Annotated in this window: 51 protein-coding genes, 1 pseudogene and 1 riboswitch; of the genes and pseudogenes, 5 read left to right on the forward strand and 47 right to left on the reverse strand. The window is 45.4% G+C overall.

What is annotated here, in order from left to right; all coding sequences use genetic code 11:
• From BLT53_RS23845 to BLT53_RS23855, 3 genes and pseudogenes are all read right to left on the reverse strand, one after another.
• A pseudogene (locus BLT53_RS23845) lies at positions 1-236 on the reverse strand (NADH-quinone oxidoreductase subunit C); the annotation flags it as partial.
• Positions 236-748, reverse strand: a complete 513-nt coding sequence (locus tag BLT53_RS23850) for a NuoB/complex I 20 kDa subunit family protein (RefSeq protein WP_061973584.1) — start codon at positions 746-748, stop codon at positions 236-238. The gene BLT53_RS23850 and the pseudogene BLT53_RS23845, both read right to left, overlap by 1 nt.
• Entirely contained in the window at positions 739-1,113 is a 375-nt protein-coding gene (locus BLT53_RS23855) for an NADH-quinone oxidoreductase subunit A (RefSeq protein ID WP_090239712.1), read from the reverse strand. The genes BLT53_RS23850 and BLT53_RS23855 overlap by 10 nt, the downstream gene beginning before the upstream one ends.
• A 203-nt stretch (positions 1,114-1,316) precedes the next feature.
• Here BLT53_RS23855 and BLT53_RS23860 point away from each other — a divergent pair, with 203 nt between their 5' ends.
• The gene (locus BLT53_RS23860) at positions 1,317-1,718 is read left to right on the forward strand and encodes a DUF1722 domain-containing protein (protein WP_090239715.1); all 402 of its coding nucleotides are present in this window, start codon (positions 1,317-1,319) and stop codon (positions 1,716-1,718) included.
• Between the two features lie 48 nt (positions 1,719-1,766).
• Here the strand turns inward: BLT53_RS23860 and BLT53_RS25555 are convergent, their stop codons facing one another.
• The 15 genes from BLT53_RS25555 to BLT53_RS23935 form a co-directional block, all read right to left on the reverse strand.
• Positions 1,767-2,591 carry a C40 family peptidase gene (locus BLT53_RS25555; RefSeq protein WP_244520552.1) on the reverse strand — a complete coding sequence of 275 codons (825 nt, stop codon included), beginning with the start codon at positions 2,589-2,591 and terminating at the stop codon, positions 1,767-1,769.
• Between the two features lie 130 nt (positions 2,592-2,721).
• Positions 2,722-4,383 carry a glycerol-3-phosphate dehydrogenase/oxidase gene (locus BLT53_RS23870; RefSeq protein WP_090239716.1) on the reverse strand — a complete coding sequence of 554 codons (1,662 nt, stop codon included), beginning with the start codon at positions 4,381-4,383 and terminating at the stop codon, positions 2,722-2,724.
• Between the two features lie 214 nt (positions 4,384-4,597).
• Positions 4,598-6,091, reverse strand: a complete 1,494-nt coding sequence (glpK, locus tag BLT53_RS23875) for a glycerol kinase GlpK (protein ID WP_090239719.1) — start codon at positions 6,089-6,091, stop codon at positions 4,598-4,600.
• A gap of 76 nt (positions 6,092-6,167) precedes the next feature.
• Positions 6,168-6,995, reverse strand: coding sequence for an MIP/aquaporin family protein (locus BLT53_RS23880; protein ID WP_090239721.1), 828 nt, complete (start codon positions 6,993-6,995; stop codon positions 6,168-6,170).
• Positions 6,996-7,191: 196 nt separating this feature from the next.
• Complete coding sequence (locus tag BLT53_RS23885) at positions 7,192-7,734, reverse strand: glycerol-3-phosphate responsive antiterminator (RefSeq protein ID WP_090239723.1); 543 nt, start codon at positions 7,732-7,734, stop codon at positions 7,192-7,194.
• A gap of 209 nt (positions 7,735-7,943) precedes the next feature.
• Positions 7,944-8,348 carry a F0F1 ATP synthase subunit epsilon gene (locus BLT53_RS23890; protein WP_090239725.1) on the reverse strand — a complete coding sequence of 135 codons (405 nt, stop codon included), beginning with the start codon at positions 8,346-8,348 and terminating at the stop codon, positions 7,944-7,946.
• 22 nt (positions 8,349-8,370) lie between these two features.
• The gene (atpD, locus tag BLT53_RS23895) at positions 8,371-9,759 is read right to left on the reverse strand and encodes a F0F1 ATP synthase subunit beta (protein WP_090239727.1); all 1,389 of its coding nucleotides are present in this window, start codon (positions 9,757-9,759) and stop codon (positions 8,371-8,373) included.
• 65 nt (positions 9,760-9,824) lie between these two features.
• A complete protein-coding gene (atpG, locus tag BLT53_RS23900) occupies positions 9,825-10,688 on the reverse strand; it encodes an ATP synthase F1 subunit gamma (RefSeq protein WP_090239730.1) in 864 nt (287 codons plus the stop codon).
• 200 nt (positions 10,689-10,888) lie between these two features.
• Positions 10,889-12,391 (reverse strand): F0F1 ATP synthase subunit alpha, encoded by a 1,503-nt coding sequence (gene atpA, locus BLT53_RS23905; protein ID WP_090239733.1) that lies wholly within the window; start codon positions 12,389-12,391, stop codon positions 10,889-10,891.
• A gap of 19 nt (positions 12,392-12,410) precedes the next feature.
• A complete protein-coding gene (locus BLT53_RS23910) occupies positions 12,411-12,962 on the reverse strand; it encodes a F0F1 ATP synthase subunit delta (RefSeq protein ID WP_090239736.1) in 552 nt (183 codons plus the stop codon).
• A complete protein-coding gene (atpF, locus tag BLT53_RS23915; protein WP_090239820.1) occupies positions 12,959-13,504 on the reverse strand; it encodes a F0F1 ATP synthase subunit B in 546 nt (181 codons plus the stop codon). Before atpF ends, BLT53_RS23910 begins: the two co-directional genes overlap by 4 nt.
• A 75-nt stretch (positions 13,505-13,579) precedes the next feature.
• Positions 13,580-13,792: a F0F1 ATP synthase subunit C gene (gene atpE / locus BLT53_RS23920; protein ID WP_090239739.1), complete on the reverse strand. Its 213-nt coding sequence runs from the start codon at positions 13,790-13,792 to the stop codon at positions 13,580-13,582.
• A gap of 80 nt (positions 13,793-13,872) precedes the next feature.
• Positions 13,873-14,583, reverse strand: a complete 711-nt coding sequence (atpB, locus tag BLT53_RS23925; protein ID WP_090239742.1) for a F0F1 ATP synthase subunit A — start codon at positions 14,581-14,583, stop codon at positions 13,873-13,875.
• Positions 14,584-14,588: 5 nt separating this feature from the next.
• Positions 14,589-14,972, reverse strand: a complete 384-nt coding sequence (locus BLT53_RS23930) for an ATP synthase subunit I (protein WP_090239743.1) — start codon at positions 14,970-14,972, stop codon at positions 14,589-14,591.
• Positions 14,969-15,193, reverse strand: coding sequence for an AtpZ/AtpI family protein (locus BLT53_RS23935; protein ID WP_090239745.1), 225 nt, complete (start codon positions 15,191-15,193; stop codon positions 14,969-14,971). The genes BLT53_RS23930 and BLT53_RS23935 overlap by 4 nt, the downstream gene beginning before the upstream one ends.
• A 323-nt stretch (positions 15,194-15,516) precedes the next feature.
• On the opposite strand from BLT53_RS23935, the gene BLT53_RS23940 reads away from it, so the two are divergent.
• On the forward strand, positions 15,517-15,915 hold the full coding sequence (locus tag BLT53_RS23940) for a DUF3889 domain-containing protein (protein WP_139168463.1): 399 nt from the start codon (positions 15,517-15,519) through the stop codon (positions 15,913-15,915).
• A gap of 126 nt (positions 15,916-16,041) precedes the next feature.
• Here the strand turns inward: BLT53_RS23940 and upp are convergent, their stop codons facing one another.
• The 11 genes from upp to gnd all read right to left on the reverse strand — a co-directional run bounded on the left by upp (position 16,042) and on the right by gnd (position 28,029).
• Positions 16,042-16,671: a uracil phosphoribosyltransferase gene (gene upp / locus BLT53_RS23945; protein ID WP_090239748.1), complete on the reverse strand. Its 630-nt coding sequence runs from the start codon at positions 16,669-16,671 to the stop codon at positions 16,042-16,044.
• A 172-nt stretch (positions 16,672-16,843) separates the two neighbouring features.
• Positions 16,844-17,248, reverse strand: a complete 405-nt coding sequence (locus BLT53_RS23950; RefSeq protein ID WP_090239749.1) for a disulfide oxidoreductase — start codon at positions 17,246-17,248, stop codon at positions 16,844-16,846.
• 2 nt (positions 17,249-17,250) lie between these two features.
• Positions 17,251-17,997 (reverse strand): DsbA family protein, encoded by a 747-nt coding sequence (locus tag BLT53_RS23955; RefSeq protein WP_090239752.1) that lies wholly within the window; start codon positions 17,995-17,997, stop codon positions 17,251-17,253.
• Between the two features lie 225 nt (positions 17,998-18,222).
• Positions 18,223-19,197 carry a transketolase family protein gene (locus BLT53_RS23960; RefSeq protein ID WP_244520553.1) on the reverse strand — a complete coding sequence of 325 codons (975 nt, stop codon included), beginning with the start codon at positions 19,195-19,197 and terminating at the stop codon, positions 18,223-18,225.
• On the reverse strand, positions 19,194-20,045 hold the full coding sequence (locus BLT53_RS23965) for a transketolase (RefSeq protein WP_090239756.1): 852 nt from the start codon (positions 20,043-20,045) through the stop codon (positions 19,194-19,196). Before BLT53_RS23965 ends, BLT53_RS23960 begins: the two co-directional genes overlap by 4 nt.
• Positions 20,046-20,071: 26 nt before the next feature.
• Positions 20,072-21,442 carry a PTS ascorbate transporter subunit IIC gene (gene ulaA, locus BLT53_RS23970; RefSeq protein ID WP_090239759.1) on the reverse strand — a complete coding sequence of 457 codons (1,371 nt, stop codon included), beginning with the start codon at positions 21,440-21,442 and terminating at the stop codon, positions 20,072-20,074.
• 24 nt (positions 21,443-21,466) lie between these two features.
• Positions 21,467-21,748 (reverse strand): PTS sugar transporter subunit IIB, encoded by a 282-nt coding sequence (locus tag BLT53_RS23975; protein ID WP_090239761.1) that lies wholly within the window; start codon positions 21,746-21,748, stop codon positions 21,467-21,469.
• A 12-nt stretch (positions 21,749-21,760) separates the two neighbouring features.
• Positions 21,761-23,815, reverse strand: coding sequence for a BglG family transcription antiterminator (locus BLT53_RS23980; protein ID WP_090239764.1), 2,055 nt, complete (start codon positions 23,813-23,815; stop codon positions 21,761-21,763).
• A 179-nt stretch (positions 23,816-23,994) separates the two neighbouring features.
• Positions 23,995-25,230: a serine hydroxymethyltransferase gene (gene glyA, locus BLT53_RS23985; RefSeq protein ID WP_090239765.1), complete on the reverse strand. Its 1,236-nt coding sequence runs from the start codon at positions 25,228-25,230 to the stop codon at positions 23,995-23,997.
• 218 nt (positions 25,231-25,448) lie between these two features.
• Complete coding sequence (gene gntK, locus BLT53_RS23990) at positions 25,449-26,996, reverse strand: gluconokinase (RefSeq protein WP_090239768.1); 1,548 nt, start codon at positions 26,994-26,996, stop codon at positions 25,449-25,451.
• A 136-nt stretch (positions 26,997-27,132) separates the two neighbouring features.
• Positions 27,133-28,029: a phosphogluconate dehydrogenase (NAD(+)-dependent, decarboxylating) gene (gene gnd, locus BLT53_RS23995; RefSeq protein ID WP_090239769.1), complete on the reverse strand. Its 897-nt coding sequence runs from the start codon at positions 28,027-28,029 to the stop codon at positions 27,133-27,135.
• 155 nt (positions 28,030-28,184) lie between these two features.
• On the opposite strand from gnd, the gene BLT53_RS24000 reads away from it, so the two are divergent.
• A complete protein-coding gene (locus BLT53_RS24000; protein WP_090239770.1) occupies positions 28,185-29,033 on the forward strand; it encodes a MurR/RpiR family transcriptional regulator in 849 nt (282 codons plus the stop codon).
• A gap of 118 nt (positions 29,034-29,151) precedes the next feature.
• Here BLT53_RS24000 and BLT53_RS24005 read toward each other — a convergent pair whose 3' ends face one another.
• The 4 genes from BLT53_RS24005 to BLT53_RS24020 all read right to left on the reverse strand — a co-directional run bounded on the left by BLT53_RS24005 (position 29,152) and on the right by BLT53_RS24020 (position 31,591).
• Positions 29,152-29,724 carry a TIGR01440 family protein gene (locus BLT53_RS24005; RefSeq protein WP_090239828.1) on the reverse strand — a complete coding sequence of 191 codons (573 nt, stop codon included), beginning with the start codon at positions 29,722-29,724 and terminating at the stop codon, positions 29,152-29,154.
• A gap of 64 nt (positions 29,725-29,788) precedes the next feature.
• Positions 29,789-30,244 (reverse strand): ribose 5-phosphate isomerase B, encoded by a 456-nt coding sequence (rpiB, locus tag BLT53_RS24010; RefSeq protein ID WP_090239773.1) that lies wholly within the window; start codon positions 30,242-30,244, stop codon positions 29,789-29,791.
• A gap of 94 nt (positions 30,245-30,338) precedes the next feature.
• Positions 30,339-30,953, reverse strand: a complete 615-nt coding sequence (locus tag BLT53_RS24015; protein ID WP_170834489.1) for a low molecular weight protein arginine phosphatase — start codon at positions 30,951-30,953, stop codon at positions 30,339-30,341.
• 80 nt (positions 30,954-31,033) lie between these two features.
• On the reverse strand, positions 31,034-31,591 hold the full coding sequence (locus tag BLT53_RS24020) for a manganese efflux pump MntP (protein ID WP_090239777.1): 558 nt from the start codon (positions 31,589-31,591) through the stop codon (positions 31,034-31,036).
• Between the two features lie 177 nt (positions 31,592-31,768).
• On the opposite strand from BLT53_RS24020, the gene BLT53_RS24025 reads away from it, so the two are divergent.
• A complete protein-coding gene (locus BLT53_RS24025; protein WP_090239779.1) occupies positions 31,769-33,976 on the forward strand; it encodes a PAS domain S-box protein in 2,208 nt (735 codons plus the stop codon).
• Positions 33,977-34,039: 63 nt separating this feature from the next.
• On the opposite strand, the gene BLT53_RS24030 is transcribed toward BLT53_RS24025, so the two are convergent.
• The 9 genes from BLT53_RS24030 to BLT53_RS24070 all read right to left on the reverse strand — a co-directional run bounded on the left by BLT53_RS24030 (position 34,040) and on the right by BLT53_RS24070 (position 41,999).
• On the reverse strand, positions 34,040-35,092 hold the full coding sequence (locus BLT53_RS24030) for an L-threonylcarbamoyladenylate synthase (protein WP_090239830.1): 1,053 nt from the start codon (positions 35,090-35,092) through the stop codon (positions 34,040-34,042).
• A 106-nt stretch (positions 35,093-35,198) separates the two neighbouring features.
• Positions 35,199-35,642, reverse strand: a complete 444-nt coding sequence (locus BLT53_RS24035; protein WP_090239782.1) for a GNAT family N-acetyltransferase — start codon at positions 35,640-35,642, stop codon at positions 35,199-35,201.
• 68 nt (positions 35,643-35,710) lie between these two features.
• On the reverse strand, positions 35,711-36,385 hold the full coding sequence (gene spoIIR / locus BLT53_RS24040) for a stage II sporulation protein R (protein ID WP_090239784.1): 675 nt from the start codon (positions 36,383-36,385) through the stop codon (positions 35,711-35,713).
• Positions 36,386-36,653: 268 nt separating this feature from the next.
• A complete protein-coding gene (locus tag BLT53_RS24045; protein WP_090239833.1) occupies positions 36,654-37,604 on the reverse strand; it encodes an ATP-grasp domain-containing protein in 951 nt (316 codons plus the stop codon).
• A 21-nt stretch (positions 37,605-37,625) separates the two neighbouring features.
• Positions 37,626-38,678: an LLM class flavin-dependent oxidoreductase gene (locus tag BLT53_RS24050; protein ID WP_090239787.1), complete on the reverse strand. Its 1,053-nt coding sequence runs from the start codon at positions 38,676-38,678 to the stop codon at positions 37,626-37,628.
• 76 nt (positions 38,679-38,754) lie between these two features.
• A riboswitch (SAM riboswitch) is annotated at positions 38,755-38,848 on the reverse strand.
• A 42-nt stretch (positions 38,849-38,890) separates the two neighbouring features.
• Positions 38,891-39,769: a peptide chain release factor N(5)-glutamine methyltransferase gene (gene prmC, locus BLT53_RS24055; protein ID WP_090239790.1), complete on the reverse strand. Its 879-nt coding sequence runs from the start codon at positions 39,767-39,769 to the stop codon at positions 38,891-38,893.
• 1 nt (position 39,770) lies between these two features.
• On the reverse strand, positions 39,771-40,844 hold the full coding sequence (gene prfA, locus BLT53_RS24060) for a peptide chain release factor 1 (protein ID WP_139168464.1): 1,074 nt from the start codon (positions 40,842-40,844) through the stop codon (positions 39,771-39,773).
• A 114-nt stretch (positions 40,845-40,958) separates the two neighbouring features.
• Positions 40,959-41,609, reverse strand: a complete 651-nt coding sequence (locus BLT53_RS24065) for an MOSC domain-containing protein (protein WP_090239795.1) — start codon at positions 41,607-41,609, stop codon at positions 40,959-40,961.
• Between the two features lie 60 nt (positions 41,610-41,669).
• The gene (locus BLT53_RS24070) at positions 41,670-41,999 is read right to left on the reverse strand and encodes a hypothetical protein (protein WP_090239798.1); all 330 of its coding nucleotides are present in this window, start codon (positions 41,997-41,999) and stop codon (positions 41,670-41,672) included.
• A gap of 173 nt (positions 42,000-42,172) precedes the next feature.
• Between BLT53_RS24070 and BLT53_RS24075 the strand changes: the two genes are divergently transcribed.
• Positions 42,173-43,507 carry an FAD-dependent oxidoreductase gene (locus BLT53_RS24075; RefSeq protein WP_090239802.1) on the forward strand — a complete coding sequence of 445 codons (1,335 nt, stop codon included), beginning with the start codon at positions 42,173-42,175 and terminating at the stop codon, positions 43,505-43,507.
• 90 nt (positions 43,508-43,597) lie between these two features.
• On the opposite strand, the gene BLT53_RS24080 is transcribed toward BLT53_RS24075, so the two are convergent.
• The 5 genes from BLT53_RS24080 to glpX form a co-directional block, all read right to left on the reverse strand.
• Positions 43,598-44,053, reverse strand: coding sequence for a hypothetical protein (locus BLT53_RS24080; RefSeq protein ID WP_090239805.1), 456 nt, complete (start codon positions 44,051-44,053; stop codon positions 43,598-43,600).
• A 112-nt stretch (positions 44,054-44,165) separates the two neighbouring features.
• A complete protein-coding gene (locus BLT53_RS24085; RefSeq protein ID WP_090239808.1) occupies positions 44,166-44,783 on the reverse strand; it encodes a thymidine kinase in 618 nt (205 codons plus the stop codon).
• A 167-nt stretch (positions 44,784-44,950) separates the two neighbouring features.
• On the reverse strand, positions 44,951-45,196 hold the full coding sequence (locus BLT53_RS24090; protein ID WP_090239811.1) for a type B 50S ribosomal protein L31: 246 nt from the start codon (positions 45,194-45,196) through the stop codon (positions 44,951-44,953).
• A gap of 112 nt (positions 45,197-45,308) precedes the next feature.
• Complete coding sequence (gene rho, locus BLT53_RS24095; RefSeq protein WP_090239813.1) at positions 45,309-46,598, reverse strand: transcription termination factor Rho; 1,290 nt, start codon at positions 46,596-46,598, stop codon at positions 45,309-45,311.
• Between the two features lie 302 nt (positions 46,599-46,900).
• Entirely contained in the window at positions 46,901-47,869 is a 969-nt protein-coding gene (gene glpX, locus BLT53_RS24100) for a class II fructose-bisphosphatase (RefSeq protein WP_061973448.1), read from the reverse strand.
• Between the last annotated feature and the right edge of the window lie 242 nt (positions 47,870-48,111).

A 48,111-nucleotide genomic window follows, 5' to 3' on the forward strand; every position in this document is an offset into this window, starting at 1 on the left:
TTTGCCGCTGCGGCAGCCTTCGCTTTGGCTGCAGCGAGAGCTTTATCCTTCGCTAAAGTATCATCTGGTTCATTGCTCTTTTCTGCAGGTTCACTTTCTTCTTTCTTTTCCAGCGCTTTTTGTTTGGCAAGCTCCAGTGCTTTCGCCTTCGCTTCAGCGGCTGCACGCTTTTTCAACTCTTCCTTTGATAACGACTCATTGGATTCAGGCGGTGTTCCATCATGTTCGTTTGGCATTACATCACCTTCTTCCCTGTCTTCGCTTCATACCGGATCTTTTCCTGCAATTTATTGATGCCATAAATCAAAGCAGCAGGGTTCGGCGGGCATCCAGGGATATACACGTCAACCGGCACAATCTGGTCCACTCCCTTAACAACCGCATAGGACTTAATATAAGGACCACCAGCGGTTGCACAAGAACCCATGGCAATGACCCATTTTGGCTCTGGCATTTGATCGTACAGCCTTTTCAGCACCGGAGCCATTTTTTTTGTTACGGTTCCTGACACAATCATCACATCCGACTGACGCGGAGATGTCCGGAATATGCTTCCAAAACGGTCAAGGTCATAGTGAGAGGAACCGGTTCCCATCATTTCTATCGCACAACAGGCCAGACCGAATGTCAGCGGCCAAAGAGAATTGCTCCTTGCCCAGGCCTTAATTTGTTCGAGGGTGGCCATAAATACATTGCGTTCAAGCTCTGCTTTTTCTTCAGGAGAAATATCGGAAAGCTTCAGATCCATTTCAGCACCTTCTTCTTCCATGCGTATAGTAAACCAAGCGCAAGCATCACAATGAAAATACCCATTTCGATCAGCGCAAAGGCACCCAGATGATCATAAGCGACTGCCCAAGGATACAAAAATACGGTTTCCACATCAAAAATGACGAACATGAGAGCAAACAAATAATAGCGTACATTAAATTGAATCCAGCTTTGATGAAAAGGTTCAATTCCGCTTTCATAGGTCGTGTACTTTTCCTTTGTTGGCTTATACGGCCGAAGCAGCCTGCCTGCAGTTAAAGCTCCGACCGGCAAAAGAATACCCAGCACAAGAAAGACGGCAACAACAAGATAATTGTTCTGGTAAATGTGGATAGCGTCCATCTCTTACCCCCTAATCATCTGAATTTTTCAAACATTATGTAATCGTCTTCATTATAGCAAATTCCAATATTTGTGTCGACAATACGGAGGTAGCAGGAGTTCTGCCCCACTATAGAGTATATGTGCTTGTTCAGCAGGTAGAATGACGTTCAGCCTTGAGGAGATGGATTCCCAATGCTACATTGAAAAAAAGGAGGGAGAACATGGTTCCAAGAAAGAAAGCTGAAAAGCAGTGGGCCCAACAGAAATACGAAGTAATGGCCAAAAGCTATCGGTATTACAGCAGCATCAGAGACAGATTCCGCGAAGCAAAAGAGGAAGAAGATTATGCAGCCATTTTGGAGGAGCTAAAAGAATTGGAACAGTTACCGTATACCAAAAAGGGATTCAACAATATGGCCCAGCATTTATGGGGCTATTTTAAAAGGGGGGCCACACAGGAGGAAAAAGACGAGTTCTTTGAACGGCTGGAGAACTGTTCATCCCTTCCTGATGAATTTGACAAAGGGGAGCCGGCCGCTGAACATCTGCTGAGCTATATTAAAAAAACCCTTTTAGCCTCGCATCCTCAACCATATCTCAGTCAATCCTCCATATTAAAATAGGGTGCCGGAGCTTCTTGTAAAAGCCCTGACACCCCTGACGAGCAGTTTCTATTCCAGCACACGCCTTGCTCCAATGTATTTGGTTTTCCAGTAGGAATCGGTCATTTTTACTGCTCTTACTCCCTTTGTCGTTGCGCCGATAAAGGTCTGATTTCCGTTATATATCGCTACGAAGGTTGCTTTTTTCTTTCCGACTAAATCATAGAAAACAAGGTCACCTTTATGCAGCTTGGCGGCCTTAACGGAAGTTCCCGCCTTGTATTGATCAGCAACCGTACGAGGAAGCGCTAATTGAGCGGCTGTTTGATACGAATAAAGGACAAACCCGCTCGCATCAAATCCTTTTGGTGTTGTTCCCCCCATTTTAAATGGCTTTCCGATGTTCTTTACAGCTACTGCCGCGGCCTGATCGCCGAAATAATTATCGACCATATCATTTTTAATCTGCTTTTCTTTACCCCAGGACGTAATGGTATATTCCATGTTTCCTGTTTTCTTTACCATAAAATAAAGATGATTATAACCTTCTGACAGCGTTCCTTTATAGGACTTGTTACGCTTTGCAAAGAAAGTTGCGGAAAACTCAATCTGCCCCTTTTCACGCCCCACTTCAGTCAGACGCTGAAGCTGGAACTCCTTCACATCCTTTTTGAAACCCACAACATCCATTTTTGCTTCCTTGGCAAACTGCTTTTGAGCTTCCTTGGCATTTGGAATGGCAAACTTAAAAAAGATATGAACCGGATTCACATTCAGCGGAATAATCTCATCCTTTGCAGCTGCATAAACGTGTTCTGCCGGCTGCACCCCGCCAACTGTTATTCCCGTTACTAAACTTGCTGCAACAACAGCAGCGGCCATCCATTTCTTCATCTTACATACCCCCGACTATTTGATTGGCGCCCAGAAGATCTGTGCACAATCGATTAGTCGCCATTTCATGGAAAAAGTTACATAACAAAACCCGGAATTCAAAAAGAAATTCCGGGGGTAAAATCAATGATTAAACAGCTTGTGTGCTGTAGCTCATTTGGCGTTCAAGTTCTTCTGTATGCTCTTTTGTTTGCTCTGGCGTCCAGTTCAAATGCTTCGCCATAAACGCAATCGCTTTTTCCTTCCATTGGCGAACATAGGCGATATCGAAATACATTGCGCTTGTACGTCGGATAAAATAATCGGCAGGAGTTGTAGCCATCTCTTCATCCATTGCATAGACCAAAGTGGCATATACATTGACTGGCAAGTCGTTCAACTCGGCTTCTTTTTTACCGTCACGGATGATTTCAAACAATCGGTCAACATTGGAACCGTACTTTTTAGCCAGCTGCTCTGCATCTTCTTGGCTTAAACCAAGGTTAAGCCCTTCTGCTGTCTTTTCCCTGATGAACTCTGGATAATGGCTGCTTCCTCCGACATTTCCGCCGGAAAGCACCAGGTGCTTGGTATTGCTTGTGTCATATTTGATGCCAATTTCTTTTTCAAGCTGTCCGGCTACGATATCTGCTACTTTTTCAGCCATTTTTCGGTATCCGGTTAATTTACCGCCGGCAATTGTGATCAATCCAGAAGGAGAAAAGAATACTTCGTCTTTCCTTGAAATCTCAGAAGGATCTTTTCCTTCTTCATGAATCAATGGGCGCAATCCCGACCAGGAAGATTCGATGTCTGTTTCCGTCATTTTCACCTCCGGAAACATAAAGTTGATCGCATTAATAACGTAATTGACATCATCATGCGTAATTCTTGGATTTTTAAGATCTCCTTTGTAATCTGTATCAGTTGTACCCACATACGTTTTGCCATCACGAGGAATCGCAAATACCATTCGACCGTCCGGTGTATCAAAATAAACAGCCTGGTGCAACGGGAACCGCTCCTGGTCGATCACAAGATGAATTCCTTTTGTATGGTGGATTCTTTTACCTTTTTTGGATTTATCAATATCACGCAATTGATCCACCCAAGGACCTGCTGCGTTTACAATTTTCTTCGCATATATTTCATGCGTTTCACCAGTAATCGTATCTTCCGCTTTAACGCCAAGCAGTTTTCCGCTTTGATCATAGATGAAATCAACTACTTTAATGTAGTTTACGGCTTTCCCCCCACGGGCTGCTGCTTCTTTCATAATCTCAAGCGTAAGACGTGCGTCGTCGGTTTTATACTCAACATAGTAACCTCCGCCGAGCAGATCTTTACTTTTGAGCAGTGGTTCCCTGTTCATTGTTTCTTCCTTGGTCAGCATGGAACGGCGCTCGTTCCGCTTTACTCCAGCCAGGAAGTCATAAACCTTCAAGCCAATGGAAGTTGAAAATTTACCAAACGTTCCTTCTTTATAGAAGGGAAGAAGCATCCACTCTGGTGTGGTTACATGTGGTGCATTTTCATAAACGATCGCACGCTCTTTCCCCACTTCTGCCACAAGGCCCACTTCGAACTGTTTCAAGTAGCGAAGGCCGCCGTGTACGAGTTTGGTGGAACGGCTGGACGTACCTCCGGCAAAATCCTGCATTTCCAACACGCCTGCTTTCATACCGCGTGTAGTGGCATCCAGAAGAATCCCCGCTCCTGTTACGCCGCCCCCGATGATCAACAGATCCAGGGACGAGTCTTTCATGTCCTCAATATACTGCTTTCTTTTATTGCTTGAAAATGAAATATCCATATCAACGCCACTCCTTCATCATTCCATCAATTTATTCATTTCCTAAATTTCCACAATTAAAGCACCAAATTTTACTCGGAGAATAAAAAAGAGACCACAATACCCCTGTATCCATGTACAAGGTATTGTGGTCTCTCCATAGCTCCGACCGTTATTAACTTATGGTTATATCATAACAAGTTATGCCGGAAAGTGCAAATGGTGTGCTTGTGGTTTATTGGAAAACCCGCGCGGCTTCAACTGCTTTTTTCCAGCCTTTATAAAGGTCTTCTCGTTCCTTCTCTTCCATTTCCACATCAAAATCTCTTTCCACTTTCCACTTATTCGCAATTTCTTCGCGGCCCTTCCAGAAACCCGTTGCGAGTCCCGCAAGATACGCGGCTCCAAGCGCTGTGGTTTCATTAATTTCAGGACGTTCTACAGGAACACCAAGGATATCGGACTGGAACTGCATAAGGAAGTTATTCATAACCGCCCCTCCGTCCACACGAAGCTTTTTCAATTCAATATTGGAGTCGGCTTCCATGGCTGTCAGCACATCACGTGTTTGATAAGCAAGGGATTCCAGTGTCGCACGAACGAAATGTTCTTTTTGTGTACCTCGTGTTAAACCGAACACTGCACCGCGTGTTTTGCTGTCCCAATAAGGAGTTCCCAATCCTACAAAGGCAGGGACTACGTAAACACCATCGGAAGAAGTAACACGGGTCGCCAAATCCTCACTTTCAGGAGAGGTGCGGATCAGCTGCAAGCCATCACGAAGCCACTGAACTGCGGAGCCAGCTACAAAAATACTTCCCTCCAATGCGTACTCTACTTTTCCGTCAATGCCCCAGGCAAGTGTCGTTAACAGCCCATGCTCCGAACGCACGGCTTTTTCACCTGTATTCATAAGCATAAAGCATCCAGTACCATAGGTGTTTTTCGCCATACCCGTTTCAAAACAAGCCTGTCCAAACAGGGCAGCCTGCTGGTCTCCTGCAATGCCGGCAATCGGAATACTTTCACCGAAAAAATGATAATCGATGGTGTATCCGTATACTTCCGATGAGGATTTCACTTCTGGCAGCATAGAGGCCGGTACACCCAGGATGTCTAGCAATTCTTCGTCCCATTTCAGATCATAAATGTTATACATCAACGTACGTGATGCATTAGAGTAATCCGTAACATGAGCTTTCCCGCCAGTCATTTTCCAAAGAAGCCAGGTATCAATCGTTCCGAACAGCAGGTCTCCGTTTTCTGCCTTTTCACGGGCACCTTCGACATTGTCCAGGATCCATTTCACTTTTGTTCCGGAAAAATAAGCGTCAATGAGCAATCCTGTTTTTTCTCTGAATAAATCGTTATGTCCCTGTTCTTTTAACTCTTCGCAAATATCTGCGGTCTGTCTGGACTGCCAAACAATCGCATTATAGATCGGTTTACCTGTGTTTTTATCCCAAACAACAGCTGTTTCCCGCTGATTGGTGATGCCAATTGCCGCAATCTCCTTAGGTGATGTATTTGTACCCTCCAGTACTTGAGCGACTACAGCCAAAATGCTGCCCCATATTTCCTGTGCGTTGTGTTCTACCCAGCCCGGTTTAGGAAAATGCTGTGTGAACTCCTTTTGTGCCACATTGACACATTCGCCTTCTTTATTAAAAAGAATGGCTCTTGAGCTTGTTGTCCCCTGATCGAGAGATAAAATATATTTCTTTTCCATTTTCTTTTCCTCTCCTTTGCAACATAACTGGTTTTTTTAAGATGTATATCTGATTGCTTCCATTTGTAAAAGACGATTAGTTCTTGATCCGTTCGCCGTGTCTGAGGCTGTGGGTGCCTCGTTTTCCTGCAAAATGGGCGGCGGCAAGGACAACAGCAGACAATACTGTCCAGCTCCAGAAGAAAGCGGTTACTTTGCCCTCGAATAATACTTCATACAGTAAAGCCCCAAAAACACCTCCAAGAATCGGCCCGACAACAGGAATCCATGCGTATTTCCAGTTGGAGCCTCCTTTTCCGCTGATCGGCAGGAAGAAATGGGCCAGTCTCGGACCAAGGTCACGTGCCGGGTTGATGGCATAACCGGTTGTTCCGCCAAGGGATAATCCAATGGCTACAATAAGAAAGCCGACAATTAACGGGTTAAGCCCTTCTGTAAATTTATTCGCGCCGATCGCCAAAAGTCCTACCAGCAAAACAGCTGTTCCAATGAACTCACTCAAAAGGTTCGATAATGTATGTGGAATTGCAGGGTCTGTCGAGAAAACTCCCAATTTAACTGCTTTATCTTCTGTTTTCTCCCAATGTGGAAGGAATTGAAAATAAACGATAACCCCTCCAAGGAATCCGCCCAGCATCTGGGCCAGAATATAGCCGGGAACCTGTGACCAGCTGAACTCTCCGATGGCTGCCATACCTAAAGTGACGGCCGGGTTCAAATGGGCACCGCTTACACTTCCGACAGCATAGACTCCCATGGCTACGGCAAGCCCCCATCCAAGAGCGACAACTATCCATCCTCCGCCTTCTGCCTTGGATTTCTTCAGGCTAACATTGGCGACTACCCCACCACCAAATATTATCAAAATCATTGTTCCCACGATTTCTCCGAGTATCGGTGACATCCTGCAGCACTCCTCTCAAATTAAGCAACGAAATATTTTGTTCAAAGAAAAAAGACCAGCAAAAAAATCCCAAACATGACATGTAAGGGCTTCCGCTGATCTCCGATTCTCCGTCAAAATATTAACTTGTCTATTATTTAAACATAGTTTGCAAACGCTGTCAATGAGGGGGGGAGGGAATACTGTGAGACGTCCCTCACCATAGCTCTTTATCCGATGTGGTTACCGCTACTGCTCCTGCTGTAATTGCCAATTCGATTTCCTCTTTCGTGCGGATGAGGCCGCCGGCAAACACGGAAATTCCCGTTTTTTCGTGAACCTCCTGAATGATATTGGGCATCAGGCCAGGAAGCACTTCCACATAGTCCGGCTGGGTCTTTGTGATTATTTTATAACTGGTTTCGAGTGCAATAGAATCGAGAAGAAACAAACGTTGAATGGCGATTACACCTTTTTTCTTGGCAGTGGCAATCACGTTGCTTCTTGTGGAGATGATTCCTGCCGGTTTAATTTCCTGACAGATAAACTCTGCCGCATATTCATCCGCCTTCAGGCCGCTGATCAGGTCGGCATGAACGAAAAGTTTCTTGTTCGCCCGTCCAGCAAGTCTTACCATATCCTTCAGCTGTGCGATGTGGCTGTCCAGAATGACGATGTAGGTATAAGAGCTGTCCAGCAGCCTCTCAAGGTCCTTCCATTTTCGGACGGCCGGCAATACGGTTTGGTTTTGAAATGTCATAGGTATACCTCCCAAGCCGAGTTTTCCTTATTATATCCTTTTTTATGTAGAAACGAAAAATAGGACTGTCCAAGAAGTCTGGAAGCTGTTGATTTTCGTTTCAGTCCGCTCGCTTTCCACTACAATCAACTTTTCAGGGATGCTTTTTACGCAAAATGGGACTGCCTGAAGGTCTTTTGACTTTCAGACAGCCCCATTTGACTGTTTATTTATCTGTGGTTGGCCACATCAAGACGGTTGATGGCGCGGCGAAGAGCATATTCTGCTCTCGCCTGGTCCAAATCATTTTGATTGGTCTCAGCCAAACGGCGCTCAGCACGCTCTTTGGCTTCTTCCGCACGTTTGACCTCAATCTCTTCTGCCAGTTCAGCAGCTTGAGCAAGGATTGTTACTTTTTCAGGCCGAACTTCGATAAATCCACCGCTAACGGCCACATATTGTGTTTTTCCATCTTGTTTTACACGTACTGCACTGATGGTTAAAGGAGCAACCAACGGAATATGTCCTGGCAGGACACCCAGTTCACCGCTTTTTGCTTTTGAACTGACCATTTCTGCCGTTCCTTCAAACACAGGACCATCAGGGGTGACTACACTTACGTCTAACGTTCTCATTTCGTCTTACCCCCTTATAGGTTTAGGCCATCGTTTTAGCTTTTTCAACAACTTCATCAATAGAACCTACAAGACGGAATGCATCCTCTGGAAGGTCATCGTGCTTCCCATCCAGGATTTCTTTAAATCCTCGAATGGTTTCCTTAACAGGAACGTATGAACCTTTTTGACCAGTAAACTGTTCCGCAACGTGGAAGTTTTGAGACAAGAAGAACTGGATGCGGCGCGCACGCTGTACAACCAATTTATCTTCTTCAGAAAGCTCGTCCATACCGAGAATGGCGATAATATCTTGAAGTTCTTTATAGCGCTGCAACGTTTGCTGCACTTGACGGGCAATGGAATAGTGCTCCTCACCGACAATCTCAGGAGAAAGAGCGCGTGATGTGGAAGCCAATGGATCCACCGCTGGGTAAATACCCATAGCTGTCAGTTTACGTTCAAGGTTTGTTGTTGCATCCAAGTGGGCGAACGCTGTTGCCGGAGCCGGGTCAGTATAGTCATCGGCTGGTACATAAATCGCCTGGATAGAAGTTACAGAACCTTTTTTGGTTGATGTGATACGCTCTTGCAATTGACCCATCTCTGTTGCAAGGGTCGGCTGGTAACCTACCGCTGAAGGCATACGGCCAAGAAGGGCTGATACTTCAGAACCAGCTTGTGTGAAGCGGAAGATATTATCCACGAAGAACAATACGTCCTGTCCTTCTTCATCACGGAAGAACTCCGCCATTGTAAGGCCTGAAAGAGCAATACGTGCACGCGCTCCAGGGGGCTCGTTCATCTGTCCAAATACCATTGCTGTTTTGCTGATAACGCCAGAGTCACTCATCTCGTGGTAAAGGTCGTTCCCTTCACGAGTTCGCTCACCTACACCTGCGAATACGGAAATACCGCCGTGTTCTTGCGCGATGTTGTTGATCAATTCCTGAATAAGTACGGTTTTACCTACGCCGGCACCACCGAACAGACCGATCTTACCACCCTTAACGTATGGAGCGATAAGGTCGACGACTTTAATTCCTGTTTCAAGAATTTCCGTTTTTGTTGTAAGGTTTTCGAAAGATGGCGCTCCGCGGTGAATCGGATCACGGCGAACATCTGCTGGAACTGCTTCTCCAAGGTCAATGTGGTCACCTGTTACGTTAAATACGCGTCCAAGTGTAGCACTTCCTACAGGAACGGAGATTGGTTTACCAGTATCATTGATAGCCATACCACGAACAAGACCATCTGTAGAATCCATCGCGATGGTACGAACAGTATTGTCACCAAGGTGAAGGGCTACTTCTAGTGTTAAGTTAACGCCTTCTGCGTCAACTGTTAATGCATTTAAAAGTTCCGGAAGACTGTCATCGAATTTAACGTCGACAACAGGTCCAAGAATCTGGGTGATATACCCTTTATTCATCGTTTCCCCTCCTAACTTCTGGCACATCTGTGTGCCGTATGCCTGATTAAGGCATGTATAAAAATCTACTCGAGTGCCGCAACCCCGCCGACAATCTCGGTAATTTCCTGAGTAATGGCCGCCTGACGCTCACGGTTATAAGTGAGTGTAAACTGGCCGATCAAATCGTCTGCATTGTCAGTCGCATTTCTCATTGCTGTCATACGAGAAGCATGTTCTGCTGCCTTTGCATCCAGAAGCGCTCCGTAAATCAGGCTTTCCGCGTATTGTGGAAGGAGAACTTCCAAAATTTCTTCTTCGGAAGGCTCGTATTCGTAAGCAGCATTTGAGCTGACTGTTCCTTCAAAACCAGTTAGTGGAAGAACTTTCCGTTCCGTAAGTTCTGACTGAATCGCACTGACGAAGTGGTTGTAATACATATATAGTTCATCAAACGTTTCGTTCGCATACAAACCAACCGCTTTGCTGGCGATAGCTTTAATGTCAGCAAAAGACGGCTGATCCGGCAGACCCGTAATGCTGTCAATGATTGTCATGTTGCGCCTTTTGAAAAAGTTAAGGCCCACCTTTCCGACAACAATAAGCGCATATTCGTCCGGAGACTGATGTCGCTCGTTAATTGTACGGTAAACGTGACGCAGCACATTGGAGTTATATGCCCCCGCAAGACCGCGGTCCGCAGTGATGACAAAATAGCCCGTTTTCTTTATGGGTCGGCTGGAAAGCATAGGATGGCGCGCACTTTTACTTCCGGCCGCAATGCTGGTTACGACCTCCTGCATCTTATCCATATAAGGAGTAAATCGTTTCGCGTTTTGCTCCGCACGGTTCAATGCGGCTGCAGATACCATTTCCATGGCCTTCGTAATCTGCATCGTCTTTTTTGTTGCATCAATTCTCGCTTTTATATCTCGTAATGCCACTCGTATTCACCACCTTTGGGTTAAGCTGGTTGCAGGATGCACCAGGCATCCTGCAGTTTATTTAAAGTTTACTGTTAGCTTGTGATCCAGCTTCAGCCGCTAAAGACTCGACCGTTTCACTCTCTCACTTCAACACAAAAAGCGTGTTGCTGTTCAAGAGTTCCAGCGTTTTTCGTCTTTTAACAGCGGCTTCAGCTTTTCTTTTTTTAAGCAAACACTTTTTTGAATGCTTTAATCGCATCGTCCAGTTCGCTGCCTTCTGGAAGTTTTCCAGTGGTTTTGATCTGGTTGAGAACGTCTTTAGCGTTGTTATCCATATAAGCATGAAGCTCTTCTTCAAAACGCGTGATATCTTCAACTGGAACATCATCAAGGTAGCCTCTTGTTAATGCAAATAGGATGGCAACCTGAAGTTCTACACGCAGCGGTTTGTGAAGACCTTGTTTCAGGACTTCTACTGTACGTGCACCACGGTTAAGTTTTGCTTGAGTCGCTTTATCGAGGTCTGAACCGAATTGAGCAAATGCTTCAAGCTCACGGAATGAAGCCAGGTCAAGACGGAGTGTACCAGATACTTTACTCATTGCTTTAATTTGCGCCGCTCCACCTACACGGGATACAGAAATACCCGCGTTGATGGCAGGACGTACACCAGAGAAGAACAAGTCAGACTGCAAGAAGATTTGTCCGTCTGTAATGGAGATAACGTTTGTCGGAATATATGCTGACACGTCACTTGCTTGAGTCTCGATGAATGGAAGTGCCGTAATGGAACCGCCACCCAGCTCATCGTTTAGTTTTGCAGCACGCTCAAGAAGGCGAGAGTGAAGGTAGAAAACGTCCCCTGGATAAGCTTCACGGCCCGGAGGACGGCGAAGGAGCAAGGAAAGTTCACGATAAGCTGCTGCTTGCTTTGAAAGGTCATCATAAACAATCAACACATGCTTTCCATCCCACATAAACTCTTCAGCCATGGAAACACCGGAATACGGAGCCAGGAAAAGAAGAGGAGCCGGCTGGGAAGCACTTGCAGATACAACAATCGTGTAATCGAGAGCACCATGCTCACGAAGCGTTTCTACAACACCTGCAACAGTGGACTCTTTTTGTCCGATGGCAACATAGATACAAATCATGTCCTGATCTTTTTGGTTAATGATCGTATCAATGGCTACAGCTGTTTTACCGGTTTGACGGTCACCGATGATAAGCTCACGCTGTCCGCGGCCGATTGGAACAAGAGCATCGATCGCTTTGATTCCTGTTTGAAGCGGCTGGTGTACTGATTTACGAGCCATAACGCCTGGCGCTTTCTGCTCGATTGGACGAGTTTTCGTTGTTTCAACAGGTCCTTTGCCATCAATCGGCATACCAAGTGGGTTAACTACGCGTCCAAGAAGTTCTGGTCCAACCGGAACCTCCATAATGCGTCCTGTACGTTTAACCTCGTCGCCTTCACGGATCTCCTGATATGGCCCGAGGATGATGATACCTACGTTGTTTTCCTCAAGGTTTTGGGCCATACCCATTACCCCATTAGAAAATTCAACAAGCTCGCCGGCCATTACATTATCCAATCCATGGGCACGGGCAATACCGTCACCGACCTGAATAACTGTACCGACGTCGTTTACTTCGATTTCAGACTGATAGTTTTCAATCTGTTTTTTTATTAAAGCACTGATTTCTTCAGCTTTAATGTTGCTCATGAATTTCACCCCTATCTTTTTAGCCTTGTGTTGTGGCTAATTGGCGCTCGATACGCTCTAGTTTACCGCGGATGCTTCCGTCAAAAATACGGTTGCCGATGCGGATTCTCATCCCACCAACGAGGGATTGGTCAATAATATTTTCAATGCGCAGATGCTGTTTGCCCACTCGCTTTGCGAAGGTTTCTTCTAGACGGGTTCTTTCATCCTGTGACAACAGGCGTACAGAGTATACCGTTGCTTCAGCAATGCCGCGCGATTCATTTGCTAGTTCAATAAACTGGCCAGCCATTTCCGCGATGATGTTCTCTCGGCTGCGGTCGATCAGCAATAAAATAGTGTTCAGAACCGGTTTGGAAATGTCTGTGCCAAGGCTTTCTTTTACAATCTGTTTTTTCTGTTCGACAGAAATTTTCGGATGGTTCAATAGTTTTTGAATGTCACGGTTGCTTTCCATAACATCCTTGACTACACGAAGCTCAGCCTCAGACTGCTCAAGGTTTTCTTGTCCAACCACTTCATAAAGAGCTGATGCATAGCGTTTTGCAATTACAGTAAGATCCTTGCTCATCTAGCTTCGCCTGCCTCTTGAAGGTAATCCTGGATTAACTTCTCCTGGCTGCGCTCATCCAGTTCTTTTGCGATCACTTTGGAAGCGATCATGACAGACAGTGATGCAACTTCTTTTCGAAGAGTAGCGACAGCTTTTTCTCTTTCACTGGCAATATCAGCCAGCGCAGATTCCTTCACGCGTTCAGCCTCTTCACGGGAAGCCTGGATAATAGCCTCACCCTGCGCTTCACCTTGCTTTTTCGCATTTTCAATGATAGCTCGTGCTTCTTCACGCGCTTGTTTCAATTCTTCTATTTGGGCAGCAAGATGCTCTTCCGCTTCTTTGCGGCTGGCTTCTGCTGCTTCAATTTCATTCGTAATAAAGGTTTGTCGCTCTTTCATGATTCCCATTAACGGGCCCCATGCATACTTGCGTAATAAGAGCATTAGAATAATGAATGCTAGTAACTGGAAGAGAATATCTCCGCCGTTAACACCACCGGTTGCAGCACCTAACATTAAGGATTGCACGGTATTTCCTCCCTTCAATAGGTCATACATAAGGAATGGCGAAGAAAAGTTCCAGTGTTGAAACATGCTTCGCCATTATTGAGATCTTTTTAAATCTTGCTGTTATTAGCTGCCAAGAACGATAAACGCAATAACAACGCCAATGATTGGAAGTGCTTCAACTAACGCAACCCCGATAAACATTGTTGTTTGAAGTGTACCGCGAAGTTCTGGCTGACGAGCGATCCCCTCAACTGTACGTCCTACGATAAGACCGTTACCAATACCTGCACCTAGTGCTGCTAGACCGATTGCAATTGCTGCTGCAATAAGATTCATTTTTGTATTTCTCCCTTCTTTTCCCCTGCAATTTTATTTTTTGCCCCTGACGGTTAGGCCAAGAACGAAACTTATATTAATTAATGGTCGTCCGCCACTTTATGGGCAAGATAAACCATTGTTAACATGGTAAAAATAAATGCCTGAATGGCACCTACAAATACTGAGAATCCCTGCCATACAATCAACGGGAAAATCCCCAGGATACCGGCAAAAATACCTTTATGCGCGAGCCCTACAAGAAGGCCTAAAAGGATTTCACCAGCGTAAATGTTACCGTAAAGCCGGAGGCCAAGCGTTAGTGTGTTAGCAAATTCTTCAATCAGCTTTAATGGGAAGAAAAGCTTGAAAGGTTTGAAGAATTCTGCACCATACGCTTTTGCACCTTTTAATTTCACCCCATAATAATGGCTTAGTACCACTACCATTACGGCGAGTGTTAAGGTGATGGTTGGATCTGCAGTCGGCGATTTCCACCATAGTTCATGATCGAAAGCTACTGCAAATGGCAGGCCGAGCATATTGGAAACAAAAATATACATAAGTAATGTAAGACCTAGTGTAAGAAAGCGGCCGCCCGTATGCCAATCCATTGTGCTGTTGATGATTCCTTTTACAAAATCCACTACCCATTCAAGAAAGTTTTGCATTCCGCCCGGTTTCATGGACAGGGCGCGGGTAGCCAGTACAGCAATCAGGAAAACAATTACGGATGATACTGTAATCATCAGTACGTTTGATAGGTTAAATTGAAGACCCATAAACGTATGTATCGGAGCTTCGTGTTCCACCTAATTCACCTCTTTTCCTTTGGAGTACGTATGGTTTTAGTTAGTGAATCTATTAACATGATAATATAGACCGTCATCAATCCAATTACCACACTTAACAAATTGAAAAATTGCGGGTATCTCATAGCGATCAGTACCGCCAGGCCACCCGTAAGAAGCCTTGATAATGAACCCATCGTCCTGACTTTTTGCTGGTTAATGACTGCTTGTCCGAGCCGTTCGATCCTCGAATACATGCTCCAAAGATTATAAAGACTGAACAGGGTGCCGAATGATAAACCGAGGAAAATGGATTGGTAGGAAGTGGCTCCATATCCGAGGACAAAAAAAGAGAGCATAAAGAGCGTAATCTTTATGTATCTTCTGAAGGTCATGGTGTACTCGGTCATTTGCGTTCTTCTCCTGATTGATTGGATAATAAACGGATCATGCCGTAAACGCCGGCTCCAAGCCCTAAAAACAAGCCGATAATGAGGAACAGAGGACTCGTTCCCATAAGACCATCCAGCCACTTACCGCCGAAAAGCCCAAGCAATATACTTCCAACAAGTACAGAAAGTATACCTGACATTAATGCCATTGCTTTATAAGGTCGTCTTCCGGTGCTCATCGCATGGACTCCTTTCGGAAGATCATAAGGCAATTCATAATTTCCAGTAAACACGCTCGTGTCCTAGCATGAAAACCTTACCATATTCCCTTTGTAAGGATACCAATTGGGGGACCTTGGTGTCAACGCAATTACGGGCAAAATATCGTATAATTTGTGGAAAATCTGTCACAATTCCTATATGTTTATTCAAATGCATTATAATATTGCTTTTCCCTAGGAAAATAGCGCTATAATACACATTATGAACTATTCAGTTTTGTATAAAATCCCGGTTTTTGAGCAGACTTTTCAGTACAAACTTCATCCAGGGAGGATGTCTTATGAAGCTCACTAAAACCGGTTTTTTGTTTCTCTTTTTTTTAGTCATACTTGCCGCTTGCATGAACAGTGTCAATGATGGAAAAAATGGAACAAAATCCCATAACATGAATACCAATCATTCAAATTCCGGCACAGCTCAAAATATGAACACACCCATGCGCCAGGATTATGCAAAATGGGGGAAAATTGCACTTGAGCGCACCAAGGAAAAATACCCCAACAGCACCATCAGTGATTATCAGTACGATACACGCCGGGTAAATGCTGACGGTACAGTAATCGACTTCTTCGACTTTATTGTAACGGAACATAAGGTGGAAAAAGATATCAAAGTAAAAGTGCTGCATAATGCGAGTGACGGAAAATTGATTTCCGTAGCCTTTGAAGAAATTAGTTAAAAGTACTTCAAGCTAGGTATTTCCAAAAAACCCGAAAGTTAATCCCTACTTTTTGTTTTAATGCTGAAACTCTGCCTGCCGCAAATCATTAAAAAAGCGCCGGAACCCGGCGCTTTTTCATTTTGCTTATTTTGTTCCAAACAGACGGTCCCCTGCATCGCCTAGACCAGGTACGATATAACCGTGGTCATTGAGCTTTTCATCAAGGGCTGCCAAATAGATATCCACTTCAGGATGGTCTCTGTGAATCAGATCGATTCCTTCAGGAGCGGCAACGAGGCACATCAATTTGATGTTCTTCGCACCTCTGTTTTTAAGGGATGTGATGGCTGCTGCAGCAGAACCCCCTGTTGCAAGCATTGGATCAATGACAATAAAGTCCCGTTCCTCTACATCGGATGGAAGCTTTACATAGTATTCAACAGGCAAAAGCGTTTCCGGGTCACGGTACAGTCCAACGTGTCCGACTTTTGCGGCCGGAATTAATTTGAGGATTCCGTCTACCATGCCAAGACCGGCGCGAAGAATCGGTACGAGACCGAGCTTTTTCCCGGCGATCACTTTCATTTTTGCTTCAGCTACCGGAGTTTGAATGGTCACTTCTTCAAGCGGAAGATCGCGTGTAATCTCAAACGCCATTAATCCCGCAACTTCATCTACAAGCTCACGAAACTCTTTCGTTCCTGTTTCAATATCACGAATATGTGTTAACTTATGCTGTATCAATGGATGATCCAGAACAAAAACATTACCCATCCTGCTACCTCTCCTTTTAAAACGGGCTTGTCCATCCCGTAAATTCTTGCACATAACCTCTACCGCATTTTACAGAAAAAGAAGCGCTACTTCAAGGTTTAAAAAGCTTCCATTTAAAATCCCGGGATTTCCCATAAAAAAGGGGCACCCCCATAGAATGCCCCATTCTCTACTATTCTTCTCTTCTGTTTAATACAAGCATGCATGCGGTGATGATCACAAAAGCAACAAACGCCAGCATCGGAATGGTAATAAAGCCGAGCCAGTTAATGTAATCCTGCGAACAGGGAACACCTGCACTGCACACTTCAAATTGCTTCAGGGCCGGAATCTTTTGCAGGGCAATATGATAGCCCGAAACAATAACTCCGAGGGCAGACAGCGGAAGAACATATGAAGCGATCCGGCTGTTATTGTGATAAAACGCCACACCCAGGAAAACGGCAAGAGGGTACATTAATATTCTTTGATACCAGCAAAGGGTACAGGGAACATAGTGAAGGACTTCACTGAAGAAAAGGGACCCCAAAACAGCAATAATGGCTGTTACCCAACCAAGCAGCAAAGGTTTATTCATTTTTACTTCTTCCCTTTCGCAGCTTCTTCAACCTGTTTTTTCAGATCATCATATGTGCTTCCTTCAAATCGTTTGCCATTTACAAACAAGGTTGGAGTAGAATCAACGCCGAGCTGGCTTACTAAGGCTTCGTCTTTTTTTACATCCTCGTCGTGATTTGATTGGTCAAATGCCTTTTTTACTTTTTGGGCATCTTTGTTTGAGGTAGCCTCAGCCAGTGTTTTTACGAGGAAGTCCTCAGTAAAGATATCCTGTTTTTCAGCCTCCTGATCGGCCGGCTGCTTTTGATAAAGAAGCTCATGGAATTTCCAGAAGCTGTTGTTGCCTAATTCACTATAAACTGTCTCAGCAAATTGCGCTGAACGCCTGGAATCCACATTGATAAAAGGATAGTTGATGAAATAAAATTTAATTTTACCTGTTTGAATCAAATCTTTGTCAATTTCCGGAAAGAGGTTTTCATTAAAGTTTTTGCAAACCGGACATTTGTAATCGCCAAATTCGAGCACTTTCACATCCGCAGATTCTTTCCCCAAATACGGCTGGTTCTTGTAATCGATGGATGCTCCTCCATTGGAGTTGTCATCTTTGCTGCCGAAATTCCCCACAAACAATAAAAAGACAATACCAATCGCAATAATGCCGATTACCCAGAAAATCCAGCTGGAAGACCGCTGATTCTTATTTCTCACATAATTTTTGGTTTTGGGCTTTGACTTGCTGTTCCCCTTAGGTTTTTGCTTCGCCATATTTTCACCTCTACTACCTTAAGTTTATTTACTAACTAATCAATCAGAAGTAAGTTCTACTTAAGAGTATACGAAGTCTCTCTATTTTACAAATGAACATTCTCTTAACTTTTGAATGCTTTTTTCGTGACTTTCGGTGCTCTGGAGAAACCGATATCTGGTTCAAGAGTTTAGTAACAATAAAATAAAAAACAGCACCGCTTCTTCAGCGGTGCCGCAAACCGTTCATATTGGTTTTTTTCCATCCATCAGTTCACAAGCGGCCCTGCAGATGTCCCCTGCAGTCAGATGGTACACTTCCTTTAAATACTCTGTTTTGCCAACCTGCCCAAACTGCTCCTTGACTCCGATCCTTCTCAGAGGCACAGGGGCCTGTTCACTCAAAACTTCCGCCACTGCACTGCCGAGTCCTCCGATGGCATTATGGTTTTCCGCTGTGACAATAGCACCTGTTTTAAAAGCATACTCCACAATTCGTTCATCATCCACGGGTTTAATGGAATACAAATCAATCACCGCAGCATTGAAACCTTTCTCTGCAAGAAGGTCAGCCGCCTTTAACGCTTCTGCCACCATAATGCCGCTGGCCATCAAAGCCACATCAGAACCGTCTCTTATGACCTTGCTTTTTCCCTCTTCAAAGATTTCTCCCGGCTCATAAAGTTTCACCGCAGCTTTCCTCATCGTGCGAATATAGTGAATACCGTACTCACCGGCTATTTTATTCAAAAGATAAATGAGCATCGTGGAATCGCTGGCTTCATATACAACGGCTTTCGGCACAAGACGCATCAGTCCCAAATCCTCAAACGCCATATGCGTCCCTCCGTTATGTTCAGCGGTTACCCCCGAATCCGAACCAAGTATTTTCAGGTTCAGCCTTGCATAAGCCCCAGAGACGAATAACTGATCATAGGCACGCCGGGTGGCAAATTGGGCAAACGTATGGAGAAAAGGAATTCTTCCTGTAATAGAGAGACCCGCTGCAACCCCCATCATGTTCGCTTCCATAATCCCACAGTTAATCAGCTGGCCGGGTATTTGATTCTGGAGTTTATTAGTAGAAATGGCGCTCATCAAATCGGCTTCCAGAGCGATGATATTATGGTTTTGTTTTGCCAGTTCCAACAGCGTCCGGGCATAAGCCTGCCTCATCTCTATGTCTTCAGTTTCATAGGATGGTACTGCAGAATTAATCATACGGTCACCTCTCCTCCCAGCCTGTTTTCAAGATCGGCTATTGCCTCAAGAATGGCCTTTTTATCTTGTGCATTCGGGCGGATATGGTGATTATCTGCTTTTGCTTCAAGATATGGAACTCCCTGACCTTTTACCGTATCAAGGATAACCGCTACCGGCTGGCTGTATTGGGCCTTCCCCTGATGAATAGCCTCATATATTTCTCTTACAGAACTTCCGTCAGCCTTTAGTGTATAAAAACCGAAGGCTCTGAACTTTTCGGCAAAGTCAATGGGATCAATAATATCCTTCGTTAAACCATCGAGCTGTTTTTTGTTGTCGTCCACCAATACTGTCAGATGGTTCAATTTATGATGGGCCGCAAACTGAAGAGCTTCCCAGCACTGTCCTTCATTCAGCTCTCCATCCCCTACGATGCAATACGTCCGGTTGCTTCGTCCTGAAAGCTGATGTGACAGCGCCACACCGACCGCTGCAGAGAGACCCTGGCCAAGAGATCCTGTTGTCATGTCCACACCCGGTGTCAAGTTTCGATCAGGATGGGAAGGCAGCGATGTTCCATTTTGATTGAGTGTATAAAGCAGCTCCTCTGGAAAAAAGCCTTTCAAAGCTAAGGCCGCATAATAGGCCGGACCCCCGTGGCCTTTGGAGAGGATAAAATAATCCCTCTCCTCCGCATGAGGGTTAAACGGGTTTACATTCAACATTTCGCCATAAAGCACAGCAAGTGCTTCTACAATGGACAGGCTGCCGCCGTAATGTCCGAAGCCCAGGTGGTTCAATTCCTGGAGAGTTTTAAGCCTGATTTGATCTTTAAAGTGTTCCAGGTCGTCTATTAAAGCACTCATGGTTGCCTCCTTTGTAGATTTTTGCCTTATGCAGAAATCTTTTCATTTTCATTTCTTGATTTCTTTCGCAATCCGAATAATACCGCGATCACCAAAACAGCTGTAACGAACAGTGTGACACCCACTGACCCAAACGAATCTGCAATATTGCCTAAAATAATGCCCGTGCCGGCGAAATCACTGTCCGAGAAGGTGGTATTTGCAAAACCAAGATCTCCAAGCACCGGAAGGAGGAAAACTGGAAGGAACGTAATCAAAAGCCCGTTAGCAAATGAACCAATAGTCGCTCCCCTTATGCCGCCTGTGGCATTACCGAACACACCGGCTGTTGCACCGGTAAAGAAGTGCGGCACAACTCCAGGCAGAATGATAACCGCTCCGGCCCACCCTAAAATGGCCATACCCACAATGCCTCCAAGGAAACTGCAGAAAAAGCCAATTAAAACAGCGTTCGGTGCATACGGGAAAACGATCGGACAATCAAGGGCCGGTTTCGAATTTGGCACAAGCCGGGTCGAAATTCCTTTAAAGGCAGGAACAATTTCAGCCAGGACCAACCGCACGCCTGAGAGGATTACAAATACGCCGGCAGCAAAAGTAACCGCCTGAATCACCGAAAAGACAAGATAGTGAGTTCCGTTGCTCAATTCCTTTTCAACATAGGATGGACCTGCAAAAAGAGCGATGACCAAATAGAGAATCGTCATCGTAAGTGCAATGGTGACCGAACTGTCGCGAAGAAAACCAAGACCTTTTGGAAAATTGATCTTTTCAGTTGATCGAGAGCCTTTTCCAACCACTTTTCCAACCAACCCCGCCAGAATATATCCGAGGGAAGAAAAGTGCCCGAACCCGACATTATCATTCCCGACTATCTTACGCATGAATGGCTGGCACATGGCTGGGAAAATAGCCATCGTCAGTCCAAGGGCAATGGCACCGACAATGATCAGCCCCGCTCCCTTCAGACCTGAAACGACGAGGATAATTGCAAACATACAAGCCATGTACAGTGTGTGATGCCCGGTAAGGAAGATATATTTCAGAGGAGTAAAACGGGCTACAAGAATGTTGGCAATCATGCCGAAGAACATGATAAGCGCTGTCGCTGAACCATACTTCGTCAGCGCCATAGCTACAATGGCTTCGTTGTTCGGAACCACCCCGTTAACATGGAACGCTTCCTGAAACATCTTTCCAAAGGGATCCAGTGCTCCAACAAGGATATTTGCGCCAGCTGCAATAACAAGAAAACCAAGAAAGGACTTTGTTGTTCCTTTAATGACTTCACTTGCGGGTTTTTTCTGCAAAAGAAGGCCAATCAGTGAAATTAATGCCACCAGCACAGCCGGCTGGCTTAAAATATCCATTATCAGCTTAAGAAATCTTTCACCCATTTCCTAGCTCCCCCTTTTCGCTCTTTAGAGCATTCCTTTTTGTGTGAACACTTCTCTTACCTTCTCCCGAATGCCGTCCATGTCAATAATGCTGTCTATGACAACAACCTCTCCCAGATGGGATGCCCCCTCAGCGATATCCCTTGCCGCAATGAAAAGATCGGCCATATCAGGAGTCGCTGAACTTAAATCGGAGTGACTCACCTCCACACCGGAAACTCCAAGTTCGTTAACAATTTCCTGAAGGTTCATTTCCAGAATGAAACTGCTTCCTAAACCTGAACCGCAAATCGCTAAAATTTTCATGTTCTTTTCCTCCTAAACAACTTTTGAATATTCATGGATAAGTCCAAGCATTTCCTTTGGGGTGTTCATTGCTTTCAGCTTTTTTACATTTTCTTTATTACTTAGCAGCTTTGTCAGCTGGGATAGAGCCTGCAAGTGTGTCGTGTTGTCGATTGCAGCTATGCAGAACAATAAAGAAACAGGGTGTTTTTTATCATCTAAAAAGTAAACGGGCTCCTCGAGCTTCAAAAAGCTCATTCCCACCTCATTCACTCCCATCTCAGGCCTCGCATGAGGAATCGCAATTTCCTGGCCGAGGATGACATAAGGGCCCATCGTATTTACATTTTCAATCATCGCCTTAATATAGGATGGCTTGATCGCCCCTTTTTTCAGCAGCGGCCGGGCGGCTTCCTCGATTGCCTTCTCCCAGCCGGGCGCCTGCTCAGCAAATTGAATGGTTTCATTCGTAATTAAATCACTTAACACGGGTCTGTTCCTCCTGTTTGTGTTCGTTCTTTTTTGAAACATAAATTGATTTAAAGCCTGTGTAAGGCCTTCCCTATCGAAAATATGGGCATGCTTCTCAATGGTCTGCAAGATATCCTTTGCTCCCGTATGCTCATACTGAACTCCGAATAAGTGTTGATACACCTCATTGAGAAGGGTGCTCTTTTCGACTGGTGTCATCATTGGCTTTACAGGAAAATGAGGAACCTTCGTTTGAAGCGGCACGGTTGTAAACACAAGGTCGATTTCCAGCTCCACTGCTTCATTGAACTCTTTCAAGGATAGCGTCCTGTCCACGGTGATTTCTGAAAACAGTGATTCAAGCTGGTGTTTTACCATTAAGGATGAGCTGATGCCGCTCGGGCAAACAACAACGGCCCTTTTCCTCCTAGCAGCTATTTGTTTGGGCTTTTCCAGCAAGGCAGCAAAATGGATGGTGATGAATCCCGTTTCTTCTTCCGGTACAGAAATGTTCAAAAGAACTTCAACAGGACTAAGCAGCTCTTTCACAATCGTAAACAGCTCGGTATGCTCCTCCTTGATTTGGGCAAGCAACGGATTGTATATGGGGATTCGGTACTTCATCCGATAATACGCCGGTTTGAGATGCTGATACAGCGTTTCTACGACCTTGTTCTTTTCTTCAAAGAAAATACACGCCTTATATTCAAAATCTGTGACCAGTCTTTCGCAGATCCGAAACAGCAGATCGTAATCATCCTGAATGACAGATGCATCCCCTAAAGAAAGACCGAGCATTTGAATGACAAGATAAGCAACCTCCGAATCTGTTTTCATCAAATGAAGCTGTTCTAAAATCTGTTCTGCCGGCTCCTTCAGCCGGTCCTGCCGAAGCAAGTCAATTTCATCCCGATGCAGGCTGACCATTTTCTTTTCAAGCATCCGGATGTAATAGAATTGGAGGAAATAAGCAAACTGATGCATACGTTCCTCCACAAACTGAAGGCTAAGTTCTTTTTCAAGAGACTGCAGAATCGAAAATATAGTTTCTGCGATGAGCGGATTGCCGGATTCCTTAAGAATGTAGCCGATGATTTTCTCTCCTGACGGTTTTTGAAACAACCTGGTCAGATGGCTCATCAGCAGTACCCGCTTATCCAGCTCGGTGCCTTTTAGATGGTATCCTCTATCCCTGGTATAGTGAATTTTTACTAAAAACGGCGCAACGAGGGCATTGGCTTTTTTGACATCAGCGGTGACGGTGTTCTTGCTTACTTTTAATAGATCAGTAAAATGGGCCGATGAGATATGCTCTCTTCTGATGAACAAGAACAAATAAAGGGCCACAAGACGCTCATCTTCCGTAAAAATAAAGGAATCAGCAGCAAGAGAGGCATCCGCTAATTGAAACACCTGCGCGGGAACTTCAATCTGCGATTTTCGTTTATAAGCGATGGAAGGAAGATTTTGATCCTTCAGCCAATAATTGATTTTTTCAAGATCATACGTAATCTGACGCTTGGACATCTGAGTTTGATCCATCAGCTGGGCCATAGTCGGCCTTTTCAGCGAGAATATCTGATTCAGCAGCAATGCCGGCCTTTCTTCCAGTTGCACGTTGATCCCCCTCCTGATCCCATCATATTGTAAAGCGCTTACATTTTGAATCATCGTTGATAACAAATGATGTGAGACCCAACTAACAAAATTGGGATGAAAGCGAAATTTTACTTTTTACTCTAAAGAAAAAAAACAAAAAAAGACACCCTTAACAGGTGTCTTTTTCAAACTCTTTCTTATTCGTAAAGCTTGTACTTTCCGGCAAGCGCTGCAACACGTTCGCTTGCTTCCTTCAAGGTAGCTTCGTTTTCAGGGTTTTTAACAACAAGGGCAATGAGGGATGCAATTTCATCCATGTCTTCGAGGCCAAAACCGCGAGACGTAACAGCTGCCGTACCGATACGGATACCGCTTGTTACAAACGGGCTCTCTTGATCAAACGGAATCGTGTTTTTGTTTACGGTAATTCCAATATCATCGAGCGCCTTCTCTGCAATTTTCCCTGTAATGCCGAGTTTGCTTACATCAATAAGAATCAAATGGTTATCCGTTCCGCCGGACACCAATGTGATGCCTTCTTTAGTTAGGGAATCAGCAAGTCGTTTCGCATTATCAACGATTTGCTGTGCATACGTTTTGAAGTCATCTGACAATGCTTCTCCAAAGGCCACCGCCTTTGCCGCAATCACGTGCATAAGAGGTCCGCCCTGAATTCCAGGGAAAATGGACTTGTCGATCTTCTTGGCAAACTCTTCTTTACAAAGAATCATTCCGCCGCGCGGACCGCGAAGTGTTTTATGGGTAGTAGTTGTTACAAAATCAGCGTAAGGAACCGGATTTTCATGAAGACCAGTTGCTACAAGTCCTGCAATGTGCGCCATATCAACCATTAAATAAGCTCCGACTTCATCCGCAATTTCGCGGAACTTCTTGAAGTCAATCGCTCTTGGATATGCACTTGCACCGGCAACAATCAGTTTCGGCTTATTTTCAAGCGCTTTTTGGCGGACATCTTCATAGTCAATAAGGTGTGATTCTTCGTTCACGCCATATTCAACAAAGTTATAAAGCTCGCCTGAAAAGTTAACCGGACTTCCGTGAGTCAAATGCCCGCCGTGGGACAGGTTCATTCCAAGGACTGTATCGCCCGGCTTTAGAATGGTAAAATACACAGCCATGTTCGCCTGTGCACCGGAGTGAGGCTGAACGTTGACATGCTCCGCTCCAAAGATTTTCTTGGCACGGTCTCTTGCGAGGTTCTCTGCCACGTCAACATATTCGCATCCTCCGTAATAACGGCGGCCCGGATATCCCTCTGCATACTTGTTGGTGAGGACCGATCCTTGCGCCTCCATTACCGCTTCACTTACAAAGTTTTCTGATGCAATGAGTTCAATTTTATTCCGCTGACGTCCGAGTTCGTCTTGTATAGCAGCAAAAACTTCTTGATCTTGAACAGCTAGCTTTTTCAAGTTTGTGCATCCCCTTCGTGTTAAAAGTCCTTAATTCATGTTCATTGTAACATAGCTTTTCAGTGTTTTGTTAGGTCACTTTTAATTGATAGCGGATACATTTTTGATATTTTCCGAACGCTAATACATAAAGCGTTATAAATGTACGGAAATTCACTGATATTGGAAGCCGTTAAATCCAAAAACAGGAAAGGGTTAGCCCTTTCCTGTCTCTTGTCTTAATGTTCGAGCCGCTTTCGCTGATACTCTGCAATATTATGATAATCCTCTTCAAGGCTTCTGGATACAGAAAGAAAAATTGACATAAGCTCCTGGTACGTCTCAACGTTTTCAGGATTTGGCGTATGCTGATGCGTGCTTCCCACCATGTCCGATACGATTGAGAAATCCTCAATTTCATCCAATGCATACAAACCGAGAATGACGGCACCAAGACAAGAGCTTTCAAAGCTTTCCGGTATGGTTACATCCTGGTTAAAGATATCGGCCATCATCTGGCGCCAAAGGGCGGAACGGGCGAAGCCGCCTGTTGCCTGTACCCCTTTCGGAATTCCGATGAGTTCCTGAAGCGCCAGAAGAACACTGTACAGGTTAAAAATGACCCCTTCAAGCACCGCACGGATCATATGCTCCTTTTTATGATAAAGCGCCAGTCCAAAGAAGGAACCTCTTGCATTGGCGTTCCAAAGCGGAGCACGTTCTCCTGCCATATAAGGATGGAACAAAAGGCCGTCTGCACCTGCGGAAACCTTCTCGGCAATCTCAGTCAATACTTCATAAGGATCAAGCCCAAGGCGTTTTGCCGTTTCTGATTCGGCTGCGCCAAACTGGTCTCTGACCCAACGGAACGTCATGCCCCCGTTGTTGACAGGACCTCCGATGACCCAATGGTTTTCCGTAAGCGCATAACAAAATGTCCGGCCTTTTTGGTCGGTGATCGGTTTTTCGCTCACCGTACGAATGGCGCCGCTCGTACCGATGGTCACTGCCACCACTCCAGGATCAATCGCGTTCACACCCAGGTTTGAGAGAACGCCGTCACTGGCACCAATCACGAATGGGGTATCTTTTTGAATGCCGAGCTTTTCTGCCATTTCCGTTGGAAGACCTTTAACCACGTGTGTGGTCGGCACCAGTGTGGACAACTTGTCGCTGGTGATTCCGGCAATTTTTAATGCTTCCTCATCCCACTCCAGTTTTTCCAGGTTCATCATCCCGGTAGCTGAAGCGATAGAATGGTCAATCAGGAATTCGCCAAACAGCTTATGAAATACATACTCCTTGATTCCGATAAATTTATGAGCGACATCGTATGCTTCCTTCAGCTCATTTTTCATCCAAAGGAGCTTGGTCAGTGGTGACATCGGATGAATAGGGGTTCCTGTCCTCAGATACACTTCATGCCCATTCAGTTCGTTTTTAATTTTCTCAGCGTAGTCAGCCCCCCGGTTATCTGCCCAGGTTATGCTTTTGGTCAGCGCTTTCCCTTTTTCGTCCACTGCAATCACACTGTGCATCGCCGAACTGAACGACACCAATTGAAGGTCATTTGGTGAAATCAGGCTTTCTGCCATTGTCCTGTTGATGCACGCGAACACGGCCCGCAAAATTTCCTCCGGTTCCTGCTCTGCAGTAGACGGTGTCGGACTCAATAACGGATAGCCAACGGTATGCTGGGAAATGACTGTACCTTTCCGGTCAAAAAGAACAGCCTTTGTGCTTGTCGTACCGATGTCCACACCCATCAAGTATTTGTTTTGATCCATGCTTTCCATCCTTTCCGGCCTTGCCCTTTCCTTCTCAGCTTTTAGTATGCTTCTAAAGTTAAATTAAACATACATGAAGAGCTGATGAAAAAGAAGAGGGTGACATGCAGTGTACGTCACCCTCCTGGTTTGCCATTTATTTTTTAACCACTGCATGTCCGCCAAATTCATTGCGCAGCGCCGCAACCACTTTACCAGTAAATGTGTCATCTTCAAGTGAACGGTTGCGCATCATGAGGGATAGAGCGATAACCGGTGCAGGGACTTGAAGATCCAGTGCTGCTTCCACGGTCCATTTCCCTTCACCGGAAGCGTGCATTACGCCTTTGATTCCTTCCAGCTTAGGATCCTTGGAGAATGCGCTTTGTGTTAATTCCATGAGCCAAGAGCGGATTACAGAACCATGGTTCCACATTTTAGCAACCGCTTCATAATCATAATCAAATTCACTTTTTTCTAGGATTTCAAAGCCTTCTGCAATAGCTTGCATCATGCCGTATTCAATCCCGTTATGCACCATTTTCAAGAAATGTCCGCTTCCCACTTTTCCTGTGTACAGGTAACCATTTTCTATAGAAAGGTCTTTAAAGGCAGGTTCAATGATTTCGAATACTTCAGGATCGGCACCAATCATCGTGCAAGCACCATTACGTGCACCTTCTGTACCACCGCTTGTGCCGACATCCACAAAGTGAAGGCCTTTTTCTTTCAATTCTTCCGCCCGGCGGAGTGTATCTTTATAATTAGAGTTTCCTCCATCGATCACGATGTCGCCAGGCTCCAGGACACTTTTGAGTTCAGTAAGTACATCTTCAGTAATGTTTCCCGCAGGTACCATCATCCAAACTACGCGCGGTGTGTTTAATCCGCTGACAAGTTCTTTAATGCTATAAGCGCCAGTCGCTCCGTCGTTTGCGATATTTTTAACTTGTTCATGGTTTACATCTGTTGCCACCACTTCATGTCCGTGGTCCAAAAGATTAAGAACAAGATTGTAACCCATCTTACCTAAGCCAATCATTCCGATTTGCATGTGTTACTTCCCCTTTCAAACAAGCTCAATTTGAAGCTTATGAAAATTATTTTCTTCACTACTCATTATATACTAAAATTTTTTCCGTTTACAAGAAATTAATTTTCATATTATGATAGAGCCAAACGTCTCAAAGAAGAAAGGTAGAACGATACATGGCCGCTTCAAACTGTTTAGCCAAGATTCGCTCTTCTTACGGCATGTTGAGCGAAAAAGAAAAAAAGATAGCGGATATGATACTTGAAGATCCGCAAAATATCATCCATTCAAGTATTAATGAGGTCGCTGACCGTCTGGAAGTAGCCGATGCAACCGTCTTCCGCTTCTGCAAACGCCTTGGATTCAAAGGATTCCAGGCACTTAAAATCGCGCTTGCCTCTGACGTTGTCGGGCCATTGCAGGACATCCATGAAACGATTCTGGAAACGGACAGTCCCGCTCAGGTAGCGGAAAAGGTCTTTCAATCCAACATCCGCACCCTGGAAGACACGCGGCGGATGCTTGATGAAAAAAATTTTCAGGATGCCGTAGACTGCCTTCTTTCAGCTGCCAAGATCGAATTTTACGGAAACGGCGGTTCAGGAATTATTGCCATGGATGCCCACCATAAATTCATACGCACAGGAAAGCAAAGCATCGCCTACACCGACACCCATTTTCAGCTTATGTCTGCTTCCCAGCTCACAGAGCGTGATGCCGCCGTGTTCATTTCCCACTCCGGAACGAACAAGGATCTATTGCAGGTGCTCTCGGTTGCCAAAGAAAATGGCTGCCGCACCATATCATTGACCGACTACGCCAAGTCACCGCTCAGTGAAAAGTCGGACATTTCCCTTCATACCATCGCCACGGAAACAGAATTCCGCTCGGAGGCCCTGTCATCCAGGATCGCTCAGCTGAGCGTCATTGATGCCCTTTATGTCAACGTGATGATGGCCGGAAAGGAAGCCGCAAAAGAATCGCTTCAGCGGATGCGCTCTGCGATTTCCGAAAAGAAGTTTTAAAAAGGCAAGTAAAAGTTGCACCTCCCGGATTTTAGTCACCATTTCTATAATTCAGATGCGGTTCTCAAACAGAAAAAACCGCCCGAGCTTAAAGGAGCAGGGCGGTTTTTTTGATCTATTAAAAGCAGCGGATATCTTCTTTTGACGGATAGACGGCCCGCTCCCCGCCAATGAGTTTCGGGCGGGTTTTGGCAAGCGTTACATGCGCTTCACCAATGCTTTTTACTTCCGTTCTTACCGGTACGGCGACATGCTTCAGATGCATGCCAATAAAGGTATCTCCAATATCAATCCCTGCATCTGCCTTGATGAATTCCACCATCACCGGATCTTCAAAATGGTGGAAAGCATAGGTTGCCAGAGCTCCGCCCGCCGATCTTGCCGGCACCACACGGACCTCTTCCAGCATGAGCCTGTCGGCCGTTCCCCGCTCGACCACAAGGGCTCGGTTCAAGTGCTCGCAGCATTGGACAGCTACAGCCACCCGGGTTTCTTCTTGAAACATTTTAACTCCATTAAAAAGCGCCTGTGCGACTTCCATTGTCCCTGAAGTGCCTATTCTTCCACCTGTCACTTCACTTGTACTTGCTCCGACTACCAGCAGCTGTCCCGGTTTTAGCGCCGCCTGTTTTTGTAAATCGGATAAGGCATGATAGACCTGCTTCTCTACGTTTTGCAGCTGGTCACTCATTGGTTGAATCTTCCCTTCTTTTAAGGCGCAGATTTTAAGCTCCATCACCTTTTCTTTGCAGCATTTATACTCGCTCGCTGCTTCTCTCCTCATAATCTGAAATTTTGCCCACACGTCTGCCGTGCCTGCCGCCTTCATATTCTGTGGTCAGCCATACTTTGGCAATTTCCAGAGCTAGTCCAGGTCCAATGACCCTCTCACCCATGGCCAGTACATTACTGTCATTATGCAGGCGTGTTGCTTTGGCACTGAACAGGTCATGTACAAGAGCACAGCGGATGCCTTTGACTTTGTTGGCCGTTATACTCATACCTATTCCCGTCCCGCAGATTAATATACCTCGATCTGCCTCATTCCTGGCTACCATTTCAGCCACAGGAATCGCGTAATCCGGATAGTCAACGGAGGTGCTGCATTCGCATCCCGCATCAAACACTTCCATTCCCATTTTCTGCATCATCTCGATGATTTCTTGGCGAAGCTCTACTCCTGCATGGTCTGAACCTATGGCTACTCTCATCTTCTCCTCCTGTAAATTCTGTAGTCTATTCGATTTTAAATCGATTTCCCCTTCGTTTCAACCAGTCGCGGCAGACACCCCGGAGCAAAACGGTTTATATTTTTTCCAGCAGTTTATGGATGAGTGATTCAAGCTCTTCTCTGGTCTGCCTGTAAATCTCGATATCTCCCCCAAACGGATCGGTCACATCAAGCGAAGGAAGCTCCTGTTCCATAGAAGCGATCTTTTCTTTAAATGGAGCAATGGCTCGTTCAAATTCTTCCTGAACTGCCTGTTTGTCTTCACCAGCCTGGTTCCATTTGCTATTATAGAACACCCGTAAGGTTTCGATTTCGGCATACGCCTGATGAAGTTCAGAGAGCCTTTGTTCATAGTCTTCGTTTTGATAAATAAATTCCTTTAGCGTGTAAACCTTGTCCACCACTTCCGGGAACCGATTGCACAACGCATGCTTATGGCTTTCGGTCATTGTCAGAATAAGGTCCGCCCAATCCATCAGTGTCCGGGTCACCGGCTTTGATTCATGGTTGAATGGAATACCTTTTTCAGACATGGCGGTTAAAGCATTTGAACTTGCCCCTGCCCCTTCGGCTGCGAACACTCCCGCTGACCGCACCTGAAGGTTTCCATTGCCGAGATGCCTCAGAAGAGCGGCGGCCATCGGACTTCTGCATGTATTTCCAGTACAGACAAATAGTATATTTTTCATGGGGTTACCACCTCTTATTTTTGAAAGTCTACTTTTAGTATAAAAAAAGATTGGCCTGTACGCCAATCGTTCCTTCATATTTAAAACGGAAACAAAAGCTTGATCCCAAAAGCGAGTAAAATCAGGCCACCCAAAGCCTCACTGTATGAGCCGAGCCACTTTTGCACTTTACGCCCCATCATCAGCCCGCACCAGGTCAGCAGCATGCTCATAAATCCAAACATAAAAATGGTTAGTGCGATTTTGGCTCCATAAATGCCAAGACTTAAACCGACGGAAAAGCTGTCAAGGCTTGCACTTAGTGCAAACAGCAGCAGTCCAAAGCCGACTGGCGTAACAAATGGCTCATTCTCAGGTTTAAAGGAGGAACGGATCATCTGAAAGCCGAGAAGCAGCAGCAGGCATCCGCCGATAATGGCTGCAATTCCTCCAAAGTGAGAGGAAATTTGCTTTCCAAGCAGCAATCCCCCAAGCGGCATGCCCATGTGAAACAACCCGATTACCACACCAATTTTAATGATTTGTTTCATCCTTAACCGGAGCATCCCCATACCCAGTCCGATAGAAAAGGCATCCATCCCGAGAGCAAAAGACATAACCCATAAGGTCAGCCATTCTCCTATGGTCACAACATCCATTTACGTTCCCCCTTAGTCCGCTAGTACAACCTTATGCGCGTCCTACATCAATTAGAATGAGCGTGGAGGGGTTTCTAAAAAAAACAATGGACAATCAAATTTCGACATAAGCAGGGATATGGTTTTTTTTACCGTAAATAACAATAGTAGAAAAACGGAAGAATCGGAGGCGATTTCATGACTGAATACGGGAAGTCGATTCATCCGGCCTCAGCTGACAGAAACAGACAAGCCCGCCGCATGAAAATCACAAAACAAAAGAGCCTGACCTTTACATTTAAAAAGTCGCGGGAAGCCTTTGTTGTGACACAATGGAACGGCGACCTTTCTCCTCCACTGGAATATGTGAAAGAATGGCTGCTTCAAAAAGAACCAGGCGCTCTCATCATGCCAGAGCTGTCCAACTACATGATCCATTGCTTTGAACGGGCATGGCTGGGCGAACCGCTGACCGTTGAAGCAGAGCTTCATGATGTTCCGTTTCTTATATCACTGCATCCTGTTTTTAATGAAGGCAAGGTCTTTGAGGTGAACGGTTTTTGCCTTGACATTAAAGACCGGATGACAGCAGAAAAACAACTGAAAGAAAGCGAGCAGCGGTTTCATTCTCTCATTAACCATACGGTCGATGCCCTGGTTTCCATTGATACACAGGGGAAACTCACTATGGTTAATCCCGCGGCCGAAAAACTGACGGGCTACACAGAGGAAGAACTGCTCGCCATGACTTTTCATCCGCTTCTGCCCAACGACAAAAAGGAAAAATACAATAATGGATTCCATACGTTGCTCCGTGGTCCCTCGCAAACGTTTGAGGTGAAGCTAAAGAAAAAAAGCGGCGAAATTGTTTATGTCAACTTGACGGTTACACCGATCATAGTCAATGACGAAGTGCTTGGCATCTATTGCATTGGAAAGAACATTACCGAACGGATTGCACAGGAAGCAGAACTTAAAGAAACGAAAGAACTGCTCGAGTCCCTGTTTACCCATTCAGCCGATATGATTTCCATTTATGATTTTGATAAGAAAACGATAAAATTGAACCCCGCCTTTGAGGAAACCTTCGGTTGGAAGGAAGAAGAGCTCAAAGACTGTCAAAGTCCAATATTCCCCATTGTTCTGGACAAATATATGCAGGAATCACTGCAAATGATCCAGACTGTCAAAAAAGGGGTTCCAATCAAAGGGCATGAAATGATCTGCCAGCGCAAAGACGGCTCCCTGCTTAATACGAGTGTGACGCTGTTTCCCATATGGGATCAAAATGGCCGGGTACATGCCTACTCGGGTATTTCGCGTGACATTACAGAGAAAAAGCGGCAGGAAAAAGCGCTGCGCGAAAGTGAAGAAAAATACCGGATTATCGCCGAAAATACAATGGATTTAATAACGGTGTCGGATGACCACGGAAAAGTAACTTATAGTTCACCATCCAACAAGGTGATTCTGGGAATAGAGCCTGAAACGTATTACGGAAGATATGCAGGAGAATTTTTGCATCCGGATGACAGGGAACGAATTTATCAGTTGATGCGGGAGATGGTTCAGTCCAGAAAGCCCATTAAATTTGAAGCCCGTTGGAAGCATAATAACGGCGGTTACGTTTTGCTTGAAACAAATGCCACACCGGTCATTAATGAAAAAGATCAGGTAGAGAGCTTCGTAGTCGTGTCCAGGGACCTGACTGAGCGAAAAAAAACAGAGGAAATGCTGAGAAAGTCGGATAAACTGTCCGTCCTCGGCCAGCTGGCTGCAGGGGTGGCACACGAAATTCGCAACCCGCTCACCTCCATTAAAGGATTTTTGCAGCTTTTGGAATCCAAAGCTCAGGACAATAATGAATATTATGAGATTATGCTTTCAGAAATTGACAGGATCAACTCCATTGTCAGTGAATTTATGGTGCTTGCCAAACCGCAGGTCATGAACCTGGTGCCTACCAACCTGACACAGCTGCTGCGCCATGTCATTTCATTGCTGGAAACACAGGCCATTTTAATGAACGTGCAAATTCATTTTCATGCTGAAGAAAACCTGCCCCTGGTCTCATCTGCCGACAGTCAGTTAAAGCAGGTATTCATTAATCTCCTGAAAAACTCCATCGAGGCCATGCCTGAAGGCGGTAATATTTATATTTCTGTGAGGCAGCAAGCAGAGCTATTGAGCGTATCGTTTACTGATGAAGGATGCGGGATACCCAAGGAATTGCTGCCTACTCTTGGTGAACCCTTTTACACAACTAAGGAAAAGGGGACAGGCCTCGGGCTGATGGTGTGCTACAAAATTATCGAGAACCACGGCGGAACGATTCAGGTAGCGAGCGAAGTTGGCCAAGGCAGCACCTTTACCGTTATCCTTCCTATCCTCTGTGAACCAGCCTGACGGCTGGTTCGGGTTTCCGTGGAAATCCACAACAAAAAGCAGGGCAATCCGCCCTGCTTTTTTTCATTCCTTGATTATTTTTCCACCGGCCGATTTTTCAAGACGGTTCATAATGGCTGTTCCCACGCCTTTTTTCGGAAAGACCTCACTGAAAATAATCTCGGCCTCACTCTCGTTAAAGGCGCGCAATGCATCATAAAGATGATGCGCCACACTTTCAAGCGCGTCACGGGACCCACAAGGCAAGACCGTATCCGCCTGATAAAGGTGTGTGTGCTCATCACAGGATAATACACCTGTTTTTTTGCCTTTTGCTTTTTCTTTATCCACAAGCTGCTGAATAAATGCCGGTGTTCCATCCACCAGGTAAAGCGGGGCATTTGGTGCATAGTGTGTGTATTTCATTCCCGGTGACTTTGGAACCGATGTATCAGGAGAAACAAGACCCGGATCCATGATAATTTCACCGGCCACTTCTTCAAGCTGCTCTTTGGTCACTCCTCCAGGCCGCAGAATCGTCAGTTTTTCGGATGTACAGTCCACCACCGTGGATTCCACTCCCACACCGGTTGGGCCGCCATCCAAAATTCCGGCGATTCTGCCCTTCAAGTCTTCATAAACATGCTGGGCGGTTGTTGGCGATGGTCTTCCCGAAATATTGGCGCTTGGAGCAGCGAGCGGCAGCCCGCTTTCACTGATCAGCTCCAACGCCACAGGATGATCAGGCATCCTTATCCCCACCGTTGACAGCCCTGCCGTCACACGCTTGGAAACATTATCTCCTTTCGGTAAAACAAGGGTTAACGGCCCCGGCCAAAAGGCGTCCATCAGCATTTGGGCCCGCTTTGGAATATGAGCTGCCAGGCCTTCCAGCTGGTTTAAACTTGAGATATGAACAATAAGTGGGTTGTCGCTCGGCCTGCCCTTCGCCGCAAAAATCTTTTCAATCGCTTCATCGCTCTCCGCATTTCCCCCGAGTCCATACACGGTTTCCGTAGGAAAAGCAATGACTTCATTGTTTTTTATCCACAGGGAAGCTTGTATAATTTGTGGATGGCCTGTAAGCGAATCGCTTTCTTTATCCACAGACCATATGTTTGTAGTAAACTCCTTCATTCCGACTATCCTTTCAAACCGCCGTTTTCCTTTTTCACAGCCTTTCACGCCGATTATCCACAAGTTATACACAAAAGGCGTTTTATTGTGCATAAATTGTGGATAATTAATTTTCCTGCAAACTGCAATACAGCAGGATCACATCCTTTTCGGCTGTTTTTTTATAGTGGGCGGTGTTTTCTACATGAGCAGGAACCTTTTCTGCCGGCACTGGCCGAAATGACAAGGGCTCAAAAAGATGAACGGCCTTTGTCAACAAATAAAGTGTCTCGACTCCTTTTTCCTTACAGTATAGCAAAATCCGCTGGATCAATCGCAAAAATATCTGTTCATTGGAATATTCCTTCTTTAAAACAAACGATCGGAGCAGACCATCCTTTTCCACTCGTTCCAATCCTACAGTCCCAATGGTCTCGCCTTTATCATTCTCCACCACAAGGTAGTTTTTAATCCCTTCCCTCATTCCATCTGTGCCCAAACCCGCCTGCTTAACCAGATCTCCGAGACTTCCTGCTTCATGGGGCATTGCCGCTCTCAAACGAATGGTCATGGCGCTCACTCTCCTCTAGTATTTTGTTAAAAAGTCTATGAAACAACCATGAAAGTTATGCAGGGCTTTTAAGAGAACAGACTGCCAATCTTATTGGCCACAGAGGTAAAGACTTCTCCCAGAAAAAATTTCACTTCCACTTTTTCTTCTTTTGGTTCTTGAACAGCCGGCGTGTCTTGCTCTGCTCCTGAAGCGACTTCCTTTACTCCCTTTTGATCGGTTTTAACTGCATCCCCATTTTCAAAATCCAGGAAGCACAGAGGAGGGAAAAGCACACACCACCAATTAGCTCCCTTGCCTTTGCCAAGCGTGATCAGAAGAGCTTCATATTTGCCCGCAGGGTAGATATAGTTGCCGTACATTTTGGTTGGAAAAGCAACTTCTTTATTGAATTGTACTTTATAAGGAATATCAAGGCCAGCTTCACGCAAGTAGGTCTCCACAACTCGCCGTACCTCTGGCAAATGCTTATTAATCACTTTTTCTGCCTGATCATGTGATTCGAGACCGCCCACCCACGTGGTAATCTGCTCATTCACTTTGTCCCTGATCTTTCTTTTTAACGCCTGATCCTTTTCGGCATCACTGTTGGCCAGAATGCGAAGACGGATGGCATCACTCGGTATTTTAACCGACTCATTCATGGTCGCGTTTGCCACCTTCGTCTGGGTTTCAAAAAACAGCACCATCGCAATCAGCGATAGGAATAATAACGTCATAATTGATTTTTTCGAACGTTTCATGATCAAGCTCCCCTTTCGTTTTCTATCCTCAGTGTGGACCGGGCGGGGAGAAAACATACTACTAAACTATCAAACAAATCCCGAAAAAAAGTGACAAATAACGGGATATGGATGTCACAAATTTCTTAAACATATCAAAAAGGTCACATAATTACTTTTCTTAAAGACCTGGTCTGCTATAGTAAAGACATCCCTATCACCCCCTTTTTCATGTAGATGATGAAAACGTAAGAGCCTCCCGCTAAGCGGGAGGCTCTTACTGTTGCCTTTAAACAAGGACCGGGCTGACTTGATTCAATTCGCTCTTTAAAAATTTGGCAAGCTCGAGCATGCCATATTTTCCTGCTGCCGATTCAGCATCCGAATTATAGTTGGTATTCGTATTGATGTCATACGTATAAATCGTACCATCAGCGTCTTTAATAAATTCAATACCGGCCACTTGGATGTTGTTATCTTCCAGTACCTGTTCATAGTTATCAATAATGCTTTCCGCGAAATCCTGTTGAATCTGAAACTTTGGTTTCGCTGGAGCTTCTTCTCCAACCGGGCAGAACAAGTCCCCAATCTGGCAGGCATCAGCCGGACAGAGTTCAAATCCTTCAGACGTATCCACCCGTACCGCATATACAAACTTTCCGCCGACAAACTCACATCGAGTGATGTAGGATTCAGGTGACTCAATATATTGCTGAATAAGCGTAATGCCATCAACCGGCTCTTCAAAATCCGGCCCAAGTACATAATCCTTCAATCCCTGATAGGAATGAAAAAGCTGTACACCGAGTCCTTTTCCTGCCCGGTTGTGCTTCGTAATGAACGGCTGTCCGCTGAAGTGTTCTGCCGCCTGCAGAATCTGTTCCTTGCCTGCAGCTGCAATGGTTTTTGGAGTTTTTACCCCGTGTGCTTCCAATTCAAGATACTGTGCCACTTTGCTGACCTCCAGCTGCAGGGCACGGCTGCCATTCAGTACTTTTCTGCCGTGGCGCTCGAGCCATGCAATCACACTGGCAGCAAGTTCAGGAGCGTAACGGTGTCCCCGTGTATGGGAGGAAGCACTCATACGGCTGTAAAAAATTCCTTCCGGAGGCGTTTCGGACAGGTTAACTGTGCCCTGATCGAGATGCCATGTTTCGTATGGTACTTCTAACTCTTCCAGTCGCTTAATCAAGTGATTGGTCCATTCATCGTTTTCGTGGATGATGTATACTTTTTTCAATTTCAACTCTCCTTTTCTCCTCTAGTTTAACGCCTTTTCCTGGTTGTATTTTTCCACTAACGGCATGACCTGCTTTGAAAATCGTTCCATTTCCTCCAGCTGTGGTGAGAACTGAAGAAGCAAAAGTCCAAGGCCTGCTTCCTCGTATTCAACAATTCGCTTTGCGATTTGCTCAGGCGTTCCAATCAGGTTCGGGCGCAGACCCCGGTTGGAAACAGAATAATCCTGCAGCTGAATCTGCTGCTCAAGCTGGGACTTACTTGTGAAATCCTTAAAGCCTGCATAGCCGCTCGTTTCTTTCACATCCGTGATTCGCTCGAGCTCTGCCTGTGCTTCTTCCTCGGTATCCCTGCAGATGACGTAAGCTGCCATTCCAAACGAAGACAACGCCTCTTTTCCCGTCTGGGCTCTGCGGTTTTTCATATCTGAAATCTTGGTTCGGATCTCTTCAACAGTACCCCCATGCATGACATAGGCATCACAGGAAGAAGAGATAACCTGTTTTCCACGTTCACTTTCACCGCCGGCATAAAGAACAGGATTTGGCCGTTGTACCGGTTTAGGCGACAGCTTCGTATTCGCAAGCTCATAGTACTTCCCATTATAATTAAAGGTTTCTTCCGTCCAGAGTCCTTTTAGAACATCGATGAACTCCTGTGTTCGTTCATAGCGCTCATCATGGGCGGTAAAGACGCCGCCATACTGCTTCGCCTCTTCTTCCCACCAGGCAGAAACCACATTCAGCGTGAATCTTCCGCCGCTGATCTGATCGATGTTGGCAGCCATTTTAGCAGTTACCGCCGGGTTATGGAAACCGGGGCGCACCGCGGTCATAATTTCAATCTTTTCTGTAACCGCAGCGAGACCAGCCGCCGTCGTCCATGCTTCTAAAGCGTCCTGCTCAGGCCCTTTTATATCATTCAAATAAAGCTCCGCAATCAGTGTGGTATCGTATCCCCACTTTTCCGCCGACTGAATCACTTGTTTTGCATAATCAAACGTCGGAGGCATGTTTTCGTCTTCCACGTTTCTAAGCCAGCCGCCGAATATGGGTAACCAAAATCCAAATCTCATCTCTTTCTCTCCTCTGCTTTATGAAAAAACACAAAAAAACTTCTTCTTAGATAAGAAGAAGTTTTCCGCCGCTTCAATCTTATCTTTCAGGATATTCCTGCTGGATTTAGCACCTTCAATTGGGTTGCCGGGTTTCATAGGGCCAGTCCCTCCACCACTCTGGATAAGATTTATTTAATTAAAGTAATCCTACAACAAAAGTAGGACTTTCGTCAATCATTTGAAAACCCAATTTCAGCAATCACCATGCGTTCCTTTTGGCTGATGTCCCGCACAATAACCACATCCGCCCCTGGAAAGGTAATCCGCATCATTTCTGCTACCGTCTGTCCCTGGTCGTGGCCGACTTCAAAAGCAACAATCGCTTTTGGCATCAGCACCTGAGGCAATTCTTCCATAAACCTTCTGTAGAAAACATAACCGTCCTTGCCGCCACTGAGCGCCCGCATCGGTTCTTGATCCTTCACAATCGTTTCAAGTTCCTCTATTTCCCAGTCGGGAATGTAAGGAGGATTGGAGACCACAATGGCCGCCCTCTCGCCTTTTTCAATCCATGGCTGCAGGAGATCACCATGAAGAAAACGGACGTCCGCGCCCAAACGCCGGCTGTTTTCCTTTGCCACTTCAATCGATTCTTCAGCGATATCCACTGATGACACAGAGAGAGTCGGATTTTCCAACGCCAAAGTGATCGCTATCGCACCGCTGCCAGTCCCGACATCAACAGTCTGAATCTCCTTTTGGTCCCGGAACCGTGTTTTTGCACGCTCAAGCACCTCATATACGAGTTCTTCGGTTTCAGGCCTCGGAATCAAGACTTCCCGGTTTACGAAGAACCTGCGTCCATAAAATTCCTCATAGCCCGTAATATACTGGACGGGTACGCCTTCACCATGTTTTTTTACCGCTGCTTCAAATGATGCTTGCTGAGCTTCTGTCAGGGTGTCGTTCAATCCCATCAGCAGCTCTGTTCTGCTTAGATCACCGAGCACGTGGCGCAGCAGCAGTTCTCCCGCTTCCGGTTCACGTTCCTTTTCTTTTAAAAAAGATGAAGCCCAGTTCAGGGCTTCATGCCGTTTCCTGTTTTCCATTTTACGCTTCCGTCTGAGCCTTCATCATGCTGGTCTGGTCTTCTGTAATGAGAGCATCAATAAATTCATCCAGCTTGCCGAGCAAGATCTGGTCGAGTTTTTGAAGAGTCAGTCCGATTCGGTGGTCGGTTACACGGTTTTGCGGGAAATTGTACGTGCGGATTCGTTCTGAACGGTCTCCCGTTCCCACGGCAGACTTACGGTTTTCATCGTATTCCTTTTGTTTTTCCTGCTGTATTTTATCATAAACACGGGCTCGAAGAACCTTCATTGCTTTTTCTTTATTCTTAATCTGTGATTTCTCATCCTGACAGGACACAACAGTTCCTGTTGGAATATGTGTAAGGCGAACGGCGGATTGAGTTGTGTTAACAGACTGTCCCCCTGGTCCGCTTGAAGTAAAGGTATCCACACGGACATCCTTTTCGTGGATCTCCACTTCCACTTCTTCTGCCTCTGGCAGAACGGCTACCGTGGCTGTGGATGTATGGATGCGCCCGCCGGATTCCGTGGCTGGAACACGCTGTACACGGTGTGCGCCATTTTCGTATTTCAGCTTGGAAAAGGCACCATCTCCATTCACCATGAAAATGATCTCTTTATAGCCGCCGAGCTCCGTATAGCTTGCTTCAATTACTTCTGTTTTCCAACCCTGCATTTCCGCATACCGGCTGTACATTTTATAAAGATCACCGGCAAACAGTGCAGCTTCATCCCCACCGGCTGCCCCACGTACTTCAACGATAACGTTTTTGTCATCGTTCGGGTCTTTTGGAAGCAGCAAAATCTTCAGCTGCTGGGTGTATTCTTCAATTTTTTCTTCCAGTTCGGAAATCTCTTCTTTCACCATTGCCGTCATTTCGGCATCCAGCTTGTCTTCAAGCATCACTTTAGCTTCATCCAAGCCTTCCTTGGCCTCTTTATACTCGCGGTACACCGCTACCGTTTCCTGAAGAGAAGATTGTTCCTTGGAATATTCTCTTAATTTATTTGTATCATTAATGACCTCAGGGTCGCTTAAAAGCTCATTTAGCTTATCGTATCGCGCTTCTATCGTTTCTAAACGTTCTATCACGCTTTTCACCTCATTTTAATGGCATAACATTCTAATTATAATACAGGGGGATGAAGCAGTCAAAAGGCTTCGGGGTCCGTTTTGTGGCAAATAAAAAACCCGGGGCTGTTCTGCTTATCCCGGGAATGATTGCAATCGTTTCTTCATGGAGGACCTGACGCCTTCTGCAAGCTCATCGAGCTCTGACAGAAGCATTACTCCTTCTCTATTTTCCTTGTCTTGATATAAAATTCTGTTCACAAACCCGACAGAAATGCCGTGCGCATTTTTTTCTTGCAGCACCAGGTTATCCCCCGGATTGACCGTGCCTTCTTCAAGCACGCGCATGTAATAACCCGAATATCCGGTGTCCTGGATCCACTTCACCATGAATGGCTGATTCAGTTTTGCCGCAACTTTAAAACACGGCTGACGGGGCTGGCAAACCTGGACAACTGCCTCTCCCAGCTTAAAGATATCCCCGATGAATACCTGGTCTTCAGTCAATCCTTTAACGGTAAGGTTTTCACCAAAGGTGGGGATTGAAAGAGAAATGCCCAGTCCCTTTTCCCAATACGGGTAATGGTCATGCGAGTAGACACAAACCGCTTTTTCCGGACCGCCATGATGAACGGTATCCGCTTGAACATCACCTTCAAAATTCAGTCTGGACAGATAGAGCGGTTTTTGCACCTTCTCTTTATTGATAGCTGAGGGTACTCCTTTCCCCTGCCATTCAATCGTGCCTGCTTTTCCGGTATTTAATGCGACCAGTGTCCCTTCCACCTATGTACACCTCGTTTTTCCTTTTATCGTACTCTATAGAGGTGCGCATGGTAAATCTTTTTAATACATGGATGTATGATTTTTTAGCGCTTCATAATCGAGACGCTGCTGATTCATGCGGATCGCCTTTGTCAGCTCTTCAATCACAACTTTTTCATCCGTTATGATATTAAAAACAAAGGGTATGGTAGCAAAGTGGCCAAAGAACTGGGTACAGCCTTTATGCCGAATATCATGTTGCGTATCCGTGACAGGATTCACTTTCACAATAAAGTTCCCCATGGATTCATAGATGGGATCCAGTGGCTTTTCGTTTAACTTTTTAATCAGTGTGGTGATTGGTACACACGGTTCGTTCCAATCTGCTCCGTTTGATAGAATATCCAACATTTTCTACACCTCTCTACTATCAATGTTCGACAGGATTCAAAGGTTCTTGATGGTACTGGAGCGAATGCAAATGATAAAAGAGGATACCCATGACTCATAGAGAAAAACCTTTATGAATAAGATTAAATGAAACCGATAGGGAATACTATAGCAGAACAGAAAGGGGATGGCCCATGAACTATTGTATCATTGGCGGAGATGCGGCCGGCATGAGTGCAGCCATGCAGATTGTCAGGAATGATCCGGAGGCGAGAATCACAGTATTTGAAAAGGGAGGCATTTATTCCTACGGGCAATGCGGACTTCCCTATGTTGTCAGCGGGCTGATACCGTCTTCGGAATTACTGATTGCCCGTGATGTAGCCACCTTCAGAGAAAAGTATGGAATGGATGCGAGAACCTTCCATGAAGTGGTTGGCGTTGATCCGAAAGAAAAGATGATTTACGGCGTACATACAAAAACAAAAGAAGAGTTCACCTTCTCCTATGACAAGCTTCTTATCGCGACAGGAGTCAGCCCTGTTTTGCCGCAGTGGGAGGGCAGACATCTGCCAGGAGTCCATGTCGTGAAGACCATTCCAGATGTAGAAGGAATGATCAAAGACCTGGACGCCTCTATTCAGGACGTGACCATTATCGGTGGGGGTTATATTGGCCTTGAAATGGCTGAGAATTTAAAATTTCTCGGCAAAAAAGTCAGGATTATTCAACGGGGAAATCAGCTTGGCTCAATATTTGATCCCGACATGGCCCAACTGATTTTGGAAGAAGCAAAGAAACATGACATTGAGGTTTGCCTGAATGAGGAAGTTCAGCGCTTAAAAGGAGACGACCGCGTTCAATTCGTCAAAACAGACAAGCGTGACTATCCGACGGACATGGTGATCGTGGCGGCCGGCGTGAAACCCAATGTTTCCATGATTCAGAACACAGAGGTCCGGCTTCATGAAAGCGGGGCTATCCACGTGAATCGGTATATGGAAACCAACGTAAAGGATATCTATGCCGCGGGAGACTGCGCAAGCCATTACCACCTGATCAAAGAAATCGACGACCACCTCCCGCTTGGCACGACCGCAAACAAACAGGGCCGGATTGCCGGCCTGAACATGGCGGGAAAACGAAAAACGTTCAAAGGAATTATCGGCTCTTCCATCATAAAATTTATGGATCTGTCGCTTGGCAAAACCGGCATCTCTGTAAAAGAGGCAGAAAAGCTCCGTTTTCCAGTCGATACTGTCACCACACACGCTAAAGATATTGCCGGCTATTTTCCCGGTGTCGAACCGCTGCAAGTAAAACTGGTATTTGATGCAAACAACCAGAGAATACTAGGCGGACAATTTATCGGAAAACATGGTGTGGATAAAAGGGTGGATGTACTGGCCACTGCGATTTATCACAGAATGGACCTCCATGAGCTGGAAGACTTGGATCTTTGTTATGCACCCCCATATAACGGGGTCTGGGATCCGATTCAGCAGGCAGCAAGAAGGGCAAAAAAATAAAAAACGGCAAAAGCTGGGCAAGCGCTTCGGTGTTTGCCGTTTTTCTATAAGTAATACTTTATATTATAAAATGATGCTTAATGTTCCTGTTCAACGGCTGTCAATTTTAACAGAAAATTTATAGCGCGGCACTGCCCGTTCGACAGCAGTAAAAATATCGCGGCGCATTTTCGCCTTTTTTCGGGATGACATGCTCGCAGGAACATTCACATGAATATGAGCGTAGTTTCCATTGATTGTAACCATTTGTGGATTTCTGCCTGTTTTGCTGATCACAGCCTCGCGAATCTTATCCTGGTCATCTGAAATATCAAACCGGGCCGTGTTCATTTTTTGATAATCATTTGGGTTTTTGTTCGTTTCTGAACTGTAATTGAAACGGGGGTTATTTTTAGTCGCATGGTAATTGACAATGCCATGCCCCCAAATGTTGTCTTTTATGTTTTTATTCGATTCATTGGCTGTAGGCTCAAAATGATCTTTGGAAACGGGAGAACAGGCACTGAGCAATATGGATAGAATGATAAAAAATCCCGTCTTTTTCATTGAAAACACCTCCCTATAGGAATAGGGTTTGTGATATCCAGCAAAACATACAGACAAAAAAAGGATGGCTCTCACAGAAGGGGAAACCACCCTCCAGAGAACCATCCAGTTCTTATTCGGACTGCTCAGCGAAGCTTGTGAGCAGGCTATTTGGCTTTCCCGGGACTTCATGACAATGACGGCAGCGAGGCTCGTACGATTCCGAAGCACCCACTAGAATAACGGGATCATCATAAGAAGCGGGCTTTCCATTAATAAGCCTTTGTGTACGGCTCGCCGGAGATCCGCATACCATACAGATCGCCTGCAGCTTTGTCACCGTTTCAGCAAGTGCCATCAGTTTGGGCATGGGACCAAATGGTTCGCCTCTGAAATCCTGGTCAAGACCGGCAACAATCACCCGAATGCCATGGTCTGCCAATTCCTGGACAACAGAAATCACATCTTCATCAAAGAATTGAATTTCATCAATGGCTACTACTTCCGTGTCAGGAGAAACATTTTTCAGAATATCGACAGACTTTTCCACAGGCTGGGCAATAACAGCTGTGCCGTTATGGGAAACGACCGACTCTTCACTGTAACGGTTGTCAATCTGCGGCTTGAACACCTGTACTTCAAGCTTTCCATATTTCGCCCGGCGAACCCTGCGAATCAGTTCTTCGGATTTCCCCGAAAACATGCTCCCGCAAATGACTTCAACCCAGCCATTATGCTTCATTACATACATGTTCGTTCTCCTTCCCATGTTCTTTTATTAATACTTTCTGCATATCATTTACCTATATTATGTACGTTAATTCGTACCTGCAACACCTGAAAACCAGGCGGGATTTCGCGTAAATTCACAAAAAAAAGGAGCAAGAAGTTCTCTTGCCCCTTACAACTTGCAGCATATTACTTAAGATTGTATTTCTTTTTGAAACGGTCAACACGTCCGCCAACATCTGTAAACTTCTGACGTCCAGTATAGAATGGGTGTGTATCGGAACTAACATCCACTTTAATTACAGGATAAGTATTTCCATCTTCCCATTCAATGGTTTCGCTAGAAGACATTGTAGAGCCGGACAAGAACTTGTAACCGCTGCTTGCATCCATAAATACAACTTTTTTATAGTCAGGATGTAAATTTGGCTTCATTCGTTCTCAACTCCTTCTGCCCTGAATCCTGTGAATCCAGAGTTAAAATAAGCACATAGCAGTAGTATAACAGGGTGCCGGTTGTTTTGCAACCGCAATTTCCTTATATTCTTCAGGAATTCGACAAGGATTTCACGCGCTTGTTCGTGCCTGATTTTTCAGCTTCAAACATATCGAAAAATTCTTCATTGTTGGTTGTCTTTCGTAAACGCTTCATAAAGGTGTCTACGAAGTCATAGGAATCATCCATCGTCTTACGGATCGCCCACAAGGATTCAAGGTGATCCTTTTGAATAAGCATCTCTTCTTTTCGTGTTCCTGACCGGCGGATATCGATGGCAGGGAAAATACGGCGTTCAGCCAGTTTCCTGTCCAGATGCAGCTCCATGTTGCCTGTCCCTTTAAATTCTTCATAAATGACGTCATCCATACGAGAGCCAGTCTCAATCAGCGCTGTCGCCAAAATGGTCAGACTGCCGCCCTCTTCAATGTTACGGGCCGCTCCAAAAAAGCGTTTTGGACGGTGAAAGGCTGCCGGATCAATCCCTCCGGACAATGTACGCCCGCTCGGCGGAATCACCAGGTTGTACGCACGAGCCAGACGGGTAATACTATCCAAAAGGATAACCACATCTTTTTTATGTTCAACCAGGCGCATGGCCCGCTCAAGTACAAGCTCTGCGACTTTGATGTGGTTTTCAGGCACCTCATCAAACGTGGAGCTGACCACATCTCCTTTAACGGAGCGTTCTATGTCGGTTACTTCTTCCGGACGTTCATCAATAAGCAATACGATAAGTTCTGTATCCGGGTGATTGGTGGAGATACTGTGCGCAACTTCTTTCAGCAGGCTTGTTTTCCCTGCTTTAGGAGGAGCCACAATCAATCCACGCTGACCAAAGCCAACAGGGGCAATCATATCCATAATGCGGGTAGAAAGATTGGTGCGTCCGGTTTCAAGCACCATTTTCTTTTCGGGATACAGCGCTGTCAATGCAGGGAAATGCACACGTTCCTTTGCCGTATCTGGATCCTCACCGTTTACCGCTTCAACCTGAAGCAAGCCATAATATCTTTCATTTTCCTTTGGGGGACGGACTTTTCCGGATACTTTATCCCCGTTTCTTAAATCAAAACGGCGGATCTGGGAAGCAGAAATGTAGATATCCTGAGAGCTTGGCGAGTAGTTGATCGGGCGCAGAAAGCCAAATCCTTCGTTAGGAATGACTTCCAGAATCCCTTCCATAAATGAATAGCCATCCTGCTCAGCCTGTGCTTTTAGAATGGAAAACATCAATTCCCTTTTTGTCAATTTTCCATAATACGGTACTTTATATTGTCGTGCTAATTCATATAGTTCTTTTAATTTCTTTGTTTCTAATTCAGATAATATTAAACCCATTTTGACACCACACTTTATTCTATTTTCTCAATCGTTTATTTCCTGTTTTGATCGTTTAATTGAAAGAACAGGGCAACAGAAATGAAGGGTTGGAAGGAAACATTTTGAAGTAATAACCGAAAGTGGATAATTAAAATCTATGATAAATAACAATACTTCATATTTTAACCACAAATACTGACTTTAATCAAGTCCAATAAAGAAGAACACCGTAAAAAAGCAAAAATGCCGGACGCTTTCCTCTGCACAGCTTTATAGTAGTTGTGCAGAGGCTGCAAAAGCGCCGACGTTTTTTGCAATGTCTATGGTTTTATGACAAGGTCTGGTTTCTTTTTGAGACTGTGTCTGCCATCAATAAAGCGGACAGTACCCGATTTTGCACGCATAACAACAGAATGTGTTGTTCCGACGGTTCCCTTAAACTGGACGCCTTTCAAAAGCTCTCCGTCAGTTACACCCGTTGCAGCAAAAATCGCATCATCGCCCTTTACGAGGTCTTCCATTCGGAGTACCTTATCAATATCGGTAATCCCCATTTTTCGGCATCGCTCCAGCTCCGCTTCATCCTGCGGCAGCAATTTACCCTGAAGTTCTCCACCAAGGCATTTAAGCGCTACAGCAGCGATAACTCCTTCAGGCGCTCCTCCGGAACCGAATAAAATATCCACACCTGTTCCTTCAAAAGCGGTATTGATGGCCGCGGCCACATCGCCGTCTGAAATCAGCTTGATCCTTGCTCCCGCTTCTCTGATTTCCTGAATGACTTTTTCATGCCGTGGACGGTTTAGAACGATGGCTACCAAATCCTCAACATCCTTATTACGGGCTTTCGCCACCGCTCTCAGGTTGTCGATGGTTGGGGCATTGATGTCAATCATTCCCACAGCTTCAGGACCCACTGCAATCTTATCCATATACATATCCGGTGCATGCAGAAGGTTTCCATGGTCTGCTACAGCCAAAACAGCCAGCGCATTCCAGGTACCGGAAGCCACAATGTTAGTTCCTTCCAGCGGGTCAACGGCCACATCCACACGCGGGCCATAACCGGTACCTAGTTTTTCACCGATATACAGCATTGGAGCTTCATCCATTTCTCCCTCTCCAATAACAACCGTTCCCTTCATAGGGACTGTATCAAAAACATCCCGCATGGCTGTTGTTGCTGCATCATCTGCCTCATCCTTGACACCCCGGCCCATCCATCGGGCGGAAGCCAGTGCAGCAGCTTCTGTTACACGTACTAGTTCCATTGATAAACTACGTTCCATTGTAAAATTATCCCCCTTGTTAAACGCTTACAGTAATGTGAAAAGATGAAATGAACGGTCAGAGACGAACGGCATTGGAGCTCTTGAACCTCAACACGCGTTTTGTGTTGGGTGAAAGAGCGAAATGACCGAGTCTCTGTTCACTGGAGCTGGACAGTGAAATGCTGAGATGGCCGTTCTATAGCGAGAAGTGTTGGAGCTCTTGAACACAAATACGCTTTTTGTATTTTGTGAGAGAGTAA

It is taken from the genome of Fictibacillus solisalsi, from assembly GCF_900103485.1.
In the GTDB taxonomy this organism is placed as follows: domain Bacteria; phylum Bacillota; class Bacilli; order Bacillales; family Fictibacillaceae; genus Fictibacillus_C; species Fictibacillus_C solisalsi.

Excerpts from the sequence above, each read along its gene's own strand:
- BLT53_RS24000 (WP_090239770.1), top strand. The coding sequence starts at position 28,185 with ATGGCCGCTTCAAACTGTTTAGCCAAGATTCGCTCTTCTTACGGCATG.
- BLT53_RS23880 (WP_090239721.1), bottom strand. The coding sequence starts at position 6,995 with ATGTCACCGATACTCGGAGAAATCGTGGGAACAATGATTTTGATAATA.
- BLT53_RS24035 (WP_090239782.1), bottom strand. The coding sequence starts at position 35,642 with ATGACCATTCGTTTGAGAGCGGCAATGCCCCATGAAGCAGGAAGTCTC.
- BLT53_RS24020 (WP_090239777.1), bottom strand. The coding sequence starts at position 31,591 with ATGGATGTTGTGACCATAGGAGAATGGCTGACCTTATGGGTTATGTCT.
- BLT53_RS23855 (WP_090239712.1), bottom strand. The coding sequence starts at position 1,113 with ATGGACGCTATCCACATTTACCAGAACAATTATCTTGTTGTTGCCGTC.
- BLT53_RS23975 (WP_090239761.1), bottom strand. The coding sequence starts at position 21,748 with ATGAAAATTTTAGCGATTTGCGGTTCAGGTTTAGGAAGCAGTTTCATT.
- BLT53_RS24025 (WP_090239779.1), top strand. The coding sequence starts at position 31,769 with ATGACTGAATACGGGAAGTCGATTCATCCGGCCTCAGCTGACAGAAAC.
- BLT53_RS24090 (WP_090239811.1), bottom strand. The coding sequence starts at position 45,196 with ATGAAGCCAAATTTACATCCTGACTATAAAAAAGTTGTATTTATGGAT.
- BLT53_RS24030 (WP_090239830.1), bottom strand. The coding sequence starts at position 35,092 with ATGAAGGAGTTTACTACAAACATATGGTCTGTGGATAAAGAAAGCGAT.
- BLT53_RS25555 (WP_244520552.1), bottom strand. The coding sequence starts at position 2,591 with ATGAAGAAATGGATGGCCGCTGCTGTTGTTGCAGCAAGTTTAGTAACG.
- upp (WP_090239748.1), bottom strand. The coding sequence starts at position 16,671 with ATGGGTAATGTTTTTGTTCTGGATCATCCATTGATACAGCATAAGTTA.
- BLT53_RS24005 (WP_090239828.1), bottom strand. The coding sequence starts at position 29,724 with ATGAGTGACCAGCTGCAAAACGTAGAGAAGCAGGTCTATCATGCCTTA.
- BLT53_RS23950 (WP_090239749.1), bottom strand. The coding sequence starts at position 17,248 with ATGAATAAACCTTTGCTGCTTGGTTGGGTAACAGCCATTATTGCTGTT.
- atpE (WP_090239739.1), bottom strand. The coding sequence starts at position 13,792 with ATGAATCTTATTGCAGCAGCAATTGCAATCGGTCTAGCAGCACTAGGT.
- glpK (WP_090239719.1), bottom strand. The coding sequence starts at position 6,091 with ATGGAAAAGAAATATATTTTATCTCTCGATCAGGGGACAACAAGCTCA.
- glpX (WP_061973448.1), bottom strand. The coding sequence starts at position 47,869 with ATGGAACGTAGTTTATCAATGGAACTAGTACGTGTAACAGAAGCTGCT.
- BLT53_RS23965 (WP_090239756.1), bottom strand. The coding sequence starts at position 20,045 with ATGAGTGCTTTAATAGACGACCTGGAACACTTTAAAGATCAAATCAGG.
- BLT53_RS23955 (WP_090239752.1), bottom strand. The coding sequence starts at position 17,997 with ATGGCGAAGCAAAAACCTAAGGGGAACAGCAAGTCAAAGCCCAAAACC.
- BLT53_RS23860 (WP_090239715.1), top strand. The coding sequence starts at position 1,317 with ATGGTTCCAAGAAAGAAAGCTGAAAAGCAGTGGGCCCAACAGAAATAC.
- BLT53_RS23935 (WP_090239745.1), bottom strand. The coding sequence starts at position 15,193 with ATGAGCACCGGAAGACGACCTTATAAAGCAATGGCATTAATGTCAGGT.
- rpiB (WP_090239773.1), bottom strand. The coding sequence starts at position 30,244 with ATGAGAGTAGCCATAGGTTCAGACCATGCAGGAGTAGAGCTTCGCCAA.
- BLT53_RS24070 (WP_090239798.1), bottom strand. The coding sequence starts at position 41,999 with ATGTTGGATATTCTATCAAACGGAGCAGATTGGAACGAACCGTGTGTA.
- BLT53_RS23885 (WP_090239723.1), bottom strand. The coding sequence starts at position 7,734 with ATGACATTTCAAAACCAAACCGTATTGCCGGCCGTCCGAAAATGGAAG.
- BLT53_RS24050 (WP_090239787.1), bottom strand. The coding sequence starts at position 38,678 with ATGAGATTTGGATTTTGGTTACCCATATTCGGCGGCTGGCTTAGAAAC.
- BLT53_RS23940 (WP_139168463.1), top strand. The coding sequence starts at position 15,517 with ATGAAGCTCACTAAAACCGGTTTTTTGTTTCTCTTTTTTTTAGTCATA.
- atpD (WP_090239727.1), bottom strand. The coding sequence starts at position 9,759 with ATGAATAAAGGGTATATCACCCAGATTCTTGGACCTGTTGTCGACGTT.
- BLT53_RS23870 (WP_090239716.1), bottom strand. The coding sequence starts at position 4,383 with ATGGATATTTCATTTTCAAGCAATAAAAGAAAGCAGTATATTGAGGAC.
- BLT53_RS24080 (WP_090239805.1), bottom strand. The coding sequence starts at position 44,053 with ATGAAAAAGACGGGATTTTTTATCATTCTATCCATATTGCTCAGTGCC.
- prmC (WP_090239790.1), bottom strand. The coding sequence starts at position 39,769 with ATGGAAAACAGGAAACGGCATGAAGCCCTGAACTGGGCTTCATCTTTT.
- atpA (WP_090239733.1), bottom strand. The coding sequence starts at position 12,391 with ATGAGCAACATTAAAGCTGAAGAAATCAGTGCTTTAATAAAAAAACAG.
- gntK (WP_090239768.1), bottom strand. The coding sequence starts at position 26,996 with ATGGATCAAAACAAATACTTGATGGGTGTGGACATCGGTACGACAAGC.
- BLT53_RS23960 (WP_244520553.1), bottom strand. The coding sequence starts at position 19,197 with ATGATTAATTCTGCAGTACCATCCTATGAAACTGAAGACATAGAGATG.
- BLT53_RS23910 (WP_090239736.1), bottom strand. The coding sequence starts at position 12,962 with ATGAGCAAGGATCTTACTGTAATTGCAAAACGCTATGCATCAGCTCTT.
- atpF (WP_090239820.1), bottom strand. The coding sequence starts at position 13,504 with ATGTATGACCTATTGAAGGGAGGAAATACCGTGCAATCCTTAATGTTA.
- rho (WP_090239813.1), bottom strand. The coding sequence starts at position 46,598 with ATGGGTTTAATATTATCTGAATTAGAAACAAAGAAATTAAAAGAACTA.
- BLT53_RS24085 (WP_090239808.1), bottom strand. The coding sequence starts at position 44,783 with ATGTATGTAATGAAGCATAATGGCTGGGTTGAAGTCATTTGCGGGAGC.
- BLT53_RS23930 (WP_090239743.1), bottom strand. The coding sequence starts at position 14,972 with ATGACCGAGTACACCATGACCTTCAGAAGATACATAAAGATTACGCTC.
- BLT53_RS24075 (WP_090239802.1), top strand. The coding sequence starts at position 42,173 with ATGAACTATTGTATCATTGGCGGAGATGCGGCCGGCATGAGTGCAGCC.
- BLT53_RS24015 (WP_170834489.1), bottom strand. The coding sequence starts at position 30,953 with ATGAAAAATATACTATTTGTCTGTACTGGAAATACATGCAGAAGTCCG.
- ulaA (WP_090239759.1), bottom strand. The coding sequence starts at position 21,442 with ATGGGTGAAAGATTTCTTAAGCTGATAATGGATATTTTAAGCCAGCCG.
- BLT53_RS23850 (WP_061973584.1), bottom strand. The coding sequence starts at position 748 with ATGGATCTGAAGCTTTCCGATATTTCTCCTGAAGAAAAAGCAGAGCTT.
- spoIIR (WP_090239784.1), bottom strand. The coding sequence starts at position 36,385 with ATGAAACGTTCGAAAAAATCAATTATGACGTTATTATTCCTATCGCTG.
- gnd (WP_090239769.1), bottom strand. The coding sequence starts at position 28,029 with ATGCAAATCGGAATGATTGGCTTAGGTAAGATGGGTTACAATCTTGTT.
- BLT53_RS23890 (WP_090239725.1), bottom strand. The coding sequence starts at position 8,348 with ATGAGAACGTTAGACGTAAGTGTAGTCACCCCTGATGGTCCTGTGTTT.